Below are 44,963 nucleotides of genomic sequence, written 5' to 3' on the forward strand. Positions count from 1 at the left end.
CATCTCCTTGTGCCGCTCGGCGACCTCGGTGTCGACCGACGCCTCGACCTCCTCGGTCTCCTCCCGGGTGCGGGTGGTCCGCTGCTGCCCGCCGGTGTCCCTGGTGGCCATGTGCCCTCCCCTGGTGCACGCCGAGTGCGTGTCCCCGCCGAAACTACCCGCAGGTACCGACATCCAGCCCCCTCAACGGGCGGCGCCCAACCGTTCGAGCAGCGCGTCCCGGATGGCCGGCCGGGAGCCGAACACCAGCAGGAACACCGCCTCCCGCGCCGTCCGCTCGGCGACGCTGCCCGCGCGGGCCGCCCCGCTGCCGCCAGCGACCGCCAGCGCGCCGGCGGCTCGGTGGGCCAGGGCGGCGGCCTCGGCCCGGGCGGCAGGCAGGTCCGCCGGACCGGCGGCGTCCAGCCGCGCCCGGACGGCGTCGAGCTCGGCGTCCAGCGACGAGGGACCGACCAGCCGCGTGCAGCGGCGGACCAGGCCGAGGGCCAGCGAGCCGTTGACCCGCAACCCGGCCGCGTCCGCCGCCCGCACCTCGGCCACCGGGGTGGTGCCCAGCAGCCGCCCGGCCGGCACCCGGTGACCGGTCAGCCGCAGCTCCACGGTCGCGCTGGCCTGCACCGCCGCCAGCGACTGCGGCACCGCCTGCAGGGTCGGCCCCTCGACGGCGTCGACGAGCGCGTAGGCCACGTCGTCGCCGTCGCGGGCGGCGACGAGCAGCACGTCGACCAGCCCCCAGCCGGTCACCCACGGCACGGCCCCGTCGAGCACCGGGTCCCCGCCGTCCCGCCGCAGGGTGACCGGCGCGGCGTCCGGGCGGGTGGCCGCCTGCAGCGCGATCCCGCCCCGCCGCCGGCCGCGGCACAGGTCGGCCAGCAGGTCCGGGTGCGTCCCGGCGGCGGCCAGCCGGCCGACGGCGCCGTGGTGCTGCAGCCAGACGAACGCGGTCGCGAGGTCGCCGGCCGCGAGCTCCTCGACGACCGCGGCGAGCGTCGCGCCGTCGGCGCCTCCTCCCCCGGCGGCGGGCGGGCCGACCAGCCCGTACAGGCCGGCTCCGGCCAGGGCGTCGAGGTGCCCGCGCGGGAGGACGCCACCGGCGTCGACGGCGGCGGCCGCGGGCGCGAACAGCTCCTCGGCCAGCCGGCGGGCGACCTCGACCGGGGCGGTCACTCAGCCGCCGGTGATGGTGTCGACCAGCTCCTGCGCGCTCGACGTCGACTCGAACAGCACGCCCACGTGGTCGCGGGTGCCCTTGAGCGGCTCCATCGTCGGGATCCGCACCAGGTTCTCCCGCCCGAGGTCGAAGACCACCGAGTCCCACGACGCCGCGGCCACCTGCGCGGGGAAGCGCCGCAGGCACTCGCCGCGGAAGAACGCCCGGGTGTCGCTGGGCGGGGTCACCATCGCGCGGGTCACCTCCTCGTCGGTGAGCAGCCGCTGCATCGAGCCGCGGGCCACCAGCCGGTGGTAGAGCCCCTTGTCCGGCCGGACGTCGGAGTACTGCAGGTCGACCAGCTGCAGCCGGGAGTCGCCCCAGCCCAGCCCGTCGCGGGACCGGTAGCCCTCGAGCAGGCGCAGCTTGGCCGGCCAGTCGAGCCGGTCGGCCAGCCGCAGCGGGTCGTCGGCGAGGGCGTCGAGGACCTCGGCCCAGCGGCGGAGCACGTCGGCGGTCTGCGCGTCGGCCCCGCCGGTGCGCTCGACGAAGCGGGCGGCCTGGTCGAGGTAGGCGCGCTGGACGTCGACGGCGGTCATCCGACGGCCGTCGCGCAGCCGGACCAGGCGGGTCAGCGAGGGGTCGTGGCTGACCGCCTGCAGCGTGGCCACCGGCTCCTCCACGGTGAGGTCCTCGGTCAGCGCCCGCGCCTCGATCATCGCCAGCACGAGCGCCGTCGTCCCGACCTTGAGGTAGGTCGCCAGCTCGGCGAGGTTGGCGTCGCCGACGATCACGTGCAGCCGGCGGTACTCGTCGGGGTTGGCGTGCGGCTCGTCGCGGGTGTTGATGATCGGCCGCTTGAGGGTGGTCTCCAGGCCCACCTCGACCTCGAAGAAGTCCGCGCGCGAGGAGATCTGGAAGCCCTGGGTGCGGCCCTCGGTGCCGATGCCGACCCGGCCGGCGCCGGCGAACACCTGCCGGGTGACGAAGAACGGGATCAGCCCGCGGATGATCTCGATGAACGGCGTCCGCCGGTCCATCAGGTAGTTCTCGTGCGCGCCGTAGCTGGCGCCCTTGCCGTCGGTGTTGTTCTTGTACAGCTGGATCGGCTGGGTGCCCGGGATGCGCGCGGCCCGGCGGGCGGCCTCGGCCATCACCCGCTCCCCCGCCTTGTCCCACAGCACGACGTCGCGGGGGTTGGTGACCTCTGGCGTGGAGTACTCGGGGTGGGCGTGGTCGACGTAGAGCCGGGCGCCGTTGGTGAGGATGACGTTGGCCATCCCCGAGTCCTCCTCGAGGTCGTTGTGGTCGAGGGCCTGGGCCGGGGAGAGGTCGAACCCGCGGGCGTCGCGCAACGGCGACTCCTCCTCGAAGTCCCACCGCGGCCGGCGGCGGGTCGGCGCGTCGGCCACCGCCCAGGCGTTGACCACCTGGCTGGAGAGGGTGGTCGGGTTGGCCGTGGGCTGCCCGGGCACCGAGATGCCGTACTCGACCTCGGTCCCCATCACCCGCCGAACGCTCATGCGACCGAGACTAGGCCCCGCCGGCGGGCCGCCCCGCGGCGCCGCGGCAGGTCAGGCGCGCACGCTCGTCGTCGTCCGGCCGCCGCCCGCGGGGACCAGGACGCACCGGCCGTAGGGGTACTCCGGCCACTCCGCGGGCGTGTCGGTCCAGACGTCGACGACGTAGCCGGCCGGCACCGCGCCGCCGCCGTAGTCCTCGGCCACCGCGGTGCAGGTGCCCACGACCGACCGGCGGGTCTCCTCGTCCGGGTGCGGCGCGCCCTCGGGCAGGTCGGCGACCTCGGTGCCGACCGGCTCGGCCTCGTGCGGCTCCGAGCACGGCACCACGGTGTAGTCGGCCACCGACCCGACGAAGCACGTGCGGTGCCGGGCGGCGTCCTCGCCCTGCAGCGCGCCGGCCAGCACGCCGGGCGCGGTCTCGGGCACGAGGTAGCCGTGGAAGACGTCGCAGCGGATCCAGCGCGCGCCGGCGGCCCACTGGTCGGCGTCGGGCAGGTAGGGGGCGAACCAGGCGTAGGGGTCGTCGAGGGCGTCCCCGCCCAGGTACTCGCGGACGACGTCGAGGTCGCACAGGTCGGCCAGGGCGCCGCTGATCGGGCTGTCGGGGTCGTCGAGGTCGGCCTGCGTCGGGCGGGGGGCGTCGTCGGCCAGCCCGCTCTCCCCCACCACGGCCGTCTCGGCGTTGTGGGAGCCCGAGCAGTCGGCCCGGTCGGGTGGGTCCAGCGGCGTGCCCTCCTGGCCCTCGGCGATCGTCCAGCAGGTGCCCACCAGCGGGGGCTGCGCGGGGTCCAGCGAGCCGGGGTCGGCGGGGGGCACGGTCGGCTTGGCCACCTCGAGGGCGGCGTAGGAGGCCGAGCCGTGGACGGTGTCGGCGCACCCGGTGACCAGGAGCACGGCGAGCAGCCCACCCGCACCGCACCGGTGTGCACGCCGCATGCTCCTGGCCTTCCCGCCGGGATGACCTGGCCCCTCCACCGGGCCCGGGCATCCCGGCGGGCAACCAGGTAGCACGCGGCGACGAGGGGCGCAACGGCCCCGGGCCGCGGCGCGGTGCCCGGCCACCCCGTGCCGGCGACGGGGTGGCCGGGACCGGCTCAGAGGTACTGGCCGGTGTTGGTGGCCGTGTCGATGGCGCGGCCGGAGTCGTTGCCCTTGCCGCTGATGAGCGTGCGGATGTAGACGATCCGCTCGCCCTTCTTGCCCGAGATCCGTGCCCAGTCGTCGGGGTTGGTGGTGTTGGGCAGGTCCTCGTTCTCCTTGAACTCGTCGACGCAGGCCTGCATCAGGTGGCCGACCCGCAGGCCGCGCGAGCCGGTCTCCAGGCTCTCCTTGATGGCCATCTTCTTGGCCCGGTCGACGATGTTCTGCAGCATCGCCCCGGAGTTGAAGTCCCGGAAGTACAGGACCTCCTTGTCCCCGTTGGCGTAGGTGACCTCGAGGAAGCGGTTCTCCTCGCTCTCGGTGTACATCCGCTCGACGGTGCGCTGGATCATCGCCTGGATGGTCGCCTCGGCGCTGCCGCCGTTCTCGGCGAGGTCGTCGGGGTGGATGGGCAGCGACGGCGTCAGGTACTTGCTGAAGATGTCGCGGGCGGCCTCGGCGTCGGGCCGCTCGATCTTGATCTTCACGTCGAGCCGGCCGGGGCGCAGGATCGCCGGGTCGATCATGTCCTCGCGGTTGGAGGCGCCGATGACGATGACGTTCTCCAGGCCCTCGACGCCGTCGATCTCGCTGAGCAGCTGCGGGACGATCGTGGACTCCACGTCGGAGGACACGCCCGACCCGCGGGTGCGGAAGATCGAGTCCATCTCGTCGAAGAACACGATGACCGGCGTGCCCTCGCTGGCCTTCTCCCGGGCGCGCTGGAACACCAGCCGGATGTGCCGCTCGGTCTCGCCGACGTACTTGTTGAGCAGCTCCGGGCCCTTGATGTTGAGGAAGTAGGACTTGGCCTGCCCCTCCCCCTTCACCGCGGCGACCTTCTTGGCCAGCGAGTTGGCCACCGCCTTGGCGATGAGCGTCTTGCCGCAGCCGGGCGGGCCGTAGAGCAGGATGCCCTTGGGCGGGCGCAGCTCGTACTCGCGGAACAGGTCGGCGTGCAGGAACGGCAGCTCGACGGCGTCGCGGATCTGCTCGATCTGCCGGGCCAGGCCACCGATGTCGGAGTAGTCGATGTCGGGGACCTCCTCGAGGACGAGCTCCTCGACCTCGCTCTTGGGGATCCGCTCGTAGACGTAGCCCGACCGGGACTCCAGCAGCAGCGAGTCACCGACCCGCAGCGGCTGGTCGGTGAGGGAGTCGGCGAGGAAGACCACGCGCTCCTCGTCGGTGTGGCCGATGACCAGCGCGCGCTGGGTGACGCCGTCGAGGGGCTCGAGCAGCTCCTTGAGCATGACGACGTCGCCCTGCTTCTCGAAGCCGAGCGCCTCGACGACGTTCATCGCCTCGTTGAGCATGACCTCCTGGCCGGGGCGCAGCGCCTCGCCCTCGACCGCCGGGGAGACCGACACCCGCAGCTTGCGGCCGCCGGTGAAGACGTCGACGGTGCCGTCGTCGTGCCGGCCGAGGAAGACGCCGTAGCCCGACGGCGGCTGGCCGAGCCGGTCGACCTCCTCCTTGAGCGTGACCAGCTGCTCGCGGGCGTCGCGCAGCGTGCCGGCCAGCTTGTCGTTGCGCTCGGAGAGGAAGGCCGCGCGGCCCTCCGCCTCGGCGATCCGCTCCTCCAGCACCCGCACCTGGCGCGGGCTCTCGGACACCTTGCGGCGCAGCAGGCCGATCTCCTCCTCGAGGTAGGAGATCTGGGCGAGCAGGGCGGAGACGTCACGCTCGCGCCGCGCTCGGAACTCGTCGGGACCATCGCCATGGCCGGGGCCCATCGCGCACCTCCGCACACATCAGGGGGAGCCAGGAGGCAAATCTATACACGCCGACCGACACCCTGCCCGGGGCTCGCGCGGGAGGTGACGCGCCTGAGCGGCCCCGGTGCAGGGGCCCGCCCCGAGCCTGCGAGGGGTGGGGGGCACCGGGGTCCTTCTACTTCTGCGGACGGCGCTGGCGCACCGGGGCGACGACGCCCTCCGCCAGCCGGCGGGCGGTCACCAGGAACGCGGTGTGGGCGACCATGCGGTGCTCGGGACGCACCGCGAGGCCGACGGCGTGCCAGGGGCGCACCAGCGACTCCCAGGCGTAGGGCTCGGTCCAGCAGCCCTGGGCGCGCAGCGCCTCGACGTAGGTCGACAGCTGGGTGACCGTGGCCACGTAGCCGACGAGCACGCCGCCGGGGCGCAGCGCCGCGGCGACGGTGGGCAGCACCGCCCAGGGCTCGAGCATGTCGAGCACGACCCGGTCGACGACCTCCTCGGCGGGGTGGTCGGCGAGGTCGCCCAGCCGCAGGTCCCAGGTGTCCGGCACCCCGCCGAAGAAGGCGCCGACGTTGCCGCGGGCGACGTCGGCGAAGTCCTCCCGCCGCTCGTAGCTGGTCACCCGGCCGTGCTCGCCGACGGCGCGCAGCAGCGAGCAGGTCAGCGCCCCCGACCCGGCGCCGGCCTCCAGCACCCGCATGCCGGGGCCGATGTCGCCGCTGCCGACGATCTGCGCGGCGTCCTTGGGGTAGATGACCTGGGCCCCGCGCGGCATGGACAGCACGAAGTCGGCCAGCAACGGCCGCAGCGCCAGGTAGCCGGTGTTGGCGGTGGAGTGCACGACCGAGCCCTCGGGGGCGCCGATGAGGTCGTCGTGGGCGATGGCGCCGCGGTGGGTGTGGAACTGCCTGCCCGGTTCGAGGACGACGGTGTGCAGCCGGCCCTTCGGGTCGGTGAGCTGCACCCGGTCGCCGGCGGCGAAGGCGCCCGGCACCGGCGAGGGAGCCTCCTGCCCCCCGCGGCTCCCGGGAGCGCGCTCGGGGACCGGGTCGGAGGCGGGCGCGGGCGCGGCGCTCGCCGCGGTCTGGCTGGGCTCGGGCTGCGGGTCCACGGGCGGCCAGCCTAGGCGAGCGGCCGGACGGGTCCGTCCGGCGCGGGCACTCGGAACTGTCGGAGGAGCGACCTAGCCTCGAACCCATGACGGCAGTCGTCTTCCCCGACACGGCACCCGGTGACGGTGAGCAGTCCCCCGGAGGGACCGCGCCGCGCCGGCCGTCGCTGTCGCCCAGCCGTGCGGCGGACTTCAAGACCTGCCCGCTGCTCTACCGCTTCCGCACCATCGACCGGTTGCCCGAGAGGCGCAGCGCGGCGGCGGTGCGCGGCACCCTGGTGCACGCCGTCCTCGAGCGGCTCTACGACCTGCCGCAGGCCCAGCGCACCGTCGAGGCCGCCCGTGAGCTGGTCGGCCCGGCGTGGGAGGAGCTGCGCGCCGACCCGGAGGTCGCGGCGCTGTTCGCCCCGGGCGAGGACGGCGAGCAGCCGCCGTCGCTGGAGGCGTGGCTGGAGTCGGCCGGCAAGCTGGTCGAGACCTACTTCCGGCTGGAGGACCCGACCCGCATCCAGCCCGAGGGCCGCGAGCAGCTGGTCGAGGTGACCCTGCCCGACGGGCTGCTGTTGCGCGGCTACGTCGACCGGCTCGACGTCGCCCGCAACGGCGCGCTGCGGGTGGTCGACTACAAGACCGGCTCGATGCCGCGGGAGGCGTTCGAGGCCAAGGCGCTGTTCCAGATGAAGTTCTACGCCCTGGTGCTGTGGCGCACCCGCGGCGTGGTGGCCAGCCAGCTCAAGCTCATCTACCTCGGCGACGGCGAGGCCCTCACCTACGCCCCCGACGAGGGCGAGCTGGTGCGCTTCGAGCGCACGCTGCTGGCGATCTGGGCGGCGATCGAGCGGGCGGTGGCCACCGGCGACTTCCGGCCCAACCGCACCCGGCTGTGCGACTGGTGCGACCACCAGGCGCTGTGCCCCTCCTTCGGCGGCACTCCCCCGCCGTTCCCCGCCGAGGCGGCGGCCGCGGCCGGGTGGGCGACGCTGCCGGTCGTCGAGCGCGACTGACGGCGAGCCCCTCACCGCTCGCGAGCCCACGCGCGGTGGCCGTCCGCCGGTGCCGTTCCCGGTCGGTGCCCTCCTGGTCGGTGCCGCCCACGGCCGTGTCCGTGGCAGCGTTGGGGATAACGGTACGAACAGCGGAACGCGCCCGGTCCCGTTGACCGGCGCGGTGCCCGGCACCAGCGTCGGGCCCGCCACCGTCCCCGACCCCGGGGGGCCCGCATGCGGGGATACCGGGCCGAGCGCGCCTTCGACGGCGAGCGGCTGCTGCCCGGCGGTGCGCTGGTGCTCGTCGAGGACGGCCGCATCGCCGGCGTCGAGCCCGCGTGGGCCGCCGCACCCGACGGCACCGAGGTGACCGCCCTGCCGGGGACGACGCTGCTGCCCGGGCTGGTCGACACGCACGTGCACCTCTGCGGCGACGCCGGCCCGCGGGCGCTGGACCAGCTGCCGGAGCTGACCCCCGACCAGGTCGACGCGATCGTGGCGAGGAGCCTGCAGCAGCACCTGGCCGCCGGGGTGACCACGGTGCGCGACCTGGGCGACGTCGACTGGGCCGTCGTCGAGCGGGCGCCGCGCACCGGGCCCACCGTGGTCGCGGCCGGGCCCCCGATCACCTCACCGGGCGGGCACTGCTGGGCGATGGGCGGTCAGGCCCGCGGCGTCGAGGCGCTGCGGGCCGCGGTGCGGGAGCGCGCCGGGCGCGGTGCCGGGGTGGTGAAGCTGATGGCCAGCGGCGGGCTGCTCACGCCGGGCACCGACGCGACCGCCTGCCAGTTCACCGACGCCGAGGTGCGGGCGGTGGTCGACGAGGCGCACCGGCTCGGCCTCCCGGTGACCGCGCACGCCTACCCGCTGGCCGCCATCCGGCAGGTGGTGGCCGCCGGCGTCGACGGCATCGAACACGCCCTGTGCCTGGACGGCGCCGGCTGGGGGATCCCACCGGACCTCACCGCGGACCTCGCCCGCGCGGGCACCGCCGTGTGCCCCACGCTGGGCACCACGCCGGGCAGCCTGCCCGCGCCACCCGCCCGGGAGCTCTTCACCCGCCTCGGGCTCACCCAGGAGGCCCGCGCGGCGGAGTGCGCCCGGCTGCACGGGGCCGGCGTGACGCTGGTCAGCGGGGTCGACGCCGGCATCACGCCGGGCAAGCCGCACGGGATCCTCGCGCGGGCCGTCGCCGCGCTCGCCGGCGGCGGGCTGCCTGCGGTGGCGGCGCTGGCGACGGCGACCTCCGCGGCGGCCCGGGCCTGCGGCCTGGGCGGGCGCACCGGACGGCTCGCACCGGGCCTGGACGCCGACCTGCTGCTGGTCCACGGCGACCCCACGACCGACCCGCTCGCGCTCGAGCGGGTCGCGCTCGTCGTCTCCCGCGGCCGCGAGGTGGTGCCGGCGGCCTGACCTCAGCCGCGCGGGGCCGCCGGCTGCCGGTCGAGCAGCAGCCCCTCGAGGTCGGCGACACCCACGCCGGCCAGCGTGTCCCGCAGCACCAGGCCCGGCGCGGGCGCCAGCGGCTGCAGCGACGGGACCCCGAGCACGGCGCAGCCGGCGGCCAGGCCCGCGGCGACCCCGGACGCGGAGTCCTCGACGACCACGCAGCCGGCGGGGTCGACACCGAGCGCCGCGGCGGCCTGCAGGTAGGGCGCCGGGTCGGGCTTGCGGGCGGGCACCTCGTCGCCGCAGACGGTCAGGTCGAAGGGCGGCACGTCGAGATCGCGGACCAGCTGCGCGATGACCAGGTCGGCGAGGCGGCGCGGCGTCGTCGTCACCAGGGCGGTGGGCAGGGCCGCCGCGCGGACCTCCCGGAGCAGCTCACGGGCACCGGGGCGCCAGGACACCTCCGCCGCCAGCAGCCCGGCGACGACGTCCTCGACCCAGGCGGCGTCGGCCTGCCACCCGGCCGCGCGGTCGAGGCCGAGGTCGGCGTACACCAGCTCCATCGAGGTGCGCATGCTGGTGCCGACGATGGCCTCGCGAGCGGCAGGGCTCAGCTCACCGCCCAGGCGGCGGGCGAGGGCGAACAGCGCCGTCCCCCAGTGCTGCTCGGTCTCCACGAGCGTGCCGTCCATGTCGAACAGGACGGCGGCGAGGTCGTCGGGCATGCGATCGGCGGTTCCCTCGGTCGGGCGGCTCCCGGCTGCCCGGCGGGCACGCAGCGGGAACGGTCTCGGACACGGTCACGGCCACGCCGCGCGCGCCGCGGGCCCGTCGTCGGGCCCGGTGCCGGCGGGCACGGTGGATGGCCACCGGTCCCCAGTGTCCCAGCCGGCCGCGCCCCCGCGCCGCCGTCGACCCCGCGTGAGACGAGGCTCGCACCGGCCGGTCAGGGACGTGGCCCGGCGGGGGGCGGTGCCGCGGGGCGGGCGTCCGCGACGGCCTCGTCCACGGTCGCGAACACCGCGGGGCGCTCGCGCTCGGCCAGGGCCCGGCGCAGGACGTCGCGCACCTGCCCGACGGGGTGCACGACGGCCAGGGCCACGCCGGCGCGGGCCAGGTCCTCGTGCAGTCCGAGAACGCCGAGCGGGGGTTCGTCGACCCGGTCATCTCGGCCGAGACCGCCGCGGCGGGCCTCGCGCTGTACCGCCGGAACCGCGGTGACCGGGATGGTCTACACGCACTCCCACGGCGACCGCTTCGGCGGGGTCCGCGGCGTGCTGCCCGACGGCGCCAGTGGCGTCCCGATCCTCGCCCCGGCGGGCTGCCTGGAGCCCGCGGTGTCGGAGAACGTCTACGCCGGCCGCGCCATGCCGAGGCGCGGCGCCGGTCCGACCGGTCAGACGAGCACCGGCCTGGGCATCGCCGGGTCCACCGGCACGCCGGGGCTGCTCGCACCCACCGTGGACGTCACCCGCACCGGCGCTCATCCAGCCGACCGACCCCCGGTCGGCCGCCGACGCGGACCTGGAGGTCACCCTCACGAGGGCCCAGCTGCTCGGTGTCCTGGCCGGACACGGCCTCGAGGGCACCAAGCACGTGGGCGATCCGGCGGCGTGGACACGGCTCCAGGACTGCCTCACCGCACCCGACCGGGCCTTCCCCGTCGTGACGCCCTGACCCGGCCGCCGGCCCGGACGTGACACCGGCCTCCGACGGGTGTACAACGTGAGTGAGTACTCACTCACCTCGCTGTCCCCTGTTGGAGGAGAAGCACCATGCCAGCGGCTCCGGCCTCCCCGTCCACCACCACGCCCACCTCCACGACCTCACTGCGCACCACCGCGCTGCGTCGGACCTTCGGCCCCGTCGTGGCCGTCGACGACCTGACCCTGACGCTGCCCGCCGGCGGCGTGGTCGGCCTGGTCGGCCCCAACGGTTCCGGCAAGTCCACCCTGATCCGCATGCTGCTCGGGCTGGTCCGCCCGAGCGGGGGCACCGGCGAGGTCCTCGGCGAGCCGATCACCGACCCGACGGCCTACGCCGGCCGGGTCGGCGCGCTGATCGAGAGCCCCGCCTTCGTGCCCGGGATCTCCGCGCGGGCCAACCTCGTGTCCCTCGCCCGCCTGCGCGGGGTGCCCACCGGCCGGGTGGACGAGGTGCTCGACGTCGTCGGCCTCCTCGGCCGCGACCGGGAGCCGGTCCGGCGCTTCTCCCTGGGCATGAAGCAGCGCCTGGGCATCGCGGCCGCGCTCCTGCCCGACCCCGCCCTGCTGGTCCTCGACGAGCCGACCAACGGCCTCGACCCCGCGGGCATCGTCGAGATCCGGGCCCTGCTCCAGCGGCTGGGCCGGTCCGGCCGCACGGTGGTCGTGTCCTCGCACCTGCTCTCGGAGATCGAGAGCATCTGCACCCACCTGGTCGTCATCCGCTTCGGCGTCCTGCTCTACAACGGGACCGTCGCCGACCTGCTGGCCCGCGCCGCGACGCACGTCGACGTCGCCCCCGAGCACGTGGCCGACACCGAGCGGCTCGGCGGCGTCCTCGCCCGGGCCGGGTGGGACGTCTCCGCGGCGGCGCCCGGCCGGCTGCGCGTGTCCACCGACACCGACGCCGCGGCGGCGGTCAACCGGGCCGCCGCCGCGGCCGGCATCACCCTGCGCGCCCTGACCGTCACGCGCGACAGTCTCGAGTCGGTCTTCCTCGCGATGACCGGCAGCGACGACGGCGAGCTGGCCGCCTCCCGCGCGGCAACCGCGGAGGGGTCCCGGTGACCGCCGTCGTCCGCAGCGAGCTGGTCCGGCTCCGCCGGCGCAGCATCCTGGTCGGCTGGCTCGGCCTCACGGCGCTGTTCACCGTGCTGGTCGACTTGGTGGTGTTCCAGGTCGTCGAGCCGGGCGCGCCCCCGGCCGAGAACGGGCCCGGCGTCACGTTCCCCAGCGCCGCCGAGCTGCTCAGCAGCGAGGGGATCGTCGCGGGCCTCGGCGCCGCCTCGTCCTTCTCCGGCGTCATCGCCCTCGCCTTCTGGGCGCTGGCCTCGGCGTCGGACTGGTCGACCGGCCTGGTGCGGGTCCTCGCCGCCGCCGAACCCCGCCGCTGGCGCCTGCTCGCCGGCAAGTGGGTCGCCCTGGCGATCACCACCGCCGGCGCGACGCTCACCGCCGTCCTGGTCAACCTCCTGGTGGCGCCGGTCGCCGCCTCCGCGGGCGGGTACGAGCCCACCGCCTGGGGCGACGACGTGGTCTCCGTCGTGCTCGGCGCGGCCGTGAACCTGTACCTGTCCCTGCTGGTCTGGGGCACGATCGGCCTGGCCCTGGCCACCGTCACCCGGTCGGCCGGGATCGCCATCGGCATCGGCGTCGGGTACGTCCTGCTGGTCGAGGCGGTCCTCACCGTGGCCGTCGAGTCCCTCCGCGAGTGGCTGCCGGGCACGACGATCACCGCCCTCGCCCAGGGCGGCACGGCCGACCTCGCCTACAGTGGCGCCCTGGGGCTGGGCCTCGCCTACGTCGTCGTCGCGGCCGCCGCCTCACTCGCCGTCTTCCGGCGCCGTGACATCACCGACTGACCCCGTCCGGCGCCGCACCGCCGACCCGGGAGCCCTGACCATGCCGCGCGGCGCCGACACCCGGGCAGCCCTGATCCGGGCCGCGACCGAGCTCGTCGCCGAGGTGGGATACCACGACGCCACGACCCGGGCCATCGCCGAACGCGCCGGGGTGGCCGAGGGCTCGATCTACCGCCACTTCCCCGACAAGCGGGCGCTGTTCGTCGCCGCGGCCCTCGAGGGCCAGCGGGGGCCGGCCGAGTGGCTGGCCGACCTGCCCGCCCGCGCCGGGGACCGGCCGGTGGCCGACGTCCTCACCGAGGTCCTCGTCGAGCTCTCCCGGCTGCGGGAGGCCGTCGTCCCCCTGGAGCTGGCCATGGCGGCCACCCCCGAGCTGCAGCGGCAGCTGGCGGGAACCGCGCTCGAGGAGGCGATCGCGGCGCGGGGCGGCCCTCCGCAGCTGCTCGCCGACTACCTGCGCGCCGAGCGCGACCTCGGCCGCGTGCGTGCCGACCTCGACCCGACGCGCACGGCGGTGGTCCTGCTCGCCACCCTCTTCGGCGTGCAGACCAGCCCGCTGGCGGCCCCGGGCGGCCTCGACGAGCGCGGCATCCGCGAGGTCGTCACCCTGTTCGTCGACGGGATCGCCCCGCGGGCGCCGTCCTCCCCCGACGCCGGGTCCCGCTAGGACGGCGGCTCCCCCGCCAAGGCCCGGGCCCAGCCGCCGGGGTCCCGGACGGGGTGGCCGTGCACCGGCACGACCAGCGCCGGCTCGAGCCCGGCGAGACGGCGCCGGGAGCGCCGCACCGCTGCGGGGTCGTGGTGCAGCGACGCCGGCAGGTGCAGCCACCGCGGGCGGCGGGGGTCGCGGGACAGGTTGACCGGGCCGTCGCCCACCACGAGGGTGCGGTCGGCCTCCCGCCACAGCGCGATGGTGCCCGGGCTGTGACCGGGGACCTCGACGACCCGGAAGGACCCCACGGCGTCCCCCTCGCGCAGCCGCCGGTCGACCGGTGCCCGCTCGGGGTCGGCCAGCCGGGCCACGGCCCGCCCGACCCGGCTGGTCACGGTGTCGATGCGCCCGGACTCGAAGCGGTCGGCGTCGCCGTGGCCCATCTCCAGCCGGGTGCCCAGGGTGGCGCACAGCCAGGCGGTCGACCCGAGGTGGTCGGCGTGCGCGTGGGTGACGACGTGCGCGGCGACGTCACGCCCGCGCAGCAGGGCCGCGAGCCGGCGCCGCGACCAGCGCACCCCGGAGTCGACGACCACGTCGTCGACCACGACCAGGTTGAGCCACGGCCCGGGCACCGTCGGGCCGGACCAGACGCCGTCGGCGAGCTGCCGGAGCTGCGCGGGCACCGGCCGAGTCTGGCGCACCCCGGGCCGGGGTGGCGGGCCGGGGATCCCCACGGGCCAGGGATCCCCACGGGCGCGAGGGACCCCGGCCGGCGCCGAGGCTGGCACCGGTGACCCCGCCCCGGAGAGGACCCGGCCATGGCCAACGACCACCTAATCCCCGCCGCCCGCCGCGTCGGACGGCTGTTCCACCCCGACGACGTCCGGGCCGAGGACCGCGGGATCGCCGACGGCGAGGACGCGCTGTGGCCGGTCGAGGCCGACTTCTCCCTCGACGGGGCCACCGAGTGGCTCAACTCGCCCCCACTGACCGGCGCGGACCTGCGCGGCCGGGTCGTCATGGTCAACTTCTGGACCTTCACCTGCATCAACTGGCTGCGCCAGCTGCCCTGGGTCCGCGCGTGGGAGGAGGCCTGGCGCGGCTCGGGGCTGGTCGTGGTCGGCGTGCACTCGCCGGAGTTCTCCTTCGAGCACGACGTCGACCACGTCCGCCGCGCGGTGCAGGACCGGTCGATCCGCTACCCCGTCGCCGTCGACGACCACTTCGCCGTGTGGCGCTCCTTCCACAACCACTTCTGGCCGGCGCTGTACCTGGTCGGCGCCGACGGGCGGCTGCGCCACCACGCCTTCGGCGAGGGCGGCTACGAGGACACCGAGGCCATCGTCCGGCAGCTGCTCACCGAGGCCGGCGCCGGCGACCTCGGCCCCGAGCCGGTGCCGGTCGACGCCCGCGGCATCGAGGCCCCCGCCGACTGGGACACCCTGCGCTCCGCGGAGACCTACCTCGGCTACGACCGCACCACCGGCTTCGCCTCCCCCGGCCGGCTGGTCGCCGACCGGCCGCACGCCTACACCGCGCCGTCCCACCTGCGCACCGGGCACTGGGCGCTGACCGGCGGCTGGACCATCGGCCGCGAGGCGGCGGTGGCCGAGGAGGCCGGCGCGCGGCTGAGCTGCCGCTTCCACGCCCGCGACCTGCACCTGGTGGTCGCGCCGCCGGCCGGGGCCGCCGCGCGGTTCCGGCTGTCGCTCGACGGCCGCCCGCCCGGTGCCGACGCCGGGGACGACGTGGACGCCTCCGGAGAGGGCGAGGTCACCGGCCCGCGCCTGTACCAGCTGGTGCGCCAGCACGGCGCGGTCGGGAGTCGCACGGTCGAGATCGAGTTCGCCGACCCCGCCGTCGGGGTCTACGCGTTCACGTTCGGCTGACCCGCCGCCGGCCGGGCACCGCCCGCGGACCGGCCCCCGTGCGCCGGCCCGCGGGCGGTCAGCTCCCGACTGCGACCGCGCGGCGTCGGGCGCGGCGCAGGACCACCGCGCCGACCCCGGCCGCCACGGCGACGCCGATCACCACGCCGGTGCCGTTGCCGTCGGCCGGCATCTGCGTGGCCGGCGGGCAGGCGGCGTCGGCCGTGCGCGCGGCCAGGTTGGTGCCGCCCAGGTGCCACATCGGCCCGCCGCCGCCGGTCACGGTCACGGCGAACACGCCGTGCCGGACGCCCGGGTCGAAGGTGGTCGGCTGCGGGCTGCCGTACCCGGTGGGCGTGACCCGGTTGGCCGGGCCGACCGGGATCTCCACCGGCGCGCCGGTGCGGTTGTCGTAGCCGAACACCGCCGTCCAGCTGCCGTCGTCGTGCCGGACGACGCAGTCGACGACCGGGACGACGTCGGGCGGCGCCGAGCGGTTCGGCGCCGCGCCGGCCACCCCCGGCGCGAGGACGACGACGGCGCCGACCGCGGCGGCCGCGGCCGACCGCGCGAGGCGGGACCGGCCGCGGCGGGCCGGCGGGGTGCTGCTCATGGGGCGCGGGGTCCTGTCGTCCGGGCGGGCGGCTGTCCTGACACCGGACCATCGGCAGCCGGCCGGGCCGCTGCAGCCGGACGGCGGGCGACCACCCGCCCGGGTGAGGACTACTCGAAGCGCACCGGCTGGCCGGTGGCCTCCAGCACCGACAGCCACAGGTCGCCCAGCGGGTCGACGTGGTTGCGGCGGCTGACCGCCAGCGGCATGGGGATGTGCACGAACCGGCGCCGCCGGCGGGCGACGATCACCTCGGTGCGCCCGGCCATCGCCGCGTGCACCGCGGCGTGCGCCAGGCGCAGGCAGTAGGCGCTGTCGTAGGGGTTGGCCGGCACGCTGCGGATGGCGTAGCTCGGGTCGAAGTAGCGGACGTTGTTCTCCACCCCGGCCTTGTCCAGGTGCTCGCAGACCAGCCGGCGCAGCAGCCGGCCGATGTCGCCCAGCCGCACGTTGCCCGACGCATCCCGCCCGGGCTCCTCCTCGCCGATGTGCTCCTGGCCGGCGCCCTCGGCGACCACCACGACGGCGTGCCCGCGGTCCTCGACCCGGCGGCGCAGGTGCTCGAGGAAGCCGCGCTCGCCGTGCAGCGCGAAGGGCACCTCGGGGATGAGCACGTAGTCGGCGTCGTCCTTGGCCAGCACCGAGTAGCAGGCGATGAAGCCGGAGTGCCGGCCCATCAGCTTGACCAGCCCCACCCCGCCGGGCGCCGACCGCGCCTCGACGCTGGCCGCGTGGATGGACTTGGTGGCCTCGGCCATGGCGGTCTGGAAGCCGAAGCTCTGGTCGATGTAGGGGATGTCGTTGTCGATGGTCTTCGGGATCCCGACCACGGCCACCTTCAGGCCGCGCTCGCCGATCACCCGCACGACCTCCATGGCGCCGCGGATGGTGCCGTCCCCGCCGACGACGAACAGGATGTTGATGTTGAGCCGCTCGAGGGCGTCGACGATCTCCTCGGGGTCCTGCACGCCCCGGGAGGTGCCGAGGATGGTGCCGCCCTCGTCGTCGATGTGCTGGACGACCTCGGGGGTGAGGTCGACGACGTCCTCGCCGTAGTGCGGGATGAAGCCGCGGTAGCCGTTGCGGAAGCCGACGATGCGCCGCACGCCGTAGTGCCGGCTCAGCTCCAGCACCAGCCCGCGGATGACGTCGTTGAGGCCCGGGCACAGCCCGCCGCAGGTGACGATGCCGACCCGGGTCTTGGCCGGGTCGAAGTAGATGCGCTTGCGCGGGCCGCCGGGCTCGAGGCTGGGCAGCTGCTCGACCGGCAGCCCGCGGGCGCCGGCCATGGAGATGGTGTCGTCGAAGAGGATCCGGTCCTCCTCCACCACCGAGTGCTGCGTCGTCTCGCGCGAGGCGAGCCGCTCGGCCAGCGGCGAGTCGATGCGGCACGGACCGAGCGTCCGCACGGCGAGGTCCTCGTGTCCGATCACAGGTGCAACGGTTCCACACCGGTGCCGCGGCGCTGCGCGCGGCACCCCGGTCATCAGGACGTCATGTCGAATCCGTGACCGTGCGGCCGTCCGCACCGTCCAGTGCCCGACCCTGCGCTGCGGGGCGAGGTCGGGCACCGGGCGGTGGGGACGGCGTCAGTCGACGAGGTCGAGCGCGGCGCCGACCAGCGAGTCGACGTCGAGGCCGTGGTACCGGTACACGCTGTCGAGGTCGCCGCTCTGCCCGAAGCGGGTGACGCCCAGGTGCGTGGCCGGCACGCTCCGCACGCCGGCGAGGAAGGCCAGTGTGTGCGGGTGGCCGTCGAGCACGGTGAGCAGCGGGGTGGCCCGGTCGGCGGGCAGCACGGTGTCGAGCACCCAGGGCGCGGCCTCGTCCAGGCCGCGGCGGGCCTGCGCGGCGCGGAACAGCAGGCCGGGGCTGGTCACCACCACCACGTCGGCGGGGAACCCGAGCCCGTCGAGGCGCTCGGCGGCGGCCAGGGCCTCGGGGACGACGGCGCCCATCGCGGCCACGGTCACCGCCGGGCGCGGCACCCGGCGCAGCGGGTAGGCGCCGGCCACCACCTGGCGACGGCGGCGCTCCCGGGCGGCGGGGTCGGCCGGGACGGCGGCCAGCGCCTGGTCGACCGGGCGGGTGGACAGCCGCAGGTAGGCCGACTGCCCGCCGGGGCGGCCCATCTGCCCGAGCGCGGCGAGCAGGCACCACTCGGCGTCCAGCGCGAACGCCGGCTCGTAGGAGAGGCAGCCAGGCTGCTCCAGGCCGATCGACGGCGTGGTGATCGACTGGTGCGCGCCGCCCTCGGGCGCCAGCGTCACCCCCGACGGGGTGCCCACCAGCAGCGACTGCCCGCCGGCGTAGACGGTGAACGACCACGGCTCCAGCGCCCGCCCGACGAAGGGGTCGTAGAGCACGCCGATCGGCAGCAGCGGCTGGCCCCAGCGGGACCAGGTGGCGCCCAGCTCGCCGATGGCGCCGACCAGGTTGGTCTCGGCGATGCCGAGCTCGACGTGCTGGCCGGAGGGCCGCTCGCGCCAGTGCAGGATCGTCTCGGGGTCGTCGGCGAACCAGTTGCGCCGGTCCTCGTGCGACCAGACGCCGACCTTGTTCACCCAGCCGCCGAGGTTGGTCGAGCTCGACACGTCGGGGCTGACGGTGACCACCCGCCGGCCCACCCCGGGCGCGGCGCGGTTGAGGTCGAGCAGCGTGCGGCCCAGCGCCGCCTGGGTGGTGGCCGTGCCGTGGGGGGTGCGGCCGAGGTCGGCCGGGACGTCGGGCGCCGCGGCCTGCTCCGGCGGGGTGCGGGCCAGCCGCTCGGCGGCGGCGGCGAGCAGCCGCGCCGGCGCGCTGCCGGCCGGGAAGCCGGCCCAGGGGTCGGCCGGGTCGACGCCGACGCGCGCGGCCAGCTCGCCCAACTGCGCCTCGGTGAGCAGCGCCGAGTGGTTCTGCGGGTGGCCCTCGGTGGCCAGGCCGTAGCCCTTGAGCGTGTAGGCGATGACGACGGTGGGGCGGGTGTCGTCGATCTGCGCGAAGGCCTCCCGCAGCGCGGCCAGGTCGTGCCCGCCGAGGTTGCGCACCGCGGCCACCAGGGCGTCGTCGGGCACGTCGGCGATCAGCGCGGCGACCGCGTCGGCGCCGGGCTCCTCCCCCGGCAGGTGGGCGCGCAGCTCGGCCGGCGCGCGGCGGACCATCCGCTGGTACTCGGCGTTGCTCATGCCGTCGATCCGGGCGCGCAGCGCCGGCCCGCCGGGACGGGTGAACAGCTCCTCGAGCAGCCGGCCGTACTTGACGGTGAGCACCTGCCAGCCGGCCGCGGCGAACATCCCCTGCAGCCGGGGGACGCCCATGGTGGGGACGACGCGGTCCAGCGACTGCCGGTTGAGGTCGACCACCCACACGACCTCGCCGAGCTCGGCGACCATCGGGTCGAGCACGGCCTCCCACACCGCGCCCTCGTCGAGCTCGGCGTCGCCGACCAGCGACCACTGCCGCCCGGTGCCGCCGGCGCCGAACTGGGTGTTGACGTAGCGGCGGGCCAGCGCGCCCCAGATCGGCGCGGTGGCGCCGATGCCGACCGAGCCGGTGGAGTAGTCCGCCGGCACCGGGTCCTTGAGCCGCGAGGGGTAGGACTGCAGGCCGCCGAACTGGCGCAGCGTGGTCAGCCAGGAGGCGTCGAGCTGCCCGAGCAGGAACTCCAGGGCGTGCAGCACCGGGCTGGCGTGCGGCTTGACCGACACCCGGTCGTCGGCGCGCAACTGCTCCAGCCACAGCGCGGTCATGATCGTCACCATCGAGGCGCTGGAGGCCTGGTGGCCGCCGACCTTGAGACCCGACGGGTTCGGGCGCACCCGGTTGGCGTGGTCGACGACCGCGGTGGCCAGCCACAGCACGCGCTGCTCGATCTCGCGCAGGGCGGCGTCGTCGGCGCCGGTGGCGGGCGGCCGCGGGGCGGCGAGCGTCATCGGACTCCTGTCGGGCGTCGGTGGGGGGACCACAGGATGGCGCGTGCCCGTGGTCCGCCCGTGGCGAGGTCCTGCGTGCCACCCTGCCCTGCCACGACCGGACCGTCGCCCGAGGAGGCCGGCAGCCGATGACCGCACCCGACCGCGAGGAGCTGCTCCGCTCGCTGTACCGGGCCTTCACCGTCCGCGACCTCGACACCGTGCTCGGAGCGATGAGCCCCGACGTCGACTGGCCCAACGGCTGGGAGGGCGGCCGGGTGCACGGGCACGACGGCGTCCGGGCCTACTGGGAGCGCCAGTGGGCGCAGGTCCGGCCCTCGGTCCGGCCCACCGCCGTCCGCGAGCGCCCCGACGGCTCCGTGGAGGTCACCGTCGCGCAGGTGTTCCGCGACCCGGGCGGGGCGGTGCTGTCGCGGGAGACGGTCCGCCACGTGTACCGGTTCACCGCCGGCGACCTGGTGGCCCGGATGGACGTCGAGGCGTAGGCGCGCCGGGAGGTCCCGACACGCCCGGTGTCCGTGCGACCCTGCTGGGTATCGGACCGCCGTCCCCGGAGGACGCCGACCATGACCGACCCCGACCGCGACGAGGTCATCCGGTCGCTGTACCGGGCCTACAGCGCGCACGACCTGGACGGGGTGCTCGCCGTGCTCAGCCCCGACGTCGACTGGCCCAACGCCTGGGAGGGCGGCCGGGTGCACGGACGGGACGCCGTCCGGGCCTACTGGGAGCGCCAGTGGCAGCACATCCGCCCCTCCGCCCGGCCGACCACCATCCGGGAGCGCCCCGACGGCGCGGTCGAGGTCACCGTCGCCCTCGTCGTCCGCGACCCGGCCGGCACCCTGCTGTCGCGGACCACCGTCCGCCACGTCTACCGCCTCGCCGGCGGGCTGGTGCAGCGCATGGACGTCCGGTACGAGCGGTAGGGCGTGTCTGACGGACCCATGCCGACGGGAGCGACGTCCAGGTGGAGGCTCCGCAAGGCCGAGGGGCCGCCGGATACCGGGGTTGTATCCGGCGGCCCCTCGAACGCAGCGGAGCGCCGCCTGGGCGGTGCGACCGAGGCTGGAGGTCCGTCAGACACGCCCTGGGCGCAGCGGCCCCGGCCGGTGCGAGGGCCGGCCGGGGGCGCCACGGCGTCAGGGCACGAGGATCGCGCGCCCCCGGACCTTCCCGGCGTCGAGGTCGCGGAGCGCGTCCACGGCCCGGTCGAGCGGGTACTGCTGGGTGTGCAGGGTGACCTTCCCGGCCTGTGCGAGCACCATCAGCTCGGCCAGGTCGGTGTAGGTGCCGACGATGTTGCCGACGACGTTCTTCTCCCCGGCGACGAAGTCCAGCGTCGGGATCCGCAGCTCGCCGCCGTACCCGATGACGTAGTACGAGCCGGCCGGGCGGGTCATGCGCCAGCCGTCCATCTCCGCACCCTGCTCGGCGACGAAGTCGAAGACGACGTCGGCGCCCCCGCCGGTCAGCTCCTGGACGGCCCGCACCTGGTCGCCGTCGGCGACCACGGTCTCGTCCGCGCCGATCCGCCGGGCGAGGTCCAGGGCGTCGGGGTTGCGGTCGACGACGACCACCCGGGTCGCCGAGAGCGCGGCCAGGCACTGCACGCCGATGTGCCCGAGGCCGCCGGCGCCGATCACCACCGCCGTCGTGCCCGGGTGGAGCAGCGGCAGGGCCTTGCGCACCGCGTGGTAGGCGGTGATGCCGGCGTCGGCGAGCGCGGCGACGTCGGCGGGGTTGGTGGAGGGGTCGAGCTTCACGCAGGCGCGGGCGGTGGTGCGCAGGTACTCGGCCATCCCGCCGTCGTCGTTCGACAGGCCGGGGAAGAAGGCGTTTTCGCACTGCATGTCCCGGCCGGCGCGGCACGGCATGCACAGCCCGCAGCTGGGCTGGGGGTGCAGGATCACGGTGTCCCCGACGGCGACGTTGGTGACCCCCTCCCCCACCCGGTGCACCCACCCGGCGTTCTCGTGGCCGATCACGTAGGGCAGGTCCGGGTTCTGCAGCTCGGCCCACTGGCCCTCGAGGATGTGCAGGTCGGTCCGGCAGACCCCGGCGCCGCCGATCTTGACGATGACGTCGAGGGGCCCCTGCAGACGCGGTTCGGGGATCTCGTCGATCCGCGGGTCGGCGTGGTACTCGTGCACGCGGACGGCCTTCACGAGCGCACCTCCAGGGGGATGAGCGGACGGTCGTCGGGTCGGGGGGTCTGGTCGGCCTCCGACCCGGGGTAGCGGGTGGTGAGCAGCCCGCGGCAGAAGTGCGCGTTGCCGTCGACCGAGATCCGCACGGAGCGGGCCCGGCGCAGCACCGGCTCGGCGCGGGCGGGGTCGGGGCGGGTGCCGTCGTCGTGGAGCAGCACCGGGGCGGCGTCGTCGAGGGGCAGGCCGAGGGCCGCCCGCCGGCGGCGCAGGGCGGCCGCGGCGTCGGCCGGGAGGTCGCCGAGGGTGACCTCCCGGACGTCCACCGCCGGGTCGGTGCGGAGCAGGGCGGTCAGCGCCCGCTCCATCGCCGCGGTGTGCGCCTTGCGCCGGAAGGTCGCCCGCAGCTCGTCGAGGGACTCCTCGGCCTCGTGGCCGAAGGTGCCCCGGTAGCCCAGCCCCGCGGCGAGCCCCCGGTTGATGAGGTCGGAGTCGTGGTGGTCGTCGAGCTCGACCACCACCGAGTCCACCCCGGGGAGCGCGGACACCGCGTCGTGGGCGTCGGAGACCATCAGCCAGGCGAAGTTGGGCGCGCAGAACGAGGTGGGCAGCCGCAGGTGCACCTCGACGGCGCGCCCGTCCACGGACACCGAGCGGACGAAGCCGACGTCGGTGATCGGCTCGTCCAGCTCGGGGTCGACGACGGTGCCGAGCGCGGCGCGGACCGAGCTCTCGGTGACGGGGGCCTCGGTTCCGCCCAGCGCGGGGAGGAAGGCGGTCACCGGACGCCCGCGAGGTCGGCGGCGGCCGGCTCGCGCGGGCCGGTGGCGGTCTCGTCGGCGTCGGGCAGCCGCAGGTGCTCGGGCACCGGCAGGTCGTAGAGCTTGGCGGCGTTGAGGCCGAGGACCTTCTTCTTCACCTCGGTGGTCAGCGGGGCGTACTCGGTCATGTCCTCGGGGATCTGGAAGTCGACGAACCGCTCCACCAACCACTTGGGCGTCCACAGCGCGTAGTCGCTGGCGAAGAGGATGCGGTCCTCGCCGAGCCAGTAGACGAGCTCGCCCATGATCTGCGCGAAGTACCGGGGGCGGGTGTGGATGAACGGGATCGCGACCGCCAGGCCCGCGTGCACGTTGGGCTCCTGGGTGGCGATCCAGCAGAAGTCCTCCAGCCGCGGCAGCCCGCAGTGCTCGACGACGAAGTTGAGGTCGGTGAAGTCCGAGGCGGCGTGGTCGACGTCGGCCACGTCGAAGGCGTCGCGGTCGAGCGGGCGGATCGTCGGGCCCTTGTGGATGTGGATGGTGCGGATGCCCAGCTCCCGGCAGGCCTCGAAGTAGCGGTAGGCCATCGGGTCGGTGAGCTTCCAGCCGCGGGAGTCCCCGTGCCAGTCGGCGGTGTAGAGCTTCACGCCCTGCAGGTGCATCCGCTCGGCGTTGGCGCGCAGCGCGTCCAGGCCGTTCTCGCCGTCACGCGGGTCCCAGTAGTGGTTGTAGGTCAGCTTGTCGGGGTGGGCCTGGGCGAGGGCGAAGGCCTCCTCGGTCTGGCCGAAACCGCGGTGGTAGAACTCGGCCAGCCGGGCGGGCTGGAAGACAGCGTGGTCGACGATGCCGTCGACGAAGACGTCGCGCATCAGCCGCTCGCCGCCCTGGTAGAGGTACTCCTCGTAGCCCCAGACCTCGGACTCGGGCGACAGGTTGCGGTGGTAGTCGTAGAAGCAGTCGATGAACTGCTTGCCGTGGACGTTGCGCTGGTTCTCGGGACGGGCGTCCCACAGCGCGATGTGCGAGTCCACCACGTAGTACTGCTCGCCGTCCTTGGTGTACATCCGTCGGCCTCCGTCGGCTCCGGTGTGTGAGGCGGGTCACCTCTGGGCTGCCGACGCTACGTCCGGGGGAGCAGGCCGCCCACGGTCGCGCCGTCTCACTCTGAGACACCCTCCGCGGGCCGCCGGCGCGTACATTGCCGTGGCACAGGTCACACGCCCCGATGCGTCCGACAGCCGGCCGGGAGGCCCCGTGGACGAGCCGGTCCCCGCCCCCGACCCGCTGCCCGACCCGGCGCTGGCCGCCCGCGGTGCCGCGCCGCGGGTGCGCGCCTCCTGGCGGCGCAGCCAGGGCTACGGCGTCCCGCCCGACGAGGTCGTGCCCGTGTTCACCGGGTCCCCGGACACCGGCTCGCTGCTCTACGAGTGCGCCCACCGGGTGCTCACCGACCTGCAGGCCACCATCGCCGACGAGCCGGTGAGCCTGATGGTCGCCGACCCCGACGGGTTCGTGCTCGCCCGCCTCGGCGAGGACGCCTCGATCCACCGGGCGCTGGACCGGGTGCACCTGGCGCCCGGGTTCTCCTACAGCGAGCGCAACGCCGGCACCAACGGCCTGGGCCTGTCGCTGGCCGACCGGACGCCGTCGCTGGTGCGGGCCGGCGACCACTGGTGCACCGACCTGCGGGGCTACACCTGCGCCGCCGCGCCCGTGCTCGAGCCCACCACCGGGGAGCTCGCCGGCAGCATCAACCTGACCACCTGGTCGGACTCCTCCTCCGACCTGCTGCTCGGCCTCGCGCAGACGGCGGCCAGCGCCACCAGCGCGCTGATGGCGGTGCGCACCGGCGGGCGGCCGGCGCCGCGGCCGGCGCCGCGCGGTGAGGTGTTCCGGGTGATCGGCGGGTCGCCGGCGCCCGACGGCGGCGACCCCTGCGTCTCGGCGGCGTGGCGGTCGGCGCTCGACGCCGCCGCCGCCGCGGTGGCCGCCGCACGGGTGGTGGCCGTCGTCGGGGAGCCGGGGACGGGCAAGGCGACGCTGGCCGCGCTCGCCCGCCGCCGGCTGCCCGGCCGCCAGCGGCTGCTGCACGCCCGGGCGCCGGAGGCCGGGGACGTCGCGCCGTGGCTGGACCTGTGGACCCCCGAGCTCCGCGACGCCGACACCTGCGTGATCGTCTCCGGTCTGCACACCCTCCCGGCGTGGGCGGCCGGGGAGCTCGCCGGGGTGCTGGCCGCGGTCCGCCGCTCCGGCCGGCCGCAGCCGTTCGTGCTCACCGCGCCGGACTACCCCGCGCTGCCCGACCCGCTGGCCCGCCTGGTCGACGCCGTCGTGGAGGTGCCGCCGCTGCGCGCCCGGGCCGACGACGTCCTCCCACTGGCCGGGTGGACGGCGCGCCAGGAGCGCCACCGCACGGTGTCGTTCACCCCGCGCGCCGCCCGGGCACTGGCCGGCTACGGCTGGCCGGGCAACGTCGCGCAGCTGCGGCGGGTGGTCCGCGAGGCGGTGACCCGCGCCGACGTCGTCGACGTGCACCACCTCGCCCCGGAGGTGCTCGACGGCGGCGGCCGCCCGCTGTCGCGGCTGGAGCGGCTCGAGCGCGACGAGATCGTGCGGTGCCTGACCGAGCCGGGGACCACGATGACCCGGGTCGCCGAGGAGCTGGGCATCGGCCGGGCCACCCTCTACCGCAAGATCGCCCAGTACCGGATCGCCGTCCCGCCCCGCTCCGGCTGACCCGCTCCCCGGGCCGGACCGGCCCCGGCCACCTAGGGTCGCGGGCAGGAGGTGGGGCGGTGTCGGACGGGCTCTACGTCACCGGCTGCGAACCGGCCAGCGGCAAGTCCGCGGTCGCCCTCGGGGTGTTCGAGCTGCTCGCCCGGCGGGTGGGGCGGCTCGGTGTCTTCCGGCCGGTGGTCTCCGCGCGGGAGGGCTCCGACGGCGTCGTCGACCTGCTCCTCCCCCGCGCGCACCCGGACCTGACCGCGGACGCGTGCGCCGGGGTGACCTACGCCGACGTGCTCGCCGACGAGGACCGCGCGCTGTCGGAGATCGTCGCCCGCTACCGGGCGCTGGCCGCGCGCTGCGACGGGGTGCTGGTCGTCGGCTCGGACTTCAGCGAGGCCGCCGCCGCGCGGGAGCTGGCGCTCAACGCCCGGATCGCGGCCAACCTCGGGCTGCCGGTCCTGTGCGTCGTCTCCGGCCGCGACCGCGACCCCGACGACGTCGCCGTCGCCCTGGGCGTGGGCCGCGAGGCCATGCGCGCGGCCGGGGCCGAGGTCGTCGCCGCCGTCGCCAACCGGGTGCCGCCGGCGCGGCTGGCCGCGGTGCGGGCGCGGGTCGGCGGCGGGGACCCGCCGGTCTACGTGCTCCCGGAGGCGCCGGTGCTCACCGCGCCGACGATGGCCGAGGTGGCCCGCGCCTGCGACGCCCGCCCGCTGGCCGGGGACGACGGCACGCTGGGCCGGGAGACCTCCGGGGTGCTGGTGGCGGCGATGACCATCCCCAACCTGCTCGAGCGGCTGGTCGACGACGTCGTGGTCATCACCCCCGGCGACCGGGCCGACGTCGTGCTCGGCGTGGTCGCCGCGCACCTCGCCGGCGGGCTGCCCGCCCCGGCCGGGCTGGTGCTGACCGGCGGCATCGAGCCGGCCGCCCCGGTGCGGCGACTGCTCGAGCACCTGCCGGCCACCGTGCCGGTCGTGGTGACCGACCGGGACACCTACGTCACCGCCACCCTCGCCGGGTCGGTGCCCGGCCGGATCCGCCCCGGCGCGCAGCGCAAGATCGACGTCGCGCTGTCCCTCGTCGAGGAGCACGTCGACGCCGGGGAGCTGCTGGGCCGCACCGCGCTGGCCCGGCCGCGGGTGACCACGCCGCTGATGTTCGAGCACGAGCTGCTCGACCGGGCGCGGGCCGACCGCCGCCACGTCGTGCTGCCGGAGGGCACCGACGAGCGGGTGCTGCGCGCCGCCGAGCGGCTGCTGCGGCGCGGCGTGGTCGACCTGACCCTGCTCGGGGACCCCGCCGAGGTGCGCGCCGCGGCCACCCGGGCGGGGGTCGACCTCGGCGCGGCGCGGCTGCTCGACCCCTGCGACCGCGAGCTGCGGGAGCGGCTGGCGCTGGAGTACGCCCGGCGGCGGGCGCACCGCGGCGTGACCATGGACGCCGCCCGCGACCTCGTCGTCGACGTCTCCTACGCCGGCACGCTGCTGGTGGCCCTGGGGATGGCCGACGGGATGGTGTCGGGCGCGACCCACACGACCGCGCAGACCATCCGCCCCGCACTGGAGTTGATCAAGACGACCGAGGGCGTGTCGATCGTGTCCAGCGTGTTCTTCATGTGCCTGGCCGACCGGGTGCTCGTCTACGGCGACTGCGCGGTCAACGTGCACCCGAGCGCCGAGCAGCTGGCCGAGATCGCGATCACCTCGGCCGGCACCGCGGCGCGCTTCGGCGTCGAGCCGCGGGTGGCGATGCTGTCCTACTCCACCGGCTCCTCGGGCAGCGGCGAGGACGTCGACCGGGTGCGGACGGCCACCGAGCTGGTGCGCGAGCGGGCCCCGGAGCTGTCGGTCGAGGGGCCGATCCAGTACGACGCCGCGGTCGACGCCGGCGTGGCGCAGGCGAAGCTGCCGGGCAGCGCGGTGGCCGGGCGGGCCACGGTGTTCGTCTTCCCCGACCTCAACACCGGCAACAACACCTACAAGGCCGTGCAGCGCAGCGCCGGCGCGGTGGCCGTGGGCCCGGTCCTGCAGGGCCTGCGCGCGCCGGTCAACGACCTCTCCCGGGGAGCCACGGTGCAGGACATCGTCAACACCGTGGCGATCACCGCGATCCAGGCGCAGGGGCCGGCCGCCGGGGGCGGGGCGCAGTCGTGAGAGGGCGGGTGCTCGTCGTCAACTGCGGCTCGTCGTCGCTGAAGTACCGGCTGGTCGACGTCGCCGCCGGCGAGGCCCTGGCCTGGGGGCTGGCCGAGCGGGTCGGGCAGCCCTCCGGCCGGCTCAGCCACTCCCGGCCCGGTGCGCCGCCGGCGGTGGTCGAGCAGGCGCTGCCCGACCACGGCGAGGCGCTGGCCGCGGCGCTGGCCGCCTTCGAGCGCAGCGGCCCGTCGCTGGCCGACGCTGGGCTGGTCGCGGTCGCCCACCGGGTGGTGCACGGCGGCGACCGGTTCTCCGCGCCGGTGCTGGTCGACGACGGCGTGCTGCGGGCCATCCGGGAGCTGGCCACCCTCGCGCCGCTGCACAACCCGGTCAACGCCGTGGGCATCGAGGTGGCCCGCCGGACCTTCCCCGGCCTGCCGCACGTGGCGGTCTTCGACACCGCCTTCCACGCCACCCTGCCGCCCGCGGCGCACACCTACGCGGTGCCGCCGCAGTGGGCGCGCGAGCACGGCGTGCGGCGCTACGGGTTCCACGGCACCTCGCACGCGTTCGTCTCCCGCGCCGCCGCCGGACTGCTCGGGCGGCCGGTCGAGCAGGTCAACACCGTGGTGCTGCACCTGGGCAACGGCGCGAGCGCCACCGCCGTCGCCGGCGGCCGCAGCGTGGACACCTCGATGGGCATGACCCCGCTGGAGGGGCTGGTCATGGGCACCCGCTCCGGCGACGTCGACCCCGCCGTCGTCGCGCACCTGCACCGGGTGGCCGGGCTGGGACCCGAGGAGGTCGACCGGGCGCTGAACACCTCCAGCGGCATGCTGGCGCTGGCCGGCACCAACGACCTGCGCGAGGTGCACCGGCGGATCGCCGACGGCGACGCCGACGCCGCGCTCGCCCTCGACGTGTTCTGCCACCGGGTGCGCAAGTACGTGGGCGCCTACCTGGCCGTGCTGGGCCGCACCGACGCGATCGCCTTCACCGGCGGCATCGGGGAGAACGACCCGGTGGTGCGGTCGCGGTCGCTGGCCGGGATGGAGCCCCTCGGCGTCCGGCTCGACGAGGAGCGCAACGCCGACCGGTCCCCCGGCGGGCGCCGGGTGTCGGCCGACGACAGCGCGGTCGCGGTGCTGGTGGTGCCCACCGACGAGGAGCTGGAGATGGCCCGCCAGGCCGTCGACCTCCTCGCCCCCTGAGTGCTCCTCGCCCCTTGAGTGCCATCAGCGCGCAATAGGCACCCGGGCGCCCGTCCCCAGGTGCCTTTCGCGCGATGAAGGCACCTCGGGCCGTCCTGACGACCGTGCGCGCCGGTGCCGCCGGGGGGCGGGGCGTCAGCCGGCCGGGCCCCCGAGGAGCCGGCGGACGGTGCGGGCGGCGACCAGTCCGGACTCGATCGCGCCGTCCATCGTGCCGGTCCACCCGGAGGCGTGGTCCCCACCGGCCAGGACGACCCGTCCCTCGGGCGCCTGCAGCGCGGGGAGGGCGGCGAGCCGGCCGGGGCGGGCGGTGGCCCAGGTGCCGCGGGAGAACTCGTCGGTGCACCAGTCGTGGGCGGTGACCGCCTCGATCCGCGCCCCGGCCGGCAGCAGCTCCTCGAACGCCGCGCGCACCGCCCCCTCGTCACCGGGAGGCACCCGGGCGGCGTCCGGACCGAGGGCGAAGAGCAGGTGCCGGCCGTCGTCGAGCAGCTCCCAGCTGGTCACCACGGTGACCGGGCGCGAGTCGGGCGCCAGCGCGAGGACCGGCTCGTCCACCCCGCCGACCAGCGCCCACAGCTTGACCCCGCGGCCGGCCTGCCCCTCCGCCACGACCGCCTGCGTGGCCCGGTCGAGGGCCGGCCGGAAGTCCAGGGACCCCAGCACGTTGATCGGCAGCGCGACGACCGCGGCCGACGCCGGGACGGCGGTGCCGTCCCGGGTCGTCACGGTGACGGTGGCGTCGTGCTGCTCGACCCGGGCCACCGGCGCCGAGGTGCGCACCTCCGGGGCGCCGTCGTCGGCGAGCGCCGTGACGAGGTCCGCCGTCCGGATGCCGAACGCGCCCATCGCGTCCATCCACAGCCAGAGGTCCCAGCCGGCCAGCGCGATCTCGCGCACGAGCGTCAGCAGGCCGGCCTCGGAGTTCGGCGCCGACGCCGAGGTGGACAGCAGCGCGGCGGCCAGGTCGCGGTCGGCGGGCGACAACTCGGTGGCGTCGAGCCGGTCCTGCACGGACAGGCCGTCGAGCGCCGCGACGGCGTCGGGGACGGCGAGGGGCAGGTGCGGCAGGGGGAAGACCTCGCGGCCCTCGGGGAGCAGCCGGGCGAACACCTCGGACAGCCGGGGGGCGAGCGCGGCCATCGGTTCCTCGTGCAGCCGTCCCCCGCTCCAGTAGGTGGCCCGCCCGGGTACCGGGAGCGGCCGGTACGGGATGCCGTACCGGGTCAGCTCGGCGAAGACGTGCGGCTGGAACCAGTGCACCTGGGCGCCGCCGAGCTCGACGTCCCGGCCACCCAGTTGCGCGGTGCGGGTCCGGCCGCCGAGCCGGTCCCGGGCCTCGAGCACCAGGACCCGCAGGCCGGCGTGCCGCAGCTCCCGGGCCGCGGTCAGGCCGGCCAGCCCGCCGCCGACCACGACGACGTCCTGCCCGCGGGGCTCGGCCATGACCGCCTCGTCTCCGCCCGGGGCCCGCGGCACGCCTCCGGTCCCGGGCCAGGGCACCTCGGTAGCAGCAGCGGCGGCCACGCTAGGGCCTGGCCGCTCCGCCGAGCGGGGACGACGTCGTCGTCGGGCGTCCGCGCGGTGGCGTCGTGCCCGACGGCGAGCCCCTCGTCGCTGCGGGCGAGGAACGGCGGCGCGGTGCCTCTATCGCGCTATCGGCACCCGACGGGCGGGCCCTCAGTCGTCGTCGGTGCGGTAGCCCAGGTTGGGTGCCAGCCAGCGCTCGGCCTCGGCGAGGGTCCAGCCCTTGCGGCGGGCGTAGTCCTCGACCTGGTCGCGGCCGATCCGGCCCAGGTTGAAGTAGCGCGCCTCCGGGTGGGAGAAGTACAGCCCGCTGACCGCGGCACCCGGCCACATGGCCATCGACTCGGTCAGCCGCAGGCCGATCGCGGCCTCGACGTCGAGCAGCTCCCAGATCGTCTGCTTCTCGGTGTGCTCCGGGCAGGCCGGGTAGCCCGGCGCGGGGCGGATGCCGCGGTAGCGCTCGGCGATCAGCGCGTCGTTGTCCAGCCGCTCGTCGGCCGCGTAGCCCCAGAACTCCCGCCGCACCCGCTCGTGCAGCCGCTCGGCGAACGCCTCCGCCAGCCGGTCGGCCAGCGCCTCGAGCAGGATCGCCGAGTAGTCGTCGTGGGCGGCCTTGAACGCGGCCACCCGCTCGGCCGCGCCCAGCCCCGCGGTGACGGCGAAGGCGCCGACGTGGTCGGCCAGGCCGCTCTCCCGCGGTGCGACGAAGTCGGCCAGCGACGTGCGCGGGGCGCCGTCGCGGCCCTCGGTCTGCTGCCGCAGCTGGTGCAGCACCGCGCGTACCTCGCTGCGGGCCCCGTCGGTGTAGACCTCGATGTCCTCACCGGGCCCGTCCTCGCCGTCGACCCGCGCCGCCGGGAACAGCCCGAACACGCCGTTCGCGGTCAGCCAGCGCTCGGCGACGATCCGGTCGAGCATCGCCTGCGCGTCGTCGAACAGCCGCCTCGCCGCCTCGCCGGTGGCCGGGTTGTGCAGCAGGTCCGGGAACCGGCCGCGCATCTCCCACGCGGTGAAGAACGGCTGCCAGTCGATGTAGCCGCGCAGCTCCTCGAGCGGGTAGTCGCGCAGCACCTGCACGCCGGTCCCCGTGCGCGGCTGCGGCGGCTCGTACGACGACCAGTCGAGCGCAGGCGCCGCGGTACGGGCGGCGGCGATCGGCAGCAGCGTGCGGGTGTCGGTGCGGGCGGCGTGCCGCTCGCGCAGCCCCGCGTACTCGGCGTCGGTGGCGGTCAGCAGGCCGGGGCGCTGCTCGTCGGACAGCAGCGCGGCGACGACGGGCACCGACCGCGACGCGTCCTTCACCCAGATGACCGGGCCGTGGTAGCGCGGCGCGACCTTGACCGCGGTGTGCGCGCGCGAGGTCGTCGCCCCGCCGATGAGCAGCGGCACCTCGAAGCCCTGCCGCTCCATCTCGGCGGCCAGGCCGACCATCTCGTCCAGCGACGGGGTGATCAGCCCGGACAGGCCGATGACGTCGGCGCCGACCTCCTTGGCGGTGTCCAGGATCTTCTGCGCCGGGACCATGACGCCGAGGTCGACGACGTCGTAGTTGTTGCACTGCAGGACGACGCCGACGATGTTCTTGCCGATGTCGTGGACGTCGCCCTTGACGGTGGCCATGACCACGCGGCCGTTGGTGCGCTCGGCGTCGCCGGGCTGCCGCTCGGCCTCGATGAACGGCACCAGGTGGGCGACGGCCTTCTTCATCACCCGCGCGGACTTGACCACCTGCGGCAGGAACATCTTGCCGGCGCCGAACAGGTCGCCGACGACGTTCATCCCGCTCATCAGCGGGCCCTCGATGACCTCGATCGGCCGGCCGCCGCGGGCGGCGATCTCGAGGCGCAGCTCCTCGGTGTCGGCCTCGACGAACTCGTCGACGCCCTTGACCAGCGCGTGGGTGATCCGCTCGGCGACCGGCAGCGACCGCCACTCCTCGGTGGCCGCCTCCTCGGCGGCACCGGTGGCGGCGTACTCCCCGGCGATCTCCAGCAGCCGCTCGGTGGCGTCGGGCCGGCGGGCGAGGACGACGTCCTCGATGCGCTCGCGCAGCCGCGCCGGGACCTCCTCGTACACCTCGAGCGCACCGGCGTTGACGATCCCCATGTCCATGCCGGCGGCGACGGCGTGGAAGAGGAACACCGCGTGGATGGCCTCCCGGACGCGGTTGTTGCCGCGGAAGGAGAACGACACGTTCGACACCCCGCCGGAGACCCGCGCGTGCGGCAGGTTCGCCTTGATCCAGCGGGTGGCCTCGATGAAGTCCAGCCCGTAGCGGGCGTGCTCCTCGATGCCGGTGGCGACGGCGAAGACGTTGGGGTCGAAGACGACGTCCTCGGGCGGGAGGCCCACCCGGTCGACGAGCACGTCGTAGGCCCGGCGGCAGATCTGCTGCCGCCGCTCCAGGGTGTCGGCCTGCCCGTCCTCGTCGAAGGCCATGACGACGACGGCGGCGCCGTACCGGCGGCACAGCTCGGCCTGCCGGACGAACTCCTCCTCGCCGTTCTTCAGCGAGATCGAGTTGACGATCGACTTCCCCTGCAGCTGCTGCAGGCCGGCCTCGATGACCTCCCACTTCGAGGAGTCGACCATCACCGGCACGCGGCAGATGTCGGGCTCGGCGGCGATCAGCCGGGTGAAGCGGGTCATCGCCGCGACGCCGTCGATCATGCCCTCGTCCATGTTGACGTCGATGACCTGCGCGCCGGCCTCGACCTGCTGGCGGGCCACGGCGAGCGCGCCGGCGTAGTCGCCGTCGCGGACCAGCCGGCGGAAGCGCGCCGAGCCGGTGATGTTGGTGCGCTCCCCGACGTTGACGAACAGCGAGTCCTCGTCGACGGTCACCGGCTCCAGGCCCGACAGCCGCAGCGCCGGGCGGGCCGCCGGCGGGGTGCGCGGCGCGCGCCCGGCGACGGCGGCGGCGATGGCGGCGACGTGCGCCGGGGTGGTGCCGCAGCAGCCGCCGACGAGGTTGACGAAGCCGTCCTCGGCGAAGTCCTGCAGCACGCCGGCGGTCTCCTCCGGCGCCTCGTCGTACTCGCCGAAGGCGTTGGGCAGGCCGGCGTTGGGATAGCAGGAGACGAAGGTGTCGGCGACGCGGGCGAGCTCGGCGACGTAGGGGCGCAGCTCCTTGGCGCCCAGCGCGCAGTTGAGCCCGACGGCGAGTGGCCGCACGTGCCGCACCGAGTGCCAGAACGCCTCGGTGGTCTGCCCGGACAGGGTGCGGCCCGACGCGTCGGTGATCGTGCCCGAGACGACGACCGGCCAGCGGCGGCCGCGCTCGTCGAACAGCGACTCCAGGGCGACGATCGCGGCCTTGGCGTTGAGCGTGTCGAAGACCGTCTCGACCAGCAGCAGGTCGGCGCCGCCGTCGACCAGGCCGTCGGCCTGCTCGCGGTAGGCCGCGACGAGCTCGCCGAAGGTGACGTTGCGGGCGCCGGGGTCGTTGACGTCGGGCGAGATCGACGCCGTCCGGGTGGTCGGCCCGAGGGCGCCGGCGACGTACCGGGGCCGCTCCGGGGTGCGGGCGGTCATCGCGTCGGCCTCGCGGCGGGCCAGCCGGGCGGCGGCCTCGTTGATCTCGCGGGCCAGGGAGGCCATGCCGTAGTCGGCCAGCGAGACGGCGTTGGCGTTGAAGGTGTTGGTCTCGACGACGTCGGCGCCGGCCTCGAGGTACTCGCGGTGGATGCCCGCGACGAGCTCGGGCCGGGTGAGCACGAGCAGGTCGTTGTTGCCCTGCAGGTCGGCCGGCCAGTCGGCGAACCGCTCCCCGCGGTAGTCGGCCTCGCTCGGCCGCTGCTGCTGGATCGCCGTCCCCATCGCGCCGTCGAGCACCAGGATGCGCTGCTCGAGCAGGGCGGTGAGCTCCGTGGTGGCGTCGGGACGGAGCTGCGGGGCGTCGGTCACGGGCGTCCTCGGGGTCGGTCAGGCGGCAGGTCCTGCTGCTCGGGCAGCAGCCGCTGGGCCGCGTGTGTTCCCTGCGTCGTCGGAGGCGGTGCCGCGGGCCCGTGCCATCCTCCCACCCGCGCCACGCGGGGTGCGCGCCGCGATCGACGTAGGCTCGCAGGGGTGATCGACCCGAAGTCCGCTCCCGATGACCTGCCCCAGCTGAACCAGCCGGTGGCGGTGGTCGCCTTCGAGGGTTGGAACGACGCCGGGGACGCCGCCACCGGGGCGCTCGAGCACCTCGAGCTCATCTGGGACGCCACCCCCCTCGCCGCGCTCGACCCCGAGGACTACTACGACTTCCAGGTCAACCGCCCCACCGTCTCCCTGGTCGAGGGCGTCAGCCGGCGCATCGAGTGGCCGACGACGCGGGTCTCGGTGGCCCGGCCGCCGGGCAGCGACCGCGACGTCGTCCTCATCCGGGGGATCGAGCCCAACATGCGCTGGCGCGGCTTCTGCGCCGAGCTCATCGAGCTGTGCCAGGAGCTCGACGTGCAGACCGTCGTCGCGCTGGGCGCGCTGCTCGCCGACACCCCGCACACCCGGCCCACGCCGGTGAGCGGCTCGGCCTACGACCAGGAGTCCGCCCGGGCCTACGGCCTGGAGACCTCCCGCTACGAGGGCCCGACGGGCATCCTCGGCGTCTTCCAGGACGCGTGCGTGCAGCAGGGCCTGCCCGCGGTGAGCTTCTGGGCCGCCGTCCCCCACTACGTCTCCCAGCCGCCCTCCCCGCGGGCCACCGTCGCGCTGCTGCAGCGGGTCGAGGAGGTGCTCGAGCTGCCGGTGCCGCTCGGGGCGCTGCCCGCGCAGGCCGACGACTGGGTCCGGACCGTCGACGAGATGGCCCAGGAGGACGCCGAGGTCGTCGAGTACGTGCGCTCCCTCGAGGAGCGCGCCACCGAGAGCGACCTCTCCCAGGCCAACGGCGACCAGATCGCCCGGGAGTTCGAGCGCTACCTGCGCCGGCGCGGCTCCTCCCCCAGCTGACCGGTCCCGGTCGCCGGCCCGCCGTGGTCGGCGCCCGGCCCGGTCGGCGCGGTGGTTGGGGATAACGGTCGGGTTCGCGGCGTTGCGGGCGTTCCTCGCGCACTGCGGGCGCTGCAGCACCGGCGATCCGCGGGGAACGCCGGCAGTGCGGGGCCAGGCCGCCCCGCTCCGGTCACCGGCGCAGCAGCGGGGCCATCCGCGCCGCGGCGTCGTCGCCGAAGAGCCGGTCGTGGGTGGCGAGGGCGAACCGGTCGGTCATCCCGGACACGTGGTCGACGACCTGGGTGACCAGGTCGGCCTCGGTGTCGCGGTAGGTCGGCGGGATCAGCTCGGGGTGGGCCAGGTGGTGGTCGACCAGCCGGCGGATGACGTCGATGGCCAGCTGCTTCTGCCCGGCGGCGGTCTCGGACAGGTAGACCCGCTCGAACATGAACGTCCGCAGCCGGTGCATCGCGGCCAGCGGCTCGGGCGCCATGACCACCCGGCCGCCGTCGGCCAGGGAGCCAATGACGACGGCGTCGACCATCGCCCCGACCATGGCGCTGCCCGGCTCGCCGAAGGCCTCGCGCGCCACCGCGGGCAGGTCGCCGGGCACCAGCACCCCGGCGCGGACGGCGTCGAGGGCGTCGTGGGACAGGTAGGCGATCCGGTCGGCGTAGCGGACGCACTCCCCCTCGCGGGTCGCCGGCGGCGGCGTGATCTTCCAGCTGTGCGCGCGGATCCCGTCGCGGACCTCCCACGTCAGGTTCAGGTGCTCGAGGACCTCCACGATCCGCACGCCCTGCGCCGCGTGGTGCCAGCCGCCGGGCACGTAGGGGTCGAAGGCGTCCTCCCCGATGTGGCCGAACGGCGAGTGGCCGACGTCGTGGCCGAGCGCGATGGCCTCGGCGAGGGTCTCGTTGAGCCCGAGCGCGCGGGCGATGGCCCGGGCCACCTGGGTGACCTGCAGGGTGTGGGTGAGCCGGGTGACGAAGTGGTCGCCGTCGGGGTTGAGGAAGACCTGCGTCTTGTGCTTGAGCCGGCGGAAGGCCTTGGCGTGCAGGATCCGGTCGCGGTCGCGCTCGAAGGCGGTGCGCAGCCGGTCCTCGGGCTCGTCGACGGCGCGGCCGCGGGTGGCCGCCGAGCGGGCCGCGGCGGGGGCGAGCGAGGACTCCGCCGCCTCGCGGGCCGCGCGGCCGGTGAGCCGGAACCCGCCGGACACTCAGCCCTCCTGCAGCGCGACACCGAGCAGCGCGTCGACGGCGTCGGCCACCATCGCCGGGGCGCCGTCCTCGGCCTCGCCGTCCCCGGCCAGCGTGGCCGCCGCCCAGGCGTCGACGACGGCGATCGCGCCGGGGCTGTCGAGGTCGTCGACGAGGCGCTCGCGGAGCCCGGCGAGCACCGGCGCGGCCGGTGCGCCCGCGGGCAGGGCGGCCGCCCGGCGCCAGGTGGCCAGCCGCTCCTGGGCGGCCGACAGCAGGTCCGGCGTCCAGGCGCGGTCGGTGCGGTAGTGGCCCGACAGCAGCGCCAGCCGGATCGCCATCGGGTCGACGCCCTCCCCGCGCAGCTTGGAGACGAAGACCAGGTTGCCGCGGCTCTTGCTCATCTTCTCGCCGTCGAGGCCGATCATCGCCGCGTGCACGTAGGCCCGGGCGAACGGGCCCTTCTCCCCCGTCTCGGCGGCGGTGAGCGCCTCGGCGTGGACGGCGGAGTACTCGTGGTGCGGGAAGACCAGGTCGCTGCCGCCGCCCTGCACGTCGAAGCCGGTGCCGATGGTGTCCAGCGCGATCGTGGCGCACTCGATGTGCCAGCCCGGTCGGCCGGCGATGCCGCGGGGGCCGGGCCAGGCGGGCTCGCCCTCGCGGCGGCCGCGCCACAGCAGCGGGTCGAGCCGGTTGCGCTTGCCCGGCCGGTCGGGGTCACCGCCGCGTTCGGCCGAGAGCGCCAGCATCGTCGTCTCGTCGTAGCCGGACTCCGCGCCGAAGCCGGGGGCCTGGGAGACGTCGTGGTAGACGTCGCCGGTGCCGTCGCCGATCACGTAGGCCAGGCCCTCGTCGAGCAGGGTCTCCACGTGCGCGACGATCCGCGGGATCGCGGCCACCGCGCCCACGTAGTCCTCCGGCGGCAGCACCCGCAGCGCGGTCATGTCCTCGCGGAACAGCGCCGTCTCGCGCATGCCGAGCACGACCCAGTCCTCGCCGTCGCGCTCGGCGCGCTCGAGCAGCGGGTCGTCGATGTCGGTGACGTTCTGCACGTAGTGGACGGCGTGCCCGGCGTCCCGCCACACCCGGTTGACCAGGTCGAAGGCCAGGTAGGTGGCCGCGTGCCCGAGGTGGGTGGCGTCGTAGGGGGTGATGCCGCAGACGTACATCCGCGCCACCGCACCGGGCTCGGTGGGCACGACCTCCCCGCGCGCGGTGTCGAACAGGCGCAGCACCGGACCGGAGCCGGGCAGGGTGGGGAGCAGCGGGGCGGGCCAGGCGAGCACGACGCCGAGGGTAGTTGCGTGTCCGGCGCCTCCCCGCCGCCCGCCCCGCACCTGGGGACGGCGCCCCGGCGCGCGATCCCGGCCCGCGCTGTGTGCACACGGCGCGGGCCGGCCGGCGCCGCGACGACGCCACGTGCACAGGACGTGGCCGACGGACCCGCCCGGTCGCGCGCTGCGCTGGGCCCCGTCAGCGGCGGGGCAGCCCGACCAGGACCTCGTCCTGCTCGGCCGGCCGGCGCGACGGGCGGGTGTCCCCGTCGGTCACCTGCCGGACCGCCCGCCACTGGCCAGGTGCCCACGCCCGTGTCAGCAGGCCGTCGTCCGACAGCGCGACCAGGGCGCCGCTCTCCGTCGCCAGCAGCCCGGCCTCGACCCGCTCGTCCTCGCCCCCGGTGGTCTGCACCGTCCAGATCGGCATCCCGTTCTCCCCCTCACGGCACCGCCCCTCGGCGCCCCGGTCCCAGCAGACAACGGGGCCGGGTGGCCGGGTGCAACCGTTCCCCGGCGCGCCATCGCTGTCCGTCAACGGAACGGCAGAGGACGGAAATCCGGGCCCGGCCGTCCTCAGTCGTCCTCGTCGACCCAGTCCAGGGTGCGGGTGACCGCCTTCTGCCACTTGCGGTAGTAGCGCTCGCGCTGGTCGACGGGCATCTGTGGCGTCCAGCGGCGGCCCTCGGCCCACTGCGCGGTCAGCTCGTCCTGGCCGCTCCAGAAGCCGACGGCCAGGCCCGCGGCGTAGGCGGCGCCCAGCGCGGTGGTCTCGGCGACCCGGGGCCGGACGACGTCGACGCCGAGGATGTCGGCCTGGAACTGCATGAGCAGCTCGTTGACCACCATCCCGCCGTCGACCCGCAGCTCGGCCAGTGCCACCCCGCTGTCGGCGTCCATGGCCTCGACCACCTCGCGGGTCTGGTACGCGGTCGACTCCAGCACCGCCCGCGCCAGGTGGCCGCGGTCGACGTAGCGGGTCAGCCCGACCACCGCACCGCGGGCGTCGGAACGCCAGTGCGGAGCGAACAGGCCGGAGAAGGCGGGCACGAAGTAGGCACCGCCGTTGTCGTCCACCGAGCGGGCGACCGCCTCGATCTCGCCGGCGCCGCCGATGAGCCGCAGGTTGTCGCGCAGCCACTGCACGAGCGAGCCGGTGACCGCGATCGACCCCTCCAGCGCGTACACCGGGTCGTCGTCGCCGAGCATGTAGCAGACGGTGGTCAGCAGCCCGTTCTCCGAGCGGACCGCGGTCTTGCCGGTGTTGAGCAGCAGGAAGTTGCCGGTGCCGTAGGTGTTCTTGGCCATGCCCGGCGTGAAGCAAACCTGGCCGAAGGTGGCCGCCTGCTGGTCGCCGAGCGAGCCGGCGATCGGGACCCCGGCCAGCGCCCCGCCCTTGCGGCCCTCGCCGTAGACCTCGGAGTTGGAGCGGATCTCGGGCAGCATCGAGGTCGGGATGCGCAGGTCGGCGGCGATCGACTCGTCCCACTGCAGCGTGCCCAGGTCCATGAGCAGCGTGCGCGAGGCGTTGGTGACGTCGGTGAGGTGCAGGCCGCCGTCCGGACCTCCGGTGGCGTTCCACAGCAGCCAGCTGTCGATGGTGCCCATGAGCAGCTCGCCGCGCTCGGCCCGCGCCCGGGCGCCCTCGACGTTGTCGAGGATCCAGGTGACCTTCGGCCCGGCGAAGTAGGTGGCCAGCGGCAGGCCGGTCCGCTCCTTGTAGCGGTCGGCGCCGCCGCCGAGCTCGCCGAGCTCACGGCAGATCGCGTCGGTGCGGGTGTCCTGCCAGACGATCGCGTTGTACACCGGCTCGCCGGTGGTGCGGTCCCAGACGACGGCGGTCTCGCGCTGGTTGGTCAGCCCGACGGCGGCCAGGTCACCGGCGACGGCGTCGGCGCGGGCCAGTGCCAGCCCGACCACGTCCCGGGTCTTGGCCCAGATCTCCACCGGGTCGTGCTCGACCCACCCGGCGCGGGGGAACACCTGCCGGTGCTCCTCCTGCGCCCGGGCGACGACCGCGCCCGCGGCGTCGAAGACGATGCAGCGGGTGCTCGTCGTCCCCTGGTCGATGGCGGCGACGTACCGGGTCAACGCTGACCTCCAGGCTCGGGTCGGACGGGGTCTCAGGCGGAGGCGGCGAACGGCCGGATCTCGGGGGCCTGCAGCCGGGCGCGCTCGGCGGAGGTGTCGTCGGGCATCGCCTCGGCGGCCCGCTCGGCCTCCACCCGCGCCAGGTAGGTCGCGACCTCGCGCTCGCGCTGGTCGTCGTCCCACCCGAGCAGCCCGGCCATGAGCTCGGCGGCCGGCCGGGCCGACGCCGTCCCCCGGTCGGCCTGCTCGTAGGACAGCCGGGTCCGGCGGGTCAGCACGTCCTCGAGGTGCAGCGCGCCCTCGGCGGTGACGGCGTAGACCACCTCGGCGCGCAGGTAGTCCGGCGCCCCCTCCAGCGGCCGGCCGAGGTCGGGGTCGGCGTCGACGAGGGCCAGCAGCTCGTCGACCAGGCTGCCGTAGCGGTCGAGCAGGTGCTCCACGCGGGTCTCGGTCCAGCCGTGCGCGCGGGCGAGGTGGGCCTTGCGGTTCCACCGCACCCGGTAGCCGTCGGCGCCGGCCAGCGGCAGCTCCTCGGTGAGCGAGGCGGGGATCGGCGCGTCGGGGTCCTCCCCCGGCGCGCGGTCGGCCAGCGCCATGTCAACGACGTCGCGGGCCATCACCCGGTAGGTCGTGTACTTGCCGCCGGCGATCACCGTGAGCCCGGGCCGGACGGTGGCCACGGTGTGCTCGCGGGACACCTTCGTCGTCGCCTGCCCCTCCTCGCCCACCGGCTGCAGCAGCGGCCGCAGGCCGGTGTAGACGCCGAGGACGTCGTCGCGGCCGAGCGGTCGGGTGAGCACGTCGTTGGCCCGCTCGAGGAGGTAGTCGACGTCGGCGGCCGAGGCGACCGGGTGGTCCTTGGCCAGGTCCCACGGGGTGTCGGTGGTGCCGATCACCCAGTGGGTGGGCCACGGGATGATGAACAGCACGCTCTTCTCGGTGCGCAGGATGACCCCGTCCTCGCCGGCGATGACGTCGCGCGGGACGGCGATGTGCACGCCCTTCGACGCCCGCACGGTCAGCCCCTGGGCACGGAAGAGCTCCTGGGTCTGGTCGGTCCAGACGCCGGTCGCGCCGACGACGTGCCGCGCGCGGATGGTGAGCTCGCGGCCAGTCTCCAGGTCGACCGCGCGCACGCCCGCGACCCGGCCGCCCTCCTCGAGGTAGCCGACGACCTGGGTGCGGCTCGCGGCCAGCGCGCCGTGGCCGACGGCGGTGCGCACGAGCACCTGCACGAGGCGGGCGTCGTCGACCTTGGCGTCCCAGTAGCGGATGGCGCCGACGGCGGCGTCCTCGCGCAGCGACGGTGCGACCCGGCGCAGCGCCTTCCGCGACAGGTGCCGGTGCAGCGGCACGCCCTGCCCGCCGACGCGGCCGAGCAGCCCGCCGAGCACGTCGTAGAGCGCGATGCCCGCCCCGGTGTAGGCCCGCTCCCACACCCGGTGGCGCAGCGGGTAGAGGAACGGCACCGGGTGCACCAGGTGCGGGGCGAGCCGGCCGACGAGCAGGCCGCGCTCGTGCAGCGCCTCGCGGACCAGGGCGAAGTCGAGCATCTCCAGGTAGCGCAGCCCGCCGTGGACGAGTTTGCTGGCCCGGCTGGACGTGCCCGAGGCCCAGTCGCGCTGCTCGAGCAGGCCCACCGACAGGCCGCGGCTGGCCGCGTCGAGGGCGGCGCCGGCGCCGGTGACCCCGCCGCCGATCACCAGGACGTCGAGGACGTCGGCGGACATGCGGGTGAGGGCGGTCGTGCGGACCTCGGGCGAGAGGGCGGTGGACACCGGGCGGCACTCCTGGCTGGGGACGGCGGCAGGGCCCGGGGCGGGCCCGGGGCCACCGCGAGTCTCCCCCACCAGCGGCGACGGCGGGTGGTGGGACGGACACCGGCCCGCGGCGCTAGCGTCGCCGGGGCGGGCACGAGGAGGGGGACGGCGATGACCACCCAGGCGATGGACACCGCGGAGTACCTGCCGGCGCTGAGCCGGACCGACGCCCGCTTCGCCGACGCCGCCGCCGAGGCCCTGCTGGCCTCCGGGTGGCGGGCGCCGGTCCCCGGCTGTCCGGACTGGACCCTCGCCGACCTCGTGCGCCACCTCGGGGAGGTCCAGCACTTCTGGGCCTGGGTGGTGCGCACCCGCGCCGCGTCGCCGGAGGGCTACGCCGAGCCGCCGCGCCATCCCGACGACGAGTTGCTGGGCTGGTCGATGGCGCAGGCGGCGGAACTGGAGACGGCGCTGGCCGCCGCCGACCCCGCCGAGCGGGTCTGGACGTGGGCGCCCCGGCAGGACGTCGGCTGGGTGCTGCGGCGGCAGGTCCACGAGGCGGTGGTGCACACCGCCGACGTCGAGCAGGTGCTCGGCGACGTCCGGCCGATCCCCGCCGGCCTCGGGCTCGACGGCCTCGACGAGTGGCTGGAGGTCATCGTGCCCGGTGCGCTGCCCGACGGGCCGCCGCCCGGCGCGCACCCCGTCGTGCTGCACGCCATCGACGCCGGGGTGGAGCGCACGCTGTTCGCCGGGTCCCGCCCGCGCCCGGTGGCCACGCTGCGCGGCACCGCGGGCGACCTGCTGCTGGCCTGCTGGCGGCGGGTGCCGCTGGAGGTGCTCACCGTCGACGGCGACGGCCTGCAGGCGGCCGCGATGATCGGCCTGGTCGACATGGAGTGACCCGGCTCCCGGGCCGGCTCAGGGCCAGGTGACGGCGTGCCGCTCGAAGGCCTCGCCGGTCTGGATGCCGACCACGCAGAACACCAGCCCGGCCGGGTCGGTCATCTGCCAGAACGAGCCCATGTCGGCCTTCCGGCGGGCGCCCAGGGCCTCCAGCCGCGCCACCTCGGCGGGGATGTCGTCGGTCTCGACGTCGACGTGCCAGCGCGGCGGCGTCCCCTCCCCGGTGCGCTGCACCTCGAGGTGGAAGCCGTCGGCGAACGAGCCGAGCGAGTGCCAGCTCGGGTCGGTCATGTCGGGTTCGACGGGGTGGCCGGTGGCCGCCGACCAGAAGTCGAGGCCGGCGGCGTGCACGTCCGGCGGCAGGTCGAGCAGGAGGATCGCGAGGCGGCTGCGGTGCGGCATGCCCCCGGATGCTGCCCGAGCGCTCAGAACGGCGGCCAGGGCAGCGCCGGCCACTGCCCCGACGGCTCGGGGTGCAGCTTGGTGCGCAGCAGCTCGGCCACCCGCTGCTGGGTGCAGCGGACCTCGCGCCGGGTCAGGTGCTCGTGCAGCGTCTCGCCGAGGTCGCCGCGCAGGTCGTCCGCGAGCCGCTCGAGCACCTCCAGGGCGGCCAGGGGCAGCGGCTTGCCCGCCCAGCGCCACAGCAGGGTGCGCAGCTTCGGGTCGGCCGAGAAGCAGATGCCGTGGTCGACGCCGTACACGTGACCCGACGCCGTCGGGATGATGTGCCCGCCCTTGCGGTCGGCGTTGTTGACCACCGCGTCGAACACCGCCATGCGGCGCAGCCCCGGGTGGTCGGAGCGGACGAAGGCGGCCAGGTCGACGCCGGGGTCGCCGTCGATCCACAGCTGCACCATGCCGGGGCCGAACGGGCCCTCGCGCAGCACGGTGGGCGGCACGATGCCCCAGCCGGTGGCCTCGCTGACCAGCGCCGCCGACACCTCCCGCCCGGCGAGGGTGCCGTCGGGGAAGTCCCACAGCGGCCGCTCGCCGGCCACCGGCTTGTAGACGCACTCGGCCTCGAGCTCGGCGGTGCGGATGGCGCCGACGAGGGTGACGTTGCTCGCGTCGAGCATCCGCCCCTCGAGGTCGATCTCGCCCTCGACCAGGAGGGTGCGCGCCTCGGCGTCGGTGTCCGGGGCGCGCAGCTCCCGCGCAGGCCGGCCGCCGGTCACCGCCGCGCTCCGCGGTTCAGCGGCGGTAGCCGTTCTGCCGCGGGCAGACGTGCCCGGTGGGGTCCAGCGGCAGCGAGCACAGCGGGCAGGAGGGGCGGCCGGCGGCGACGACGCGACGCGCCCGGGCGACGAACGACCGGGCGGCGCCGGGGGTGATGGTCACCCGCAGCGCGTCGGGGCCCTCCTCGGCGTCGGAGAGGATGGTCTCCTCGTCGACCGGCTCGTCGGTGGCCGCCACGGCCTCGACGATGACGGCCTGGGCCTCGCCGTCCCAGGCCAGGCCCATCGCCGCGACGCGGAACTCCTCGTCGACCGGAGCGGTGAGCGGCTCGAGGTCGTCGACGTCGGCGGTGGCGGGGACGGCCGTGCCGGGCCGGGAGGCGATCTCGTCGAGCAGCTCGTCCATGCGCTCGGCGAGCACCTGCACCTGCGACTTCTCCAGCGCGACGCTGACCACGCGGCCGTCGTCGTCGGAGGCCTGCAGGTAGAAGGTGCGATCCCCGGGCTGGCCGACCGTCCCGGCGACGAACCGGGTCGGGCGCTCGAAACGGAAGACCTGGCGCGGCACGCTGCCAGGTTACGCGGGCGGTCCGACGACCGCCGTCACGTCGCGGCCGCGCCGGCGCCGCCGCCGACGACGGCGTCGGAGTCCCTGCCCCGGCGGCGACGGGGCCGCTTCTTCGGCGGCACCAGGGCGGCGACGTCACCCCCGGTGTCGTTGACCCGCAGCACGAAGGGGCGGGTCTCGGTGTAGCTGACCACCGAGATCGAGGCGGGGTCGACGACGATCCGCTGGAAGGCGTCCAGGTGCAGGCCGAGGGCGTCGGCGAGCACGGCCTTGATGACGTCGCCGTGGGAGCAGGCCAGCCAGACCGCGTCGGGACCCAGCCGGTCGTTCCACTCGCGGACGGCGGCGACCGCGCGGGCCTGGGTCTGCGCCAGCCCCTCGCCCTCGGGCCCGGGGAACACCGCCGCGGAGGGGTGCTGCTGCACCACCTTCCACAGCGGCTCCTTGACCAGCTCCTTGAGCGGCCGGCCGGTCCAGTCGCCGTAGCGGGCCTCGCCGAGCCGGTCGTCGGTGCTCAGCTCGAGCCCGCGCCCGTCGAGCACGGCCCCGGCGGTCTGCCGGCAGCGCTCCAGCGGGCTGCTGACGACCGCGGCCAGCGGCACCGGCGCGAGCCGGGCGCCCACCGCGGCCGCCTGCGCCTGCCCGGCCTCGTCGAGCTCCACGCCGGGACTCCACCCGGCCAGCACACCACCGGCGTTCGCCGTCGTCCGGCCGTGCCGCAGGAGGATGACGGTGGTCACGCGGCCGAGCGTAGGCGGACCCGCGCCGGCGTCCTCCCTCACCGCAGGGGGGGGGGGGGGGGGGGGGGGGGGGGGGGGGGGGGGGGGGGGGGGGGTGGTTGGGGGTGGGGGGTGGGGGGGTTTGGGGTGTGGGGGGGGGGGGGGGGGGGGGGGGGGGGGGGGGGGGGGGGGGGGGGGGGGGGGGGGGGGGGGGGGG

General features: G+C 75.8%; 40 protein-coding genes (1 of these 40 cut by a window edge). 14 read left to right on the forward strand and 26 right to left on the reverse strand.

Annotated elements, in window-relative coordinates; all coding sequences use genetic code 11:
* From ACI79V_RS13100 to ACI79V_RS13125, 6 genes are all read right to left on the reverse strand, one after another.
* On the reverse strand, positions 1–111 hold the 5' portion of the coding sequence (locus ACI79V_RS13100; protein WP_456889891.1) for a ubiquitin-like protein Pup. It extends 99 nt beyond the left edge of the window; only the first 111 of its 210 coding nucleotides appear in the window; its start codon is at positions 109–111; its stop codon lies off the left edge, out of view.
* 72 nt (positions 112–183) lie between these two features.
* Positions 184–1,167 carry an acyl-CoA dehydrogenase family protein gene (locus tag ACI79V_RS13105; protein WP_456889892.1) on the reverse strand — a complete coding sequence of 328 codons (984 nt, stop codon included), beginning with the start codon at positions 1,165–1,167 and terminating at the stop codon, positions 184–186.
* Positions 1,168–2,673, reverse strand: a complete 1,506-nt coding sequence (dop, locus tag ACI79V_RS13110; protein WP_456889894.1) for a depupylase/deamidase Dop — start codon at positions 2,671–2,673, stop codon at positions 1,168–1,170.
* 51 nt (positions 2,674–2,724) lie between these two features.
* Positions 2,725–3,609 carry a septum formation family protein gene (locus tag ACI79V_RS13115; protein WP_456889896.1) on the reverse strand — a complete coding sequence of 295 codons (885 nt, stop codon included), beginning with the start codon at positions 3,607–3,609 and terminating at the stop codon, positions 2,725–2,727.
* Between the two features lie 158 nt (positions 3,610–3,767).
* On the reverse strand, positions 3,768–5,549 hold the full coding sequence (arc, locus tag ACI79V_RS13120; RefSeq protein ID WP_456873276.1) for a proteasome ATPase: 1,782 nt from the start codon (positions 5,547–5,549) through the stop codon (positions 3,768–3,770).
* Positions 5,550–5,706: 157 nt separating this feature from the next.
* Positions 5,707–6,645 carry a tRNA (adenine-N1)-methyltransferase gene (locus ACI79V_RS13125; protein ID WP_456889898.1) on the reverse strand — a complete coding sequence of 313 codons (939 nt, stop codon included), beginning with the start codon at positions 6,643–6,645 and terminating at the stop codon, positions 5,707–5,709.
* 86 nt (positions 6,646–6,731) lie between these two features.
* On the opposite strand from ACI79V_RS13125, the gene ACI79V_RS13130 reads away from it, so the two are divergent.
* Both ACI79V_RS13130 and ACI79V_RS13135 read left to right on the forward strand, forming a co-directional pair.
* Positions 6,732–7,649, forward strand: coding sequence for a RecB family exonuclease (locus ACI79V_RS13130; protein ID WP_456889900.1), 918 nt, complete (start codon positions 6,732–6,734; stop codon positions 7,647–7,649).
* A gap of 216 nt (positions 7,650–7,865) precedes the next feature.
* Positions 7,866–9,044 (forward strand): amidohydrolase family protein, encoded by a 1,179-nt coding sequence (locus ACI79V_RS13135; protein ID WP_456889902.1) that lies wholly within the window; start codon positions 7,866–7,868, stop codon positions 9,042–9,044.
* 2 nt (positions 9,045–9,046) lie between these two features.
* On the opposite strand, the gene ACI79V_RS13140 is transcribed toward ACI79V_RS13135, so the two are convergent.
* Complete coding sequence (locus ACI79V_RS13140; RefSeq protein ID WP_456889904.1) at positions 9,047–9,745, reverse strand: HAD family hydrolase; 699 nt, start codon at positions 9,743–9,745, stop codon at positions 9,047–9,049.
* 221 nt (positions 9,746–9,966) lie between these two features.
* Positions 9,967–10,122 (reverse strand): hypothetical protein, encoded by a 156-nt coding sequence (locus ACI79V_RS13145; RefSeq protein ID WP_456889907.1) that lies wholly within the window; start codon positions 10,120–10,122, stop codon positions 9,967–9,969.
* 191 nt (positions 10,123–10,313) lie between these two features.
* On the opposite strand from ACI79V_RS13145, the gene ACI79V_RS13150 reads away from it, so the two are divergent.
* The 4 genes from ACI79V_RS13150 to ACI79V_RS13165 all read left to right on the forward strand — a co-directional run bounded on the left by ACI79V_RS13150 (position 10,314) and on the right by ACI79V_RS13165 (position 13,252).
* Entirely contained in the window at positions 10,314–10,697 is a 384-nt protein-coding gene (locus ACI79V_RS13150) for an alkyl sulfatase C-terminal domain-containing protein (RefSeq protein WP_456889909.1), read from the forward strand.
* Positions 10,698–10,795: 98 nt separating this feature from the next.
* Positions 10,796–11,791, forward strand: coding sequence for an ABC transporter ATP-binding protein (locus tag ACI79V_RS13155; protein WP_456889911.1), 996 nt, complete (start codon positions 10,796–10,798; stop codon positions 11,789–11,791).
* The gene (locus ACI79V_RS13160; RefSeq protein WP_456889913.1) at positions 11,788–12,585 is read left to right on the forward strand and encodes a hypothetical protein; all 798 of its coding nucleotides are present in this window, start codon (positions 11,788–11,790) and stop codon (positions 12,583–12,585) included. The genes ACI79V_RS13155 and ACI79V_RS13160 overlap by 4 nt, the downstream gene beginning before the upstream one ends.
* 40 nt (positions 12,586–12,625) lie before the next feature.
* Entirely contained in the window at positions 12,626–13,252 is a 627-nt protein-coding gene (locus ACI79V_RS13165) for a TetR/AcrR family transcriptional regulator (RefSeq protein WP_456889915.1), read from the forward strand.
* Here the strand turns inward: ACI79V_RS13165 and ACI79V_RS13170 are convergent.
* Complete coding sequence (locus tag ACI79V_RS13170) at positions 13,249–13,923, reverse strand: MBL fold metallo-hydrolase (RefSeq protein ID WP_456889916.1); 675 nt, start codon at positions 13,921–13,923, stop codon at positions 13,249–13,251. The genes ACI79V_RS13165 and ACI79V_RS13170 overlap by 4 nt on opposite strands.
* Before the next feature lie 135 nt (positions 13,924–14,058).
* On the opposite strand from ACI79V_RS13170, the gene ACI79V_RS13175 reads away from it, so the two are divergent.
* Entirely contained in the window at positions 14,059–15,129 is a 1,071-nt protein-coding gene (locus ACI79V_RS13175; protein WP_456889918.1) for a redoxin domain-containing protein, read from the forward strand.
* Between the two features lie 58 nt (positions 15,130–15,187).
* On the opposite strand, the gene ACI79V_RS13180 is transcribed toward ACI79V_RS13175, so the two are convergent.
* The 3 genes from ACI79V_RS13180 to ACI79V_RS13190 all read right to left on the reverse strand — a co-directional run bounded on the left by ACI79V_RS13180 (position 15,188) and on the right by ACI79V_RS13190 (position 19,635).
* Complete coding sequence (locus ACI79V_RS13180; RefSeq protein WP_456889920.1) at positions 15,188–15,721, reverse strand: hypothetical protein; 534 nt, start codon at positions 15,719–15,721, stop codon at positions 15,188–15,190.
* A 110-nt stretch (positions 15,722–15,831) separates the two neighbouring features.
* Positions 15,832–17,154 carry an ATP-dependent 6-phosphofructokinase gene (locus ACI79V_RS13185; protein ID WP_456889921.1) on the reverse strand — a complete coding sequence of 441 codons (1,323 nt, stop codon included), beginning with the start codon at positions 17,152–17,154 and terminating at the stop codon, positions 15,832–15,834.
* 156 nt (positions 17,155–17,310) lie between these two features.
* Positions 17,311–19,635, reverse strand: coding sequence for a transketolase-like TK C-terminal-containing protein (locus tag ACI79V_RS13190; RefSeq protein ID WP_456889923.1), 2,325 nt, complete (start codon positions 19,633–19,635; stop codon positions 17,311–17,313).
* A 128-nt stretch (positions 19,636–19,763) separates the two neighbouring features.
* Between ACI79V_RS13190 and ACI79V_RS13195 the strand changes: the two genes are divergently transcribed.
* Together ACI79V_RS13195 and ACI79V_RS13200 are read left to right on the forward strand one after the other, a co-directional pair.
* Complete coding sequence (locus ACI79V_RS13195; protein WP_456889925.1) at positions 19,764–20,120, forward strand: nuclear transport factor 2 family protein; 357 nt, start codon at positions 19,764–19,766, stop codon at positions 20,118–20,120.
* Positions 20,121–20,201: 81 nt separating this feature from the next.
* Positions 20,202–20,561 (forward strand): nuclear transport factor 2 family protein, encoded by a 360-nt coding sequence (locus ACI79V_RS13200; RefSeq protein WP_456873300.1) that lies wholly within the window; start codon positions 20,202–20,204, stop codon positions 20,559–20,561.
* A 213-nt stretch (positions 20,562–20,774) separates the two neighbouring features.
* On the opposite strand, the gene ACI79V_RS13205 is transcribed toward ACI79V_RS13200, so the two are convergent.
* The 3 genes from ACI79V_RS13205 to ACI79V_RS13215 are packed head-to-tail and all read right to left on the reverse strand — an operon-like array spanning position 20,775 to position 23,604.
* Positions 20,775–21,800: an NAD(P)-dependent alcohol dehydrogenase gene (locus tag ACI79V_RS13205; protein WP_456889926.1), complete on the reverse strand. Its 1,026-nt coding sequence runs from the start codon at positions 21,798–21,800 to the stop codon at positions 20,775–20,777.
* Positions 21,797–22,561 carry a metal-sulfur cluster assembly factor gene (locus ACI79V_RS13210; RefSeq protein WP_456889928.1) on the reverse strand — a complete coding sequence of 255 codons (765 nt, stop codon included), beginning with the start codon at positions 22,559–22,561 and terminating at the stop codon, positions 21,797–21,799. Before ACI79V_RS13210 ends, ACI79V_RS13205 begins: the two co-directional genes overlap by 4 nt.
* On the reverse strand, positions 22,558–23,604 hold the full coding sequence (locus ACI79V_RS13215) for an amidohydrolase family protein (RefSeq protein ID WP_456889930.1): 1,047 nt from the start codon (positions 23,602–23,604) through the stop codon (positions 22,558–22,560). The genes ACI79V_RS13210 and ACI79V_RS13215 overlap by 4 nt, the downstream gene beginning before the upstream one ends.
* Positions 23,605–23,794: 190 nt before the next feature.
* On the opposite strand from ACI79V_RS13215, the gene ACI79V_RS13220 reads away from it, so the two are divergent.
* From ACI79V_RS13220 to ACI79V_RS13230, 3 genes are read left to right on the forward strand one after another with little or no spacing between them, the layout of a single operon-like run.
* Positions 23,795–25,276: an AAA-type ATPase lid domain-containing protein gene (locus tag ACI79V_RS13220; RefSeq protein WP_456889932.1), complete on the forward strand. Its 1,482-nt coding sequence runs from the start codon at positions 23,795–23,797 to the stop codon at positions 25,274–25,276.
* A 59-nt stretch (positions 25,277–25,335) separates the two neighbouring features.
* A complete protein-coding gene (pta, locus tag ACI79V_RS13225) occupies positions 25,336–27,420 on the forward strand; it encodes a phosphate acetyltransferase (protein ID WP_456889933.1) in 2,085 nt (694 codons plus the stop codon).
* On the forward strand, positions 27,417–28,613 hold the full coding sequence (locus ACI79V_RS13230) for an acetate/propionate family kinase (RefSeq protein WP_456889935.1): 1,197 nt from the start codon (positions 27,417–27,419) through the stop codon (positions 28,611–28,613). The genes pta and ACI79V_RS13230 overlap by 4 nt, the downstream gene beginning before the upstream one ends.
* Before the next feature lie 135 nt (positions 28,614–28,748).
* Here the strand turns inward: ACI79V_RS13230 and ACI79V_RS13235 are convergent, their stop codons facing one another.
* Together ACI79V_RS13235 and metH are read right to left on the reverse strand one after the other, a co-directional pair.
* Entirely contained in the window at positions 28,749–30,059 is a 1,311-nt protein-coding gene (locus ACI79V_RS13235; protein WP_456889937.1) for a flavin monoamine oxidase family protein, read from the reverse strand.
* 234 nt (positions 30,060–30,293) lie between these two features.
* Entirely contained in the window at positions 30,294–34,046 is a 3,753-nt protein-coding gene (metH, locus tag ACI79V_RS13240) for a methionine synthase (protein WP_456889939.1), read from the reverse strand.
* A 162-nt stretch (positions 34,047–34,208) separates the two neighbouring features.
* Between metH and ACI79V_RS13245 the strand changes: the two genes are divergently transcribed.
* A complete protein-coding gene (locus tag ACI79V_RS13245) occupies positions 34,209–35,072 on the forward strand; it encodes a PAC2 family protein (protein ID WP_456873309.1) in 864 nt (287 codons plus the stop codon).
* A gap of 172 nt (positions 35,073–35,244) precedes the next feature.
* Here the strand turns inward: ACI79V_RS13245 and ACI79V_RS13250 are convergent, their stop codons facing one another.
* The 5 genes from ACI79V_RS13250 to ACI79V_RS13270 all read right to left on the reverse strand — a co-directional run bounded on the left by ACI79V_RS13250 (position 35,245) and on the right by ACI79V_RS13270 (position 41,396).
* The gene (locus tag ACI79V_RS13250) at positions 35,245–36,273 is read right to left on the reverse strand and encodes an HD domain-containing protein (protein WP_456889940.1); all 1,029 of its coding nucleotides are present in this window, start codon (positions 36,271–36,273) and stop codon (positions 35,245–35,247) included.
* Positions 36,274–37,539: a cysteine--1-D-myo-inosityl 2-amino-2-deoxy-alpha-D-glucopyranoside ligase gene (mshC, locus tag ACI79V_RS13255; protein WP_456889941.1), complete on the reverse strand. Its 1,266-nt coding sequence runs from the start codon at positions 37,537–37,539 to the stop codon at positions 36,274–36,276.
* A gap of 187 nt (positions 37,540–37,726) precedes the next feature.
* On the reverse strand, positions 37,727–37,957 hold the full coding sequence (locus tag ACI79V_RS13260) for a hypothetical protein (protein WP_456889943.1): 231 nt from the start codon (positions 37,955–37,957) through the stop codon (positions 37,727–37,729).
* 146 nt (positions 37,958–38,103) lie between these two features.
* A complete protein-coding gene (glpK, locus tag ACI79V_RS13265) occupies positions 38,104–39,618 on the reverse strand; it encodes a glycerol kinase GlpK (RefSeq protein ID WP_456889945.1) in 1,515 nt (504 codons plus the stop codon).
* 32 nt (positions 39,619–39,650) lie between these two features.
* The gene (locus ACI79V_RS13270; protein ID WP_456889947.1) at positions 39,651–41,396 is read right to left on the reverse strand and encodes a glycerol-3-phosphate dehydrogenase/oxidase; all 1,746 of its coding nucleotides are present in this window, start codon (positions 41,394–41,396) and stop codon (positions 39,651–39,653) included.
* A gap of 153 nt (positions 41,397–41,549) precedes the next feature.
* On the opposite strand from ACI79V_RS13270, the gene ACI79V_RS13275 reads away from it, so the two are divergent.
* Positions 41,550–42,281: a maleylpyruvate isomerase family mycothiol-dependent enzyme gene (locus ACI79V_RS13275; RefSeq protein WP_456889948.1), complete on the forward strand. Its 732-nt coding sequence runs from the start codon at positions 41,550–41,552 to the stop codon at positions 42,279–42,281.
* Positions 42,282–42,299: 18 nt separating this feature from the next.
* On the opposite strand, the gene ACI79V_RS13280 is transcribed toward ACI79V_RS13275, so the two are convergent.
* Genes ACI79V_RS13280 through ACI79V_RS13295 form a run of 4 tightly spaced genes read right to left on the reverse strand, consistent with a single transcriptional unit; the run spans position 42,300 to position 44,767 of the window.
* Positions 42,300–42,686, reverse strand: a complete 387-nt coding sequence (locus ACI79V_RS13280; RefSeq protein ID WP_456889950.1) for a VOC family protein — start codon at positions 42,684–42,686, stop codon at positions 42,300–42,302.
* Between the two features lie 23 nt (positions 42,687–42,709).
* Complete coding sequence (locus tag ACI79V_RS13285) at positions 42,710–43,459, reverse strand: SCO1664 family protein (RefSeq protein WP_456889951.1); 750 nt, start codon at positions 43,457–43,459, stop codon at positions 42,710–42,712.
* A gap of 16 nt (positions 43,460–43,475) precedes the next feature.
* Positions 43,476–44,027 (reverse strand): DUF3090 family protein, encoded by a 552-nt coding sequence (locus ACI79V_RS13290; protein ID WP_456889953.1) that lies wholly within the window; start codon positions 44,025–44,027, stop codon positions 43,476–43,478.
* Positions 44,028–44,062: 35 nt separating this feature from the next.
* Entirely contained in the window at positions 44,063–44,767 is a 705-nt protein-coding gene (locus ACI79V_RS13295; RefSeq protein WP_456889955.1) for a histidine phosphatase family protein, read from the reverse strand.
* Positions 44,768–44,963 lie beyond the last annotated feature (196 nt).

Source organism: Geodermatophilus sp. SYSU D00700 (genome assembly GCF_054050255.1).

Bases quoted from the DNA above. Each gene is read 5' to 3' on its own strand.
- dop (WP_456889894.1), bottom strand. From the start codon at position 2,673: ATGAGCGTTCGGCGGGTGATGGGGACCGAGGTCGAGTACGGCATCTCG.
- ACI79V_RS13115 (WP_456889896.1), bottom strand. From the start codon at position 3,609: ATGCGGCGTGCACACCGGTGCGGTGCGGGTGGGCTGCTCGCCGTGCTC.
- arc (WP_456873276.1), bottom strand. From the start codon at position 5,549: ATGGGCCCCGGCCATGGCGATGGTCCCGACGAGTTCCGAGCGCGGCGC.
- ACI79V_RS13130 (WP_456889900.1), top strand. From the start codon at position 6,732: ATGACGGCAGTCGTCTTCCCCGACACGGCACCCGGTGACGGTGAGCAG.
- ACI79V_RS13135 (WP_456889902.1), top strand. From the start codon at position 7,866: ATGCGGGGATACCGGGCCGAGCGCGCCTTCGACGGCGAGCGGCTGCTG.
- ACI79V_RS13140 (WP_456889904.1), bottom strand. From the start codon at position 9,745: ATGCCCGACGACCTCGCCGCCGTCCTGTTCGACATGGACGGCACGCTC.
- ACI79V_RS13155 (WP_456889911.1), top strand. From the start codon at position 10,796: ATGCCAGCGGCTCCGGCCTCCCCGTCCACCACCACGCCCACCTCCACG.
- ACI79V_RS13165 (WP_456889915.1), top strand. From the start codon at position 12,626: ATGCCGCGCGGCGCCGACACCCGGGCAGCCCTGATCCGGGCCGCGACC.
- ACI79V_RS13175 (WP_456889918.1), top strand. From the start codon at position 14,059: ATGGCCAACGACCACCTAATCCCCGCCGCCCGCCGCGTCGGACGGCTG.
- ACI79V_RS13180 (WP_456889920.1), bottom strand. From the start codon at position 15,721: ATGAGCAGCACCCCGCCGGCCCGCCGCGGCCGGTCCCGCCTCGCGCGG.
- ACI79V_RS13190 (WP_456889923.1), bottom strand. From the start codon at position 19,635: ATGACGCTCGCCGCCCCGCGGCCGCCCGCCACCGGCGCCGACGACGCC.
- ACI79V_RS13195 (WP_456889925.1), top strand. From the start codon at position 19,764: ATGACCGCACCCGACCGCGAGGAGCTGCTCCGCTCGCTGTACCGGGCC.
- ACI79V_RS13200 (WP_456873300.1), top strand. From the start codon at position 20,202: ATGACCGACCCCGACCGCGACGAGGTCATCCGGTCGCTGTACCGGGCC.
- ACI79V_RS13215 (WP_456889930.1), bottom strand. From the start codon at position 23,604: ATGTACACCAAGGACGGCGAGCAGTACTACGTGGTGGACTCGCACATC.
- ACI79V_RS13235 (WP_456889937.1), bottom strand. From the start codon at position 30,059: ATGGCCGAGCCCCGCGGGCAGGACGTCGTCGTGGTCGGCGGCGGGCTG.
- ACI79V_RS13260 (WP_456889943.1), bottom strand. From the start codon at position 37,957: ATGCCGATCTGGACGGTGCAGACCACCGGGGGCGAGGACGAGCGGGTC.
- ACI79V_RS13275 (WP_456889948.1), top strand. From the start codon at position 41,550: ATGACCACCCAGGCGATGGACACCGCGGAGTACCTGCCGGCGCTGAGC.
- ACI79V_RS13280 (WP_456889950.1), bottom strand. From the start codon at position 42,686: ATGCCGCACCGCAGCCGCCTCGCGATCCTCCTGCTCGACCTGCCGCCG.